The following is a 57,671-nucleotide window of genomic DNA, read 5'->3' as shown; positions in this document are numbered from 1 at the left end:
ATAATCAATTCATCGAAACAGTTTCTTTGGCAGGTACAAAGGCGAAAGAAGATGATTGGACGGAAAAAGAATACCATGAACAACAAGTTGTTACCGATTATATTGCTTCAACTTTAAAACCTTATACTGCTTATATTGATGTGGATGGTCCGTTTTCGGTAAATGCTGGTTTTTTTGAACATTTGAAATCGTATATTTCAGCTCAATTAAACGATAAAACAAAGCTTTACGATTTATTGAAAGCCTTGCATCCAACGCCTGCTGTTGGTGGAATGCCAAAAGATTTATCGAAAGATTTTATCTTAAAAAATGAAGGATATGATCGCTCTTTTTATGCAGGTTTTATGGGGTATCAAAATAAAATAGCATCTGAATATTTTGTGAATCTTCGTTGTGCAAAAATCTATTCGAATAAAGTGAATTTGTATGTCGGAGGTGGAATTATGCCAGATTCTGTACCTGAAAAGGAATGGCATGAGACAGAATTGAAATCCAAAACAATAGGTGAGTTATTAATTTATTCAACATAAATTATCTTAATCAATAGTTTTACTAAAAGAGTCTAAATTGTAAGAAAAGTCTTATTTTCGAAAAGTTAAAAATTAAAATAAAATACAAAATATAATGGCAACAATAAATTGGCAAACGGTAAAAGAATATGAAGATATCACGTTTAAGAAATGTGATGGTGTAATGCGTATTGCTTTTAATCGTCCTGAAGTTCGTAATGCGTTTCGTCCAAAAACAGTTTTCGAATTGTTAGACGCTTTTCAATTAGCAGAAGAAGATCGAGAAGTTGGTGTAATTCTGTTAACAGGAGAAGGACCATCTGCAAAAGACGGTGGTTGGGCTTTTTGTTCGGGAGGAGATCAACGCGTTCGTGGAGCAAAAGGCTACGAAGGACAAGATGGTGTTGGTCGTTTGAATATTTTAGAAGTTCAACGTTTGATTCGTTTTTCAACTAAAGTTGTAGTAGCTGTGGTTAACGGTTGGGCAGTTGGTGGAGGACATTCTTTACACGTTGTTTGCGACATGACATTAGCTTCTAAGGAGCATGCGATTTTCAAACAGACAGATGCCGATGTTGCGTCTTTTGATGGAGGTTATGGTTCGGCTTATTTGGCAAAACAAGTTGGTCAAAAACGTGCGCGAGAGATTTTCTTTTTAGGATTGAATTACTCTGCTCAAGAGGCTTATGAGATGGGAATGGTGAACTTGGTTGTTCCTCATGATGAATTAGAACAAGTAGCTTTTGATTGGGCACAAGAAATTTTAACAAAATCTCCTACAGCAATCAAAATGTTGAAATACGCGTTCAATTTAGTGGATGATGGATTGGTTGGTCAACAAATATTTGCTGGTGAAACAACTCGTTTTGCTTACGGAACAGAAGAAGCTGTAGAGGGTAGAAATGCGTTCTTAGAAAAACGTAAACGAGATTTTTCTAAATTTCGTTAATTTAATTTTACACCATATTTATGAGAGCGATACTTTAAGTATCGCTTTTTTAAATTAATTTATAATTTAACAATAAACTTTTAGTAATTTTTGAATAGAATTAATGGAAGTTTGGTTTAATATTGGAACAAATTAATTTTCCAAAATCAATTTATTTTTTCTTAAAATCAATGTACATTTAAGGTTTAAAATTCAATTCGTAAAATGACATCAGAGGAGAAAATTCCACCTATTTGGAAAAATAAAGAATTTGTTCCATTTATATTTTTAAGATTTTCCTTAATCTTCGCATTATTTATACAAAGCACATCGGTTGCTTACGAAATTTTTCAAGTCACACAGAAAGCAATTTTTCTTGGATTAATAGGTTTAGCTGAGTTTTTGCCCATTCTTTTTACCGCATTTTATGCAGGACAATTGGTGGATAAATTAGATAAGCGAATGATTTTGATACGGAGTATAAGTTGTTTTATGACAGCTTCTTTTGTCTTGATGATTGTTAATTTTCCTTCAGTAAGAGAAGCAATCGGAATTCCAATTTATTTAGGCGTTTGTTATTTTGCTTTTTTTATTTTGGGGTTGACAAGAGCATTTAGCGGACCAGCGTTATTTGCACTATTAGCATTAGTTGTTCGCAAAGAAAATTATACGAAAGCAATTCCAATTTCTTCTTCTGCTTTTATGATTGGTTCAGTTTTAGGACCATTAGCTGGTGGAGTTATTTTAGCCAAATTTGGTATTGAGGCAGCTTTAATAACGGCATTTGCTATTATGTGTATTTCGATGATGATGATTTTAATGATTGCTAAAAAACCAGCTGAAACTTCCGAATCTGAATCAACAGAATCACCATTGATACGAATCAAACAGGGATTGAGATTTATTTGGGGTACACCAATTATATTAGCCGTTTTGAGCTTAGATATGTTTGCTGTTTTCTTTGGTGGAGCAGAATCGTTGTTACCAGCTTTTGTTGAAAAAGTATTAAAATTAGGACCAGAAGCTTTTGGGTTTTTACGTTCAGCCCATGGAATCGGATCGTTAATCATGATGTTTTTTTTGTCAATAATTCCAAGTTTATTAAAAGGGAATGTAGGTCCAAAATTATTAGTTGCAGTTGCGATGTTTGGAGTTTGTATTATAGGTTTTGGTTTCAGTCGAAATTTGTATTTATGCTTTGTTGTTCTGCTTTTTGGTGGTGCATTTGATGCTATTTCAATGGTCATTCGTCAAAGTATTTTACAAATCAAAACACCCGAAAATTTAAAAGGTCGTGTATCATCTGTCAATTCAATTTTTGTGAGTTCTTCTAACGAATTAGGTGCTTTGGAAAGTGGAATTGCAGCTACATTTTTAGGGATTGTTCCTGCCATTATTTTTGGAGGATCGATGACAATTTTAACCGTCATTTTAATCTCTTTATTTATTAAGCCAATTAGAAATGTTAAGTTGAAATAGAATTATTTTTAGTTTGAAATATTATTACACAACAAGGGGTATTTTAAATAAATAAGTTTATTTTTGCAATAAACTGTATGAAAAATGTTTAGATATTTATTAATTGCTTTTTGTAGTTTGTTTATAATTTCTTGTGATGAGGATATTCAAGAAGAAGAATATTTGGTAGAATCGAATGATAATTTGTTTCCGAAAGGTTTTTTTTCGAATAGATATTTTGTAAATGAATCTTTACCAGATTATAATTTTGATAGTATTCAAATTAAATATGATGATCAAAAAAGACCAATAGAAAAAAATATTAAATCTTTTCATTATATCATGAGTTCTCAAAAAGTGAAATATACCAATGATTCTTTATATGAGATTTCTGAAGGTGGAGTAATTATAGAAAAGGGAACTTATCAAGTTAAAAATTATTTTAAAGAGAAGATAATTCAGAAATTAACTTCTACTAAAGATAAAATAAATACTAAATATGTATATTCTGCAATTGAAGGAGATTCTGTTTTGGATTCAGTCAAAATAGAAAAAGGGAAAATTTTAGAAATTCAGAAATATTATTGGAACAGAAATTCAAATTACCCTCATTTAACGAACTTGGATAGTATCGAGATTAGACAAATTAATAAAGCTGATTCTACTGATCATTCGAATGCACGTAATGTACTTTCTTTCTATAAATACGATAAAAAACAGAATCCTTTTATCCGTTTGGGGATTTTTGACGATATAAACTATAGACATTTATCGTTTAATAATTTTATATTAGTAAATATGAAATTGTATGATAAAGAAGATAAAATTATTTATAATCATGATTTTTCTCCAACCAAGTTTTATTACAAAAATGGAAAAGTAGATTTAACAAAATAACAAAAAGCTCATCAATTTACACTGCCCCCAAAAAGTTAGACACTTTTGGGGGCATTTTTTATGGCAAGAAAAGTAAAATATGATGTAACATACAAGTTGCGATGTGTCAAAGAAGTTTTAAAAAAACATCATTCAGTTCATTCTATATCACATCAAGAAGGTATTTCAGGAAGTTTATTGCGTAAGTGGATTACTGATTATCATAATCAAGGAGCTTTAGGTTTAGAACCTAAGAAAAACCAAACGTATAGCGTTGAATTTAAGTTGAAAGTTATTAAGTCTATAACCAAACAGTTTCTTAGTTTGCGTGAAGCACGCTTGAAATTTAATATTCCAAGTGAATCGGTTATTATAAAATGGCAAAAAGATTTTGCTACCTTTGGAATAGACGGATTAAAACCCAAACCAAAAGGCCGTCCCAAGACTATGAGCACATCTAAGGGTGGACCTGAAAAATCGAAACAACCGTTAACAAGAGAAGAAGAACTATTGTTGGAGATTGAACGTTTACGTTGTGAAGTTGCACTCTTAAAAAAGTTCAATGCCTTAATTCAAGCCGAGGAAGAAAAACAAAAGAAACTTGGACGCAAGCCATAAATGAATTAAGGCCAGAATTTCATCTAAATTTACTTTTAGATTGTACACATATGGCTAGAAGCAGCTTTTACTATCATATTTCACGTAGTAAAACAGATAAATACGAGGAATTAAAACTTAAGATAAAATCCATTTATCATCAGCATAAAGGGCGATATGGCTATCGACGAATTACCGATGAATTAAGAAAATCAGGAACTATCATCAATCATAAAACTGTTCTTAAACTGATGAATAGCTTAGGATTAAAGAGTTTGATTCGAAGAAAAAAATACAAATCTTACAAAGGAGAACAAGGAAAGATTGCACCAAACATCTTGCAAAGAGCATTTAAGGCTGATAAACCCAACCAAAAATGGGTAACAGATGTTACCGAGTTTAAAGTAAAAGATAAAAAACTATATTTATCACCAATAATGGATCTGTACAATCAAGAAATTATCAGCTATGAGTTAAGCGAACGACCTGTTTTTAATCAAGTAACTCAAATGCTTAAAAAGGCATTTAAAATAACGAAAGACACTAAAGATTTGATATTACATTCAGATCAAGGATGGCAATATCAAATGAAACAATATCAGGCTTTATTAAATGAAAAAGGAATCATACAAAGTATGAGTAGAAAAGGAAATTGCTTAGATAATGCTATTATCGAGAATTTCTTCGGAATACTGAAATCGGAACTATTTTATTTACAAAAATTTAATTCTATTGAAGAGCTAAAAAAAGAAATAAAACAATACATTTACTATTACAATAACGATAGAATAAAATCGAACTTAAATAAAATGAGCCCGATACAATATCGAACTCATTTTTATAATTATTAATTTTTAATCTGTCCAAACTTTTGGGTGCAGTCTAATTTGATGAGCTTTTTTATTTACTTTAAGTAAATTAGCTATCAATGAAATATAGTATTTACTTTTTAATTTTAGGATTTAGTTTGTTGAGTTGTACTAAGGAAGAAATTAAAATAAGGGTTGATAAAGTAGAAAATAATATGATACACTTTACAATTAAAAATAACTCCGAAAAAGAATCAATTCGCTTTTTAAAGCCTAAACATAATTATTTATGTTATGAAGGAGGTAATCCTATTAATAATATTTATAAAGATTTTTACATCTTAGATTTTATAGATAGATATAAAGATTTAAAGACTTTTAAAAGTACTCATGTAGATATATTAGATAATAATCCAAGTGATTTATCTGATTATATAATAGTAGAGATTCATAAAAATAAATCATACTCAGACAGTATAATGATACCTGATAAAGATTGTGAGTATTGTTATTTTTACCCTATAATCGAAGAAAATACTATTTTAATGATAAGAAAAGATACATTGATTTATGATGGAAAAGGAGCTGTAAAATTGATTCATTAATTTTTTAAAGTGTCAAACCTTCCAAATCATCAATTGTTCCGTTATAGATATTGACATCTACTTTATATCGTTTAACACCTTCTATAGTTGCTTTTTCCGTAAACTGCCAAAAATTCCAATGACCTTTCATTTCCTGTACCCAAAAATTGTAATTGGCAATCCAAATGATGTGGCCATCCAAATGATTTTGTAAATAATCTTCAAAATATTTGTCAGAGGTATATATTATAGGTTTGATATCGTAATGCTCTTCCACAATTTTGCACCAATTCTTGATTCCTTCTACCAAACGTTCCATCGATTGCGTTTTTGGCAAGGTTTCGATGTCGAGAACTGGAGGTAAATCACCTTTTTTTAATTTTACTATATTGATAAAATTTTGAGCTTGTAAAGTCGAATTCTCATCAGGTCGATAAAAATGATAAGCACCTCGCAAAATATTATTTTCTTTTGCTTCTTTCCAATTTTCCTCAAACCTAATATCAACAGACGATGTTCCCATAGTAGATCGGATAAAAGCAAAATTAATGGGGTACAATTTGTAGATAGTATGCATTTTCGTCCAATCAATTTCACCTTGATATTGGGACACATCCACGCCAAACGTTTTGAGATAATATTTGTCCATTACCTCAATATTTCTGATGTCATATTTCGTTACTTTTTCATCAGTAATTTTTTCACCTTTCAATGATTTTTCTACAATTGTAAAGTAATAATGAATTCCATGGCGGTAACGATACGTAAAATAAAGTACACACAAAATAACAAACGCAATAAAATAGGTCGAAGGTTTTATCTTCTTGTAAAAAGGTTGTTGTTTTATTTTTTTACGAGGCATTTTAGTAGATGAAATAGAAATTATCTATGCAATATTAGTTCAATTTTCGATGATAAAAAAAGTAAAATCTTCATTATCTTTGTTCGGTATGAAAAAATGGATATTAGCCGCAAGGCTTCGCACTTTACCACTTTCGTTGAGTGGATTATTGTTAGCTGGATTTATTGCAAAATCAGAAGGAATCTTCCGAAATGATATATTTTTCTTATCACTTTTAACAACTTTAGCTTTCCAAATATTGTCAAATTTTGCCAACGATTATGGTGATGCTGTAAAAGGAACAGATGCAAATAGAGTAGGAGAGCAACGTGCAGTTGCTTCTGGTTTGATTACTCAAAAACAAATGAAAACTGCCATAGGTATCATGGTTGTCATTTCTTTGATTTGCGTTGCTACATTATTGTATGTGTCTTTTTATCCTCATGACATGAAGTATATTTATATATTTCTTGGATTAGGGGTAGCTTCTATTTTTGCAGCAATGGCTTATACAATGGGAAAAAAACCTTATGGATATATTGGTTTAGGAGATATTTTTGTCTTTTTATTCTTTGGAATTTTAGCTGTCGTTGGAGGTGAATTTTTATATTCAAAAGTATTTCAATGGCAAATTTTGTTACCAGCTGCATCAATGGGATGTTGGAGTGTAGCAGTGTTGAATTTGAATAATATGCGCGATGTCAAAAATGATGTCAAAAATAATAAAATCACTATTGCATCAAAGCTTGGATTTCAGAATAGTAAGTATTATCAAATGGCTTTAATGACAATTCCTTTTGTTTTGAGTGCCCTTTATGTAACGATGATTCCAGCAAAATCAGGAAAGTTATCAGGATTAGTATTCCTAATTTTAATCTTCTTTGCAAATGCTATTCGTCGTCAAATTTTTGCTGTAAAAGATCCAAAAGATTATGATCCGTTCTTGAAACAAGTCGCAATGTTAGCTTTATTCTTTGCTGTTTTATTGGGATATAGCTTAATTGGATTTGACTTTATCGATACTTTAACGCGTTAATCACAAAATAATATACAATGAAAATTCAATACTTAGGTCATGCTTCTTTGGCTATCGAAGCAAATGGTAAACACATTGTTGTTGATCCGTTTATTACTCCAAATGAATTAGCTAAACATATCGATTTCGAAAGTTTAAAAGCTGACTATATCGTTTTAACACATGCACATCAAGATCATGTGTATGATGTAGAAGAATTGGCAAAACGAACAGGAGCGTTAATTATTTCGAATGCTGAAATCGCTGGTTATTATGCAGCAAAAGGTTTGAATTCGCACGGAATGAATACAGGTGGGAAATTTAATTTTGATTTTGGATCAATTCAATCTACTATTGCTTTTCATTCGAGTTCTTTCGCAGATGGAACGTACGGTGGTGATCCAAATGGTTATATTATCGAGAGTGAAGGAAAGCGTATTTACATCGCAGGAGACACCGCTTTGACGTATGAAATGAAACTGATTCCCGATACAATTGGTCAATTAGATTTAGCTATTTTACCAATAGGGGATAATTTTACAATGGGTGCTAAAAGCGCTTCAATTGCGGCAGAATATGTTCAAGCAACTAAAGTTTTAGGTTATCATTATGATACATTTCCTCCAATAAAAATTGATAAAGCTGAAGCTAAATCAATATTCTTTTCACGTCATATTCAATTGATTTTATTAGAAATCGGGGAAGATTTAACCGTTTAGAAAAAAATATTATCCATAAATACAAAGCTCGTCCGAGGACGAGCTTTTATTTTTTTATGGAACAAGTTCATTAAAATTTATAAACAATTGCATTTACATTCATCCCTGCACCAACAGATGCAAATAGAACAATATCGCCTTTGTTTATTTGATGTGAAGATAATTCACCATTCAGAATCATTTTTAATAAGATAGGAATTGTGGCAACACTACTATTTCCTAATTTATCAATAACCATAGGCATTATATTCTCAGGAACAGGTTGTTCATACAAATCAAAAAATCTCTTTACAATAGCTTCATCCATTTTTTCATTTGCTTGATGAATAATGATTTTATTTAATTGTGAAATCGTATATCCACTTTCATCAAAACATTTTTTCATCGCGTCAGGAACATTCGATAAAGCAAACTCATATATCTTTCGTCCAATCATTTTTATATACTTGACATCTGGACAAGTTTCTGTGTTATAAGATTTTCCAAAAAATAGATAATCTTTTTCAGTTAAAGTGAATGAAGCTGAAAGATGTGATTTTAAACCTTCGTCATCATGATTATTTATTTCCAATATTGCAGCACCAGCACCATCTGCATAAATCATGCTGTCTCTATCATGGATATCAACAACCCTTGATAAGGTTTCTGCGCCAATAACCAAACATCTTTTTGCAATTCCAGCTTTAATAAAGGCATTCGCCTGTATCATACCTTCTAGCCATCCTGGGCAACCAAAAAGTACATCATAAGCAACGCAATAATTATTTTTGATTTGCAATTGATGTTTAACTCGTGAAGCTAAGCTTGGAACTGAATCTGATTGAATTGTACCTGAAATTACATCTCCAAAATTGTGTGCAAAAATGATATAATCTAATGTTTCTGGATCTATTCCCGAGTTTTCTATCGCCTGTTTAGCGGCAATGAAACCTAAATCTGATGTAACTTGATTATTGTTGGCATACCGTCTTTCTTCTATACCTGTTATAGATTTTAATTTTTCTGCAATGATGGTATTATTTTGTTTTAATGCAACTCCTTTTTCATCAAGAAAGTTATGTTGAGCAAAAAATAAATTTGTGATTGTTTCGGAGGGAATGTAGTTACCTACACCAATTATTTTACTTGTCATTTAATCTGTCTAACTAAATTTAGAACTCTTCTTCAGTAAAAAGCTTTTTTATTTAATTAAGTATTAAAGGTAGTGTAAATCTTATGACATATATAAATATTTTAATTTTTGTTTAAAAAAATGAAATATTCATAAAGCAAATAAAGATTTTTTATTAATCAGTACAGAAAGTGAATATTATATTATAAATTAATAAAACATTTTAAAAATCTTTAACTTAGACTTCTGTCGATTTTTTTTAAATTTGTTAAAAATAATACACAATGAAATACTTATTCATCGGATTTTTAGGATTGTTTATAGCTTGTAATGCGCAAGAAACAAAGAAATCAGTTTCTAAAAAACAATCCATTCAACAAACCACAAAAACACCACAAAAAATGAATAAAATTTACGATTATACATTTAAGGATATCAATGATGAAGATTTTAATTTTGCTGATTTAAAAGGTAAAAAAATCTTGATTTTGAACACAGCTTCAAAATGTGGTTATACACCTCAATATGATGCATTAGAAAAATTGTACCAAGAATACAAAGATCAAGGTTTGGTTGTTGTAGGATTTCCATCAGATAATTTTGGTGGACAGGAATTTGATAATAACGAAGAAATAGCTAATTTTTGTAAATTAAATTATGGCGTTACATTTCCTTTGATGTCGAAAAGTGATGTCATTGGAAAAAATCAAAATGAAATTTTCAAATTCTTAACAAAAAAATCATTGAATGGTAAATCTGACCATGAAGTGAAATGGAATTTTACAAAATTTTTGATTAATGAAGATGGAACGTTAGAAACTGCTTATTCATCAAAAGTAAAACCGGATGACAAACAAATAATAGATTGGTTAAATAAATAGTAAATGAAGTTAGATATTCTTGCAATTGGAGCACATCCTGATGATGTAGAATTGGGATGTGGTGGAACACTAGCAAAAGAAATTAGAAACGGTAAAACAGTCGGAATTCTCGATTTAACGAAAGGAGAATTAGGGACTCGTGGTACTGATGAAACTCGTCGTGAAGAAGCAAATGATGCCAAAGATATTTTGGGTGTGGTTGTAAGAGAAAACCTTGGGATTGCAGATGGTTTTTTCTTGAATGACAAAGAGAATCAATTGAAAATTGTAGATGTTATTCGTAAATATCAACCTGATATTATTTTGAGTAATGCACCGCATGATAGACATCCAGATCATGGAAAAGGATCAGATTTAGTGAATACCGCTATTTTTTTATCAGGATTGCCAAAGATAGAGAATGGTTTAGCAGCTTGGCGTCCTAAGAAACACTTTCATTATATTCAATGGTTGCCATTAGAGCCTCATTTTGTAGTGGATATTTCAGGTTTTATAGATACGAAAGTAGAAGCATGTATGGCTTATAAAACACAATTCTTTGATCCAAATTCGAGCGAACCACAAACGCCAATTTCATCCAAAAATTTTACAGATTCTATCCGATATCGTGCATATGATTTGGGAAGATTAATAGGAACTGAGGCAGGAGAAGGTTTTATTTCGAGAAGTTATATTGGCGTAAATAATTTAGATTCTTTAATTTAGAAATAAAGGTTAAAAAAACCTTTATTTTTTTGCGAAAATTATTTGCAAGTACCGATTAATAGGCTATATTTGCAGTCCAATTGAGGAATTAAATAACAATAATTTCACAAGGCAAATGGTGGTTGTAGCTCAGTTGGTTAGAGCGCCGGATTGTGGTTCCGGAGGTCGTGGGTTCGAGACCCATCATCCACCCAAAAAACTTTAGAATTTAGTTTTAAAATAAAATTCGTACCAAATGGTGGTTGTAGCTCAGTTGGTTAGAGCGCCGGATTGTGGTTCCGGAGGTCGTGGGTTCGAGACCCATCATCCACCCAAAAAACTTTAGAATTTAGTTTTAAAATAAAATTCGTACCAAATGGTGGTTGTAGCTCAGTTGGTTAGAGCGCCGGATTGTGGTTCCGGAGGTCGTGGGTTCGAGACCCATCATCCACCCTTATAAATCTCAATTTCGTTGGAAGTTGAGATTTTTTTATTATATAGAATTTTTCAAACTTAGCCTTTCTTTGAAAAACCATATTAAATTCTTCTTAATTTTACCAAAACATTTGAAATGAAAAAATCATCAATATTTTTAGGATTGATTGCTTTTACAGGAATTTTGAGTTCTTGTTCAACTCAAAAAGCAGTCAAAGAATCCACTCAAACTTCAACAGAAATGACAAAAGAATATGCCTATCAAACATATGCAAGTTTCCCATTAACTACAGATATATCGCATTTAACAAAAAACGAAAAAGAAATTTTACGCTTGATGTTTAAAACAGCTGATATTATGGACGATTTATTTTGGCAACAAGCATACGGTGCTAAAATAGATTTAATGGACGAAACCAAAGGAGAAGCTAAAGAATATGCAAAAATAAACTATGGCCCTTGGGATAGGTTGAATAACGAAACACCTTTTGTCAATGGAATTGGAGCAAAACCTGCAGGTGCAATGTTTTATCCTATTGATATGACGAAAGAGGAATTTGAACAGGCTAATTTGAAAGATGGTAAATCGCCCTATACAATTGTTCGTCGAAATAGAGAAGGTAAATTGTATACGATACCGTACCACGAAAATTTTAAAAATCAGTTATCTAAAGCAGCTGAATATTTAACGCAAGCTTCAGAATTAGCAGAGGATGCAGGATTAAAAAAATATTTAAAATTACGTGCTGCCGCATTGATGACAGATGATTTTTATGCAAGTGATTTGGCTTGGATGGACATGAAAAATGCCAACATTGATATGGTTGTTGGACCAATCGAAAATTATGAAGATCAATTGTTTGGTTATAAAACGTCTTATTCCGCTTATATATTGGTGAAAGATATTGAATGGTCAAAAAAATTGGCAAAATTTGTTCAATACCTACCAGAATTACAACGCAATCTACCTGTTTCTGCAAGTTATAAGAAAGAAGTTCCTGGAACAGATTCCGATCTTAATGCGTATGATGTGGTGTATTATGCTGGAGATTGTAATGCAGCAGGAAAAACAATCGCGATTAACTTACCAAATGACGAACGTGTGCAATTAGAAAAAGGAACACGTCGTTTGCAATTGAAGAATGCGATGAAAGCGAAGTTCGATAATATTTTAGTTCCAATATCTACCGCTTTAATTGATGAGAGTCAACAAAAAAATATAAAATTTGATGCGTTTTTCTCAAATGTAATGTTTCATGAAGTTGCACACGGATTAGGAATTAAAAACACAGTGAACGGAAAAGGTAGTGTTCGAGATGCATTAAAAGAAGCGAATTCGGCTTTAGAAGAAGGAAAAGCAGATATTCTTGGCTTGTATATGGTGAATCAATTGTTGAAAAAAGGAGAATTGACAGGAACTCAAGAAGATTATTTTGTGACGTTTTTGGCAGGAATTTTACGTTCTGTTCGTTTTGGTGCAAGCTCTGCTCATGGACAAGCAAATATGATTGCATTTAATTATTTTGCAGAAAATGGCGCTTTCGTGAAAACGGAGAGAGGTCGTTACAAAGTAAATGTTGTAAAAATGGAACAAGCGATGAATGGCTTATCAGAATTGATTTTGACGTTGCAAGGAAATGGTGACTACAATGGTGTTAAAAAATTATATGCTGACAAAGGAACAATTCATAGCGATTTACAACAAGATTTAGATGTTTTGAAAACAAAAAATATTCCAGTGGATGTCATATTTAAACAAGGTCCGAATATGTTGGGATTGTAAGAAGTTAAATATCAATACAAAATTTAAAAGCCACTCCAAGAGTGGCTTTTCTAATTTATTTTTTAAAAATAGATCGTTTCATTACTATCGGGATCTCCAATCATAAATTCAATTTCAAAATTGGTGAAATTTCGTTTTATTCCTTGTACACTTATTGTATCTCCACAACTAAAAGACATTGCGTTTATTTCTTCTATTTCTGGAGAAAACTCAAATTTTCCCTTTTGACAAATATTAACTTTTGGAATTCTATCATTCAAATAGAAATTCCCTTTAGAATCAAGCCTTAATCTTATCTTTTCTAAATCACTCACATCAATCGTAGAAGATTTAGAAACTTTATAAGTACCTACAATATTTCCGTCAGTAACTTCTTAAAGCAAAGAAGGTTTAATGGAATAATAAATAAAATCCTTTTAATAATTGTTTTTTATTCATTGGATTTTTCCAAAACCCAATAATCATCATCGTTATTCTAATCAAAAAAGATAATCCTAAAATAATGATTATAAAAAAAACTGAAAGAGTAAAAGAAATATTGTCATGAATTATTTCTTCGATTCTAAAAACGTTTCAAAAGCTTTTTCAAATTCTTCTAATGTAATTAGATGTGTCATATTTGCAGCAAAAATTTGTTCGATATTTCCGTTTAGTTTTTGTAAATTTTCGACAAATTCAATCTGAAATTTTGGTTCGATGACATCATCTTGTAAACCGGTAAAAATTAAGTTTTGTTTTATAGGAATAGCTTTTAGTAATTGTTCAGGCAAAAAAGGTTGAAGTCTTTCTATAGCAATTACAGCAGGATTGAACATTAATACAGGAATATTTAATACCAGTCCCAAATAATAACTTAACATTCCGCCCAGACTTGTACCTGCAATAAATTCGATCGGTTCTTTTTTGAATTGAGCAATTAAATCTTGCACTAAAGTTGTTGCATTATCATAATCAATAGATGGTGCAAAGCAATCGCCTAATGAGTCTAAATATGCTCTTTTTTCATCTGTTACATATCCTTGGTAGCCGTGTAAGTATGCAAATTTCATTTGTTTTATATTTTATAATGTCAAACTTTACTTCGATAAACTCAGTAACCAAGAGTTAAGTCTGACGTTGTAAAAATACAAAATAAATACACGTTCAAATGTATTTTAAGATCGTTACGTTTTTATTTTTTTTTGAATGAATTAGTTAATTCACTAACTTAATTGTAAATTAGTAGTAAATAAAGTGCTTACAGTTTATATTTTTTATTAATTATATACATTATGAACGATACAAGTTTAAAACATGTCAATTCTAAACTAAAAAAACTTCCTGATTATTTTTTGGAAGAGGTTAAAATTATATTGATTTTTTAACTTTCAAAAATAATCAAGAAAAAAATTTTGAATTAACAAAAGAACAAGAAAAGATATTAGATCAACGCTTAGAAGAACCTAAGGAGAATTTTTTGTATGCAAAAGATGTTATGAAAGAATTGCGAAAAAAATATGAATTATAATATTCGCATTTCTCCTGAAGCTGTATAGGATATCGACCAAGCTTTTGCTTATTATTCCGAGTTTTCTATTTCTGCTGTAAAGTCTTTTGAAGCTGAGTTAGCAAATGTTTTTGAAGCTTTAGAAACAAACCCTTTTTACCAATTGAGGTATAAAAATTTACATGGAAAACCCTTCAAATCTTTACCTTATTTGTAATCTTCCCTAAAAAACGGAACGTTTAAAAATATAGTTTATTAACTTAGGGATAATTATGAAACAAAGCAATTTTACAGAAGTTCAGATCGTAAAGATTTTATCTGAACAAAATTAGGGCAAAACAGTCAATGAAATTTGTCATGAACATGGAATAAGTCAACCCACTTTTTATAAATGGAAGCCCATCAATTAGCTCAATTAAAGGAACTAGAGAAGCAATTGTCTCAATATAAAAAATTGTAGCAGAGCTTACTTTAGAAAACGTAGTTTTAAAAGATGTTATCAAAAAAAAGCTATAACGCCTTGTGAAAAACGAGAATTGGTGTTGTATTCAAAAGCAAAATATTAACTAAGTTCTCGCAGGGGTTGTCGTCTATTTAGTTTAAGAACGTCCGTTTTTTATTATCAAAAAGTCTGTAAAAATGAAGATTATAAAATATGTTTTCAATTGATAGCTCTATCCAACGAGCATCAAACTTGGGGCTTTTGGATAATGTATTATCGTTTACGAAATTTAGGCTTTACTTGGAACCATAAACGCGTTTATCGTGTTTACAAAATGATGCGTTTAAATTTGAGAAATAAACGCAAGAAATGATTATCAGCACGGGTAAAAGAGCCACTTTTGCGCCCGATTAATCATAACATTACGTGGAGCATTGATTTTAAGCAGGATGCTTTGCAGAATGGTAAAAAAGTGCGTTCATTGAATATTTTGGATGATTTTAACCGAGAAATTTTAGCCATCGCCGTTGATACAAGTTTACCTTCAGGACGAGTAGTAAGAGAGTTTGAGAATTTAATTCAATGGAGAGGAAAACCAGAGAGAATAAGAGTCGATAATGGACCAGAATTTATTGCAAACGCTCTAAAAGATTGGTGTCATAATCAGTCTATTGAATTGAATTATATTCAGCCTGGTCAACCGACGCAAAATAGTTTGATCGAACGTTTTAATCGTACATTTAGACAAGAAGTTTTGGATTGTTTTATGTTTTCAACAATCAAGCAATTCAACATATTCTCTCAAGCTTGGATGTGGATGTATAACAATAAGAGACCGCACGCAAGCCTCGGATACCTTACTCCGCACGAGTTTTTGTTGAAATATGGAAAAATAAATAAACCGAATACAAGTGAATTTCCAACATTTCAGCAAGATAATTGTAGTAATAATCAGTGGAAATCATTAGTTTTGAATGTAGCTAGTTAAGGGAAGATTACAATGTTTTATCTAGTCATTCTATTTTGTTGGAAATAAAGATTCTATTTTCTGTAGTTCTCATTTATTAACTGCCATGTTCAAGTTATAAGTGCAACTGGCCAAGTAGATTTTAGTTTTTCGATAGGGCTAATATAGCCAAACTTTCTTACTCTTCTATTGTTAATTAATTTTTCTATTTGTTTGATTCTTAGGTTACTTACTAAATTCAGGTCTGTTTTCTTTGGTAAAAATCTTCTTATCAAGCCTATTCTGTTCTCAACAGTTCCTTTATCTTGCGAGGTGTAGGGTCGGGTGAAATAGGTTTTGATATGGTGTTTTTCGGCTATTTGTTTGTGTCCGGCAAACTCTTTTCCGTTGTCAAAAGTCATGGTTTTGATCCAGCTGCTACCTATTCTGGATATTCTTTTATTGATTAATTCTTGAATGTTTTGAGCGTCTTTTCCTTGCAATTTGTCTAAGGTGGTTACCAAAGTTGCTCGGTCTGTCATCACTAATAGAGCTGATTTGTGGTTTTTCCCCATCATTAAATCGACTTCGATGTCTCCCAATCTTTCTCGCTGTTCAACTACTTTTGGACGTTTCTCAATGGATACTCTGTCTTTGATTATACCTCGGGTTTGTTTATAGTTGCCTCTTTTGAATCTGCGCCTGCCATGTCTTAAAAATTTATACAGATTTTTATAGGGCGCGTCAGCTCTGCGATTACTCTTTTTACAGTCCCATATCCATTGATAGATGCATTCTAGAGAAACACCCTGAACGCCCATGCACTTCCATTCTACAGCAATCAATTCTGGACTTAGTTGTTCATTCTTTAACCAATTAGCTGCCTGATTTTTAAGCGACTCTGTGAATTTTACTGCCTTGTTTTTTTGTTTGTGCCTTAAACTTGTTTTTTCTTGCGCCAAATCAGGAATATAGCTACCTGCGTGTAGACCACGCTTACCAATATTTCTTTGTAATTCACGCGTGATGGTAGATTTATGTACGCCTATTAAATCAGCAATATCTTTTTTGCTTTTTCCTGCTGTCAAAAGTATTCCAATTTGGTATCTTTGTTCCTGGTCGAGTTGTTTATATATTTTTTTCACAAATCAAATTTAGCACTTGGCTAATCATTGGGGGCTAGCCCCCAATGATTTAATTTGAGTTGCACTTATTTGTTGAACTTAGAACTTTATGATTAATTCAAAAATTTTATAACAAAAAAAACGGGATTCCAATAATACCAATTATCCAACCTAATAGTGGAGTGTATTTTCTTGAATCATTAAATAGATGGTTAAATGGTAGCATTGCATAGCAAAGAATAATGAAAATGAAATAGCCTATTATCCTTGCAATATTTTTAGTTTTATCACTATATAAATTATTGTTTAGAATGTAAACTACTAAAGCTCCACCACCAAAAAAGAATAGAGTTAAAAGTGCTATTATAGTTGTTTGCTTTTTTTTCGATACAATTAATAAAAAAAAAGAAATAATTACAAATAGAATACTGATTAAGTAATAGATTTTTTTATTTTTTATAATCATTTTGATAAATACTAATTTTGAATACAGTGAGTAAAGATAAATTTATAATTTCTGATTTAAAGTTTAATTATCAACCAAAATCAACCAAAATCAACCAAAATCAACCAAAATGAGAAAAATAGAACAACTTTTTAGTGAATATGGTGAGAGTCATCAAAATGCTACAAACAAATTGATTCATTGGATTTGTGTTCCACTCATCTTTTGGACGATTCTTGGCTTTATTTCCTACATTCCAACGCCGCATTTTTATATTCCAGCTTTTGGTTATATAAGTATAGCTTCAATTATTGCGTTGATAATTGTTTCAAAATTTTATTTCAGACTTTCGTTTGTCGTTGGTTTTATCATGATTTTTGTGATGTTGATAATGGAGTTTTTTATTTCACAATGCAATCTTCAATTTGGTATTAAATCTTGGACAGTTTACTTGGTAGTTTTAACTTTACATGGATTCAGAAATTCGTTGGTCACAAAATAGAAGGGAAGAAGCCAAGTTTTCTCAAAAGACTTACAATTTTTGTTGGTTGGCCCAATTTGGTTATTAGGTTTTATTCTTCGTAAGATAGGAGTTAAATATTAAGATTTTTCATCTAAAGACGAAAGAGATTATAACGACAAGTTTGCCTAAGAAAGGGCTAACTTGCGGTTATATATTTGAAAAGCAAAAAGTTTAAACTAAAAAATGCTTCCAATAAATAGGAAGCATTTTTCGTTTCATGTGTTGTTTTAAGCGTGTTTACACTTTCAGGTCTGTATGAGCGCCCAAAAGTGCTTTATTTTCTTCGATTATAGGATCAACCAAATCTTTTAAGAATTCTTCTGTCTGTTCAGATGCAAATCCTGTAAAGTTCTTCGGATCTAATAATTCGACTAATTTATCTTTATCAATTTTTACGTTATCATCAGCAATAATACGCTCAATCAAATCGTTTGATTTTCCTTCCATTTTCACTTGTCTTGCAGCTTCCATAGAATGCGTACGGATGATTTCGTGTAATTCTTGACGGTCTCCACCATTTTTAACCCCTTCCATAATGATATATTCGGTTGCCATAAATGGTAATTCTTCCGCAATATGCTTCTCGATGATTTTAGGATAAACGACTAAACCATCTAAAATATTGTTCCAAATGATTAAAATTGCATCAATCGCTAAGAAAGCTTGAGGAACGGCTAAACGTTTGTTTGCAGAATCGTCTAATGTTCTTTCGAACCATTGTGTTGAGGCAACCATTGCAGGAGAACTTGCCAAAGACATCACGTATTTCGCTAATGAAGCGATACGCTCAGAACGCATTGGGTTGCGTTTGTATGCCATTGCAGAAGATCCAATTTGGTTTTTCTCGAAAGGTTCTTCAATTTCTTTTAAGTTTTGTAATAAACGTAAGTCGTTTGTGAATTTATGTGCAGATTGTGCAATGTTTGATAATAATTCTAATGCTTGTGCATCAATTTTACGATCGTAGGTTTGTCCTGAAACGGCAAAAACACTATTGAATCCGAAACGTTCAGATAATTTTTTGTCTAATGTTTTTACTTTTTGGTAATCTCCGTCAAATAATTCTTTGAAAGAAGCCGCTGTTCCAGTTGTTCCTTTTACTCCGCGGAAACGTAAAGTATCGATTCTGAATTCTAATTCTTCTAAGTCTAATAAAACAGATTGTAACCAAAGTGTTGCACGTTTACCAACTGTTGTTAATTGTGCTGGTTGAAAATGTGTAAATCCTAATGTTGGTAAATCTTTGTATTGACGCGCAAATTTTGCTAAACCATCAATTACATTGATTAATTGTCCTTTGATGTGTTGAAAACCATCACGGATTTGAATCAAATCTGTATTATCGCCAACAAAAGCAGAAGTTGCACCTAAGTGAATAATTGCTTTTGCGCTTGGTGCAACGTCTCCGTAAGCGTGTACGTGAGCCATTACATCGTGGCGAAATTTCTTTTCGTAAGCTGCTGCAACATCATAATCAATGTTTGTTGCATTGTCTTTTAACGCTTGAATTTGTTCGTCTGTAATATCTAATCCAAGTTCTTTTTCAATTTCTGCTAAAGCAATCCAAAGCTGTCTCCATGTTGTAAATTTTTTCTCAGGAGAAAAGATGTATAGCATTTCGTCGCTACAATATCTCGATTCTAACGGATTTTGATACTTGTTCATTGTATTGTGTTTGTTTTGTTTTTAAAATTTCTTCAAAATGGTTTGTACGTCTTTCACATAATATCCTTCGAAAAGATAAGCGTGAATCAACAATGGAAATAATTGCGCAATAGGCAAACGTTCTTCGTAATTGGCTTCGAGCGGATGACTTTCTTGATAAGCATCGAAAAAAGCATCGTCAAATCCACCAAAAAGTTTTGCTATAGCAATATCCATTTCGCGATGTCCATAGTAAATAGCAGGGTCTATAATTGTAAATTCATCGTTTGAATTCGCTAAAATATTTCCGTTCCAAAAATCACCATGAATTAACGCTGGTTTTTCTTCGGGGAATATAGAATTCAATTGTTTACATAAGTTTTCTGCTGATTTTAGTTGTTTTGAAGTGATTAATTGTTTGTTTTGCAACAATTTTATCATGGGTAAGATTCGATTGTTTGCGTAAAAATCACTCCAAGTTGTTGTAAAACTATTCGGCTGCACCACAATTGCGATATAATTGTCTTCTGTCCAACCAAATTGTTTGTTTGTTTTTTGATGAAGTTTAGCTAAGTTTCTTCCTAAGTTTTCCCAATTAACAACAGTTGGAGTAGAGGATTCTATCCATTCTAACACTAAATATTGAAAATCTTTTCCAGCTTCACCAACATCGATCACCTTCGGAACTGAAAATGTCTTTGTTTTTTTGATGGCTTCTAAAGCTCGCGCTTCTTTTTTGAAAAGTTGTGGGAAGTTATTAGCAGAATTAACCTTTAAAAAATATTTTTTATCAAACGACTCTAATCGAAAGGCATCGTTAATATCACCACCTTTAATCGGGACGATAGAATCTATGCCTAAATTCAATTGTTTTAATCGTTCTAAAATTTCATTCATAAAAATATCTCATAAAGTTATAGCCTAACAGTAACGTCAGGCTATACTATAAATTATATTAAAATAAAGTTGTTCTAATAATGTTTTGAGAGCGCTCTGGACCAACCGAAACTAAATAAACTTCGATTCCTAAGTATTTCTCAATGTAGTGGATGTAATCTTGCGCAGTTTGCGGTAATTCGTCGAAAGTTTTTACGTTTGTAATATCTTCTTTCCATCCAGGTAATTCGTCGTATTGAGCTTCGTAATTAGCCAATTTAGTTGTAGAAGAAGTGAAATAATCGATGATTTTTCCATCTTCAGTTTTGTAACCTGTACAAACTTTAACGGTATCAATATTAGACATTACATCTAATTTAGTGATTACTAAATGTGTAATTCCATTAATCATACAAGCGTGTTTTAACGCCACTAAATCTAACCATCCTGTACGACGTGAACGACCTGTAGATGCTCCGAATTCGTGACCAACTTGACGGATTTTTTCTCCTAATTCGTTGTCCAACTCTGTTGGGAAAGGTCCGTTACCAACACGTGTACAATATGCTTTAGAAACTCCGATCAAATTTTTTAGTTTTGTAGGAGGAACTCCAGCACCAACACAAACTCCACCAGTTGTTGGAGAAGATGATGTAACGAAAGGATATGTACCAAAATCGATGTCTAACATCAAGGCTTGTGCACCTTCGAATAAAACGTTTTTACCTTCGTCAATTGCTTGGTTAATTTCTAACTCAGTATCAATAATACGTTCTTTTAAACGCTCTCCGTAAGCCACGTATTTTTCGTAGATTTCTTCAAAAGCTAAAGGCTCTTTTTCGAATAATTTTTCGAATAAAGCATTTTTAACAATTAAATTTTCTTTGATTTTTTCTTTTAAAATATCTGGATTTAATAAATCAATAGCACGAATACCAACACGAGCAACTTTATCCTCATAACAAGGTCCAATTCCGCGTTTTGTTGTACCAATTTGATCTTTTCCGGCAAATTCTTCACGATATTCATCTAACAAAATATGATAAGGCATAATAATATGCGCTCTTCTTGAGATAAATACATGATCTGTAGATAAACCTCTTGCTTCTAATTTTTCGATTTCAGTGAAAAAAGCTGCAGGATCTACTACGACACCATTCGCAATAATACATTTTCCTTTGCATTGTAAAACTCCAGAAGGTAATAAGTGTAATACAAATTTATCATCACCTACATATACTGTATGACCAGCGTTGTTACCACCTTGGTAGCGTACAACATAATCTGCTTTTTCAGCAAGAACATCTGTAATTTTTCCTTTTCCCTCGTCACCCCATTGAAGACCGACTACTACGTGTGTTGACATATGTTTGTTCGTTATTTGTTTTTGGAAATAAAAATGAAACAATTCATTTTATCTTGGTTCACTGCAAAGGTAATTTAAACCTTTTCTTAAACAAATTTTAAACTCGATTTAGCACGATTATTTTTCAAGATTTTGTTAATAATTTTTGAAGATGAAATTTACTAAAAAATAACCGAATCCATTTAAATAAAAAGCGTAATTTTACAAACTTTTACACCAAAAATTTCCATATGAAAATTGAAATCTGGTCGGATGTTATGTGTCCGTTCTGTTACATCGGAAAAAAACATTTTGAACAAGCTTTAACCCAAATTCCTTATCAAGATAAAATTGAGGTGGAATGGAAAAGTTATCAGTTAAATCCTGATTTATCTAAAACTGAAATTACATCTGTTGATGAATACTTAATTCAAGCAAAAGGAATTTCGCAAGAACAAGTTTCTGCGATGCATAATCAGTTAGCTGAAATGGGAAAACCTGTAGGAATCGACTTTCAACAACAAAACTCTAAAGTTGTGAATACAGGAGATGCTCATCGTTTAATTCATTTTGCGCAAGCAAATGGAAAAGGTTCGGAAGCAGAAGAAAGACTTTTTAAAGCGTATTTTACTGAAGGTAAAAATGTTGCTGATTATGAAGTTTTGGCTGAATTGGCTGAAGAAATTGGTTTAAATAAAACCGAAGTTCTTGAAATGCTAAATTCTGATGCAAATGTTTTTGAAGTTGCTTCTGATGTTTTGGATGCACGTAATATTGGTGTTTCTGGCGTTCCGTTTTTTGTAATCGATCGTAAATATGCGATTTCTGGAGCGCAACCTGTCGAGTATTTTGTATCTGCCTTGACACAAGCTTACGAAAAAGATCATTTGGATCAACCACAAAATGGTGCTTCTTGTGATGTAGACGGAAATTGTGATTAAACTTTTTTAAATAAAACAGAAAGGACTTCAATTGAAGTCCTTTTTTTTATATTGATTGGTAATTTTCTAAATATTGAACGATCTTTTCTGCTAATTGATTTTTATAAGTAGTGCTTTGTAATGTTTCGGCATCATGATTGCAAATCCAAAAAATCATTTTCAGTTCTCGTCAAAATCACCTTGATATTTTTTTCTCTTGCTAATTTTTGAATTTTTTGTGCCAATTCTAACGAATATTCGCTTTCGGTGATAACGCTATTTTTTGATCCAATATCATGTCCTCCATGACCAGCATCAATTACAAAAGTTTTAGAATTTTGTGCAAATAAAGCTGAAGTTGTGATCAAACCTGCAATCGCAAAAAAATGGATTTTCTTTTTCATCGAATAGTGTTTTAAATTATTTTGAAGATAATCAATTATTTATGAAACAAAAATCTAATTGGATATATCATCTTTTTTAAGATATTAATTCTTCAATGCTTCAAAAATTTTATCTGCGATTTTTGGATAATTTTCTTCGTTTGTCAATAGTTTTCGATCTTCAATGTTTGTCAAATATCCAATTTCGATCATCACAATAGGAACTTGAGAATCACGTAGTATTTTTGCATTAGACTCTACAATTCCAAGATTTTCGAAACCTAAACTGCTGATGTTATTTCCTATTTTTTCGCCAAGTATTTTAGATTCTTCGAAAGTAGGATTCAATGGAGAAAGATGAATTTCAGTTCCTTTTTTCGAATCTTTTACATTATAATTTGCGTGAAGAGACAAAACTAAATCTGGTTTGATTTCGTTAATTAATTTCGCTCGATTGGTATTGATAATTTGTTCGTCACCTTTGCGTAGCAAAACAAACTCAATATTTTCGAAAGGATTTTTTTCTTGTATTACCGTTGCAATTTTTAAGGCAATATCTTTTTCTTGAAATTCTTCTCGTTTTACGCCTGTGTCAGTCCCACCGTGACCTGCATCTAATAGAATAATACGTTTTGGTGAAGTAATTTTATTGTCAACAAAATTTGTTTGCGCAAAAAGACCTGTTGTTATAAATAAACAAATGATCTGAATTATTTTTTTCATGGTTGTTAAGATTATTTTGATCAACTTTTAGCAAGAATTGTGCATATTTTTCTAAAAACATAGTTAAAAAAACATTTTTTAAAATAATCCACGCGCTTTAATTTCTAAGTATTTATTGATAAGGTTAATAGATAATTCTTTTGGTTCGCAATAAATGGTTAAAATTCCGAATTGATGCAGACGGTTGATGATTAATTCTTTGTCGTAATTAAATTTTTCTGCAATCGTTTGATCATAAATATCTGTTGTTGTTTTCGCTTTTTGATGATTTAATTTCTTTAATTCCGAATTTTTGAACATAATCAAAACGACTACATGCGATTTTTTAATCAATTTCAAATAAGGTAATTGACGTTCTAAAGCGTCAATTGTTTCAAAATTGGTGTAAATAAATAGGAGTGAACGTTGCGTTAACTTTCGTTTAATGTAAGCATACAATTGTCCAAAATCACTTTCCAAAAAATCGGTTTGTACATTGTATAATTTTTCCAAAATCAATTGCATTTGATGATTTTTTCGATCTGCAACGACATGATCTTGAATTTTTTTGTTGAAAGTAATTAACCCAGCTTTTTCATTTTTTTGGAGTGAAATATTTGCGATGACTAAACTCGAATTAATCGAATAATCTACCAATTTTAAACCATCAAAAGGCATCCGCATCGTTCTTCCCAAATCAATTAACGAATAAACAGGTTGCGATTTTTCTTCTTGAAATTGGTTGACCATTAACCGATTTGCTTTCGCAGTAGCTTTCCAATTAATCAATCTGTATTCGTCACCAGTTGTATAATTTTTAATGTTTTCGAATTCTGTATTGGTTCCAATTTTTCGAATTTTTTTCATTCCAAATTGATTCTGAACTTGAGCAGTTGAATACAACTGAAATTGTTTGAATTGTAGATAGGAAGGATAACAAGCGATCGCTATTAGTTCGTTAACTTTTATCTTTTTCTCAATGAAACCAAAAATAGAAATAAAGACATTTGTACTTCCAAATTTATACGAACCTCTTTCTGTTGGACGAATTTTGAAATCAAATTTGGTGTTCTGACCACTTTTAAATCGTTTTTTCAATTCGAATTCTCTCAATTGCAACTGAAGTGGAAATTCTTCAATAATTCTCACATTTAACGAAAATTGATAATTATTTGTAACTGAAAGTTCTAATTCATTTTCATCTCCATTTGAAAATCGTTCCGGATATTTTCGACTAATTTCTAATGAATTTTTAGGAAGAAAAACCAAAAAAATTTCAAGGATAACGCTCACTATAAATAAGAGTGTTACCATTTTTGCCACCAAGAAAATAGGAGATAAGAAAAAGGCAATCACATAACAAAATGCAACAAAAAATCCCGCATAAAAGAAGCGATTGGTAAGAAATAGGCTTTTGAAAAATTTCATTAACGAGGAATTTCTACACGATCAATAATTTGCTGAATGATATGTTCAGTTGTAAAACCTTCCATTTCTTTCTCAGGAACCATAACAACGCGATGCCCTAAAATTATATGTGCAATTTGTTTGATATCTTCTGGAATTACAAAATCACGCCCATTAACTGCTGCATTTGATTTAGCAGCATCTAAAATGGCAATAGAAGCACGAGGCGAAGCGCCCATGTATAATGTTTGATCGATTCTGGTTTGATGAACAATCGTTGCAATGTAGGTAATCAATGCATGGTGTACAAAAACAGATTTTATTCGATCTTGAAAATCAATGATTTCATTGCCAGTAATTACTTTTTCAATTAACGATTCTTTGTCAATATTTTTGCGTTCTTGTTGTTCTTTTAATAATTCAATTTCACTTTCAAGTGAAGGATATTTAACATATATCTTGAACATAAAACGGTCCAATTGCGCTTCAGGTAATCGATAAGTTCCTTCTTGTTCGATGGGATTTTGTGTTGCAAAAACTAAAAAAGGTGCTTGTAATGGGTAAGTTATCCCATCTACAGTGACTTGTCTTTCTGACATCGATTCGAATAAAGCGGCTTGCGTTTTTGCAGGAGAACGGTTGATTTCATCAATTAAGATAATATTCGAAAAAATAGGACCTTGTTTGAATTCAAATTCATTGATTTTTGAGTTAAGGATAGACGTTCCAATCACATCAGAAGGCATTAAATCTGGTGTAAACTGAATTCTACTAAAACCAGAATCGATGGTTTTTGCCAATAATTTTGCCATCATTGTTTTGGCTACTCCAGGTAAACCTTCTATCAATGAATGTCCGTTCGATAATAAAGACAAAATCAATTGATCAATCACATCGTCTTGTCCAACGATTACTTTTTTCAATTCATTTTTTACAGCTTGCATTTTATGTTGTACATCCGAAAAATCAATTCTATTTTCGAATGGTTGATAAGTATTTTCGTAGTTCATTAGATATTTGCTTTTTGTTTATAGTTTTCGATGATTTGATACACAACTTTCAGGTCGTGTTCATTCGGTTGATTTTTCTGGGAAATATTTTTTAGAATTGTAAAATTTTCAAGGCATTCCTCTTGACTTAAATTTGCTTTTTGTGCGACAAGTTCGATGAATTGTTTATTGGTAATATCATCTGTATCAATTAAAAATGTTTTTCTCAATTTATATAAAAAATAGTCAATTTTCTTTGAAATAATATCTTTTACTTCACCATTTTCTTGGTACAAAGAAGAAATTGTTTTGGCAAATTCCACGGTATGGTTTTCTTCTTTTGTGTAGATTGGAATAATACGTTGTTCGCGTTTACTTCTAAAAATAAGGAAGAGAAAAAGTAAAATCAATAAAGTTGTCCAAGCTGCTTTTAGTGCAGGTTCTGCCATAATAAATCGCATCATCGAAGAACTTCCTGCATAGGTTTTTGAGGTATTGTACCAAAAAATAGTTTTTCCATTTAAGGGTTCTAAAACCGATTTTGCATAAAAATAATTATCTTCATTCAGTAAATAATAATTCGAAAAGTAAAGAGGTTCAGCATGATATAAATAAAAACCTTTATAAGATTCAGGTTTTATTTTCAGGTAATTTGGATAAGTCTTATTTTCATACGTAATAGTTCCAATAACTTCAGAATCAGTTGTGATTTCACTAAAATAATGATGATCAACTTCTTTTTTCTTCTTTATTTTAAATGTTTTGTCCGTTTTAAGTTTAAAACCATTTTTAATGATTTGCGTTTTGTTGTATAGTAAATCTTCTTCGATAACAGTAGAATCCGCATATACAGTGTCAAAAACGATTGCATCATCCAAACCATTCGTATCGTCTCCAAAATTATCGTAATAATCTGCGATGAATACAATACCACCATTTCTGGCAATATTACTTAATAGATTTTTTGCAACAGTATCGAAATAAACTTCTGAGCCGATGACAACAACTGCATAATCTTTTGCCTTTTTAGGGTCGATTTTTAGTTCAGATAGCTTTTCTAAATCATGTACTTTTCCTTTTGATAAATTACCAATTTCTTCGTGCATCACATATAATCCGTAAGGATCTTTACTGTTTTGAACAAGATTTACTTTCCACGATTTAGGTAAATCGTAGCGAAGTTTTTGCATTGAAAAAACAATAAATCCAATCAATAAAACAACGCCAAATAGAATGCTTAATTTTTTCTTCATGAGGCTAAATATTGATTAAATTGATTAAAAATTGATTTGAATTCAGTGTATTTATTCGCATCTAATTGAAATTCTCCGAACCAAACTTGATTAAAAATTTTTGTATTTTGACTGAATGTACGTTGAGCTTTTTCGTCTTTAATTTGATTGATAAATTGTTGATTGGTTTTTTTAGGATTCCATTCAATCCAACCTTTTTTATCTAAATTTTGTAAGTTTTGATAATGTAAATAACGAATTGCTAAAGCGTAATTTTCTTCATTTTCTGCTTTGTTGATTAACGAATCAAGGTTAACATTAACCAAATTCTCTTCTATAAGATCAAAATCAGATTCATCGTATAAATTTTTAGCATTTTTTTTCATGATTCCACCATTTTTGTAAACACGGAACGCTATGAAAATTAGGAATAAACCAATTGTGAAATAAAAAATTATTTCCCAAGGTAAGTAAGTTAGAAATTGTATGATTCTTTCGAATAATTTTGTAAAAAATCCAGGTTCAAATTCTTTTTCAGGTTTTGGAACATCATTATAATCAAAATCTTTTCCAGTATATTTTTCTTTAAATGCTTTAAATTCTGCAGTTTTTTCTTGTGCGAAAATGAAAAGTTGAACGAAAAATAGTGAAATTGTCAAAAATAATTTAAACTGTTTCATTCGATTCCAAAATTTGATTAAACAATTTCGTTTTTTGTCTATTTTTTTGAATAGGAAAAATGATGTAATACCACACAATTAGACATAAAGAAAGCAGGATAACAGCAAGGCTAATAAAAATATTAACATCGTATAAACGTGTGATAAATCCTTCGATAAAACCAGCAAGAATAAACATTGGAACTGTACTTAAAAGAATCATAACAGCTTCTTTTGCTTTGATAATCAGCGATTTTTTTCGGGATAACGTTTTAGGAAACATAAATCCATTTCCTAACATAAGTCCACATGCTCCGGCGATAATAATCACAGAAATTTCGATTGTTCCATGCATCCAAATTGCTGTCATCGCTTTACCAAGAACACCTTCTTTGAAAAACATATAATGAAAAGCGCCTAACATAATTCCGTTCGAAAAAAGAATATATCCTGAGCCAATACTGAAAAATAAACCTAAGGTAAAAGCTAAAAATGCAACACGAATATTGTTTATGGTAATTGCTAAAGAAGAACCCGTTTGGCTTCCCGATTTATAAATTGCTGCCGGATCACCTTTTTTGATGTTCATTAAGGTTTCGTCCACGTATTGATTTCCTAAAATTAAGCGTGTAAAATCGGGATCAAAATGTGAAGATAGAATTCCAATTAAAACTGCTAAAGCAAAGATCAGGAAAGAATATAACAACATTTTATGGTTTTTATACACCACATTTGGGACATCTTCTTTAAAAAATTGTACAAATTGATTGCTTGATGTTCGTTGATCTTTGTAAACTGATTGATGTGCAAACAAGGCTAATTCGTTCAAATAATCCTTCGTTTTACTTTTTGGATAATAAGTTTGAGCAAACGCCAAATCATTTGTAATTTCGATGTAATTTTTTGCTAAAACATCTGGATGAACTTCAATTTTATTTTTTAAATTATGTTCAATATCAGACCATTTAGCCTTATTTTTATCAATAAAATGCGCTTCTCTCATTGTAGAGTAGTTGTTAGTGAATCAAATATATGAATAAACTTTTAGTCAATACACCTCAAAACGTGCAAATCGCTTACAATATTGCACCTATCGGAAAACGATTGCTGGCGTATATTATCGATATGATTATTCGTATCATATTGGTGTATGCATTGGCTTATTTTTCTGATTTTATACCTAACAGAGATGAATGGTTTCTGATGGGGATTTATAGTGTGAATGGATTTATATTTTTGCTGTATCCATTGATTTTAGAGATTTTGATGAAAGGTCAAACGATTGGAAAATGGTTGATGAAAATTCGCGTGATTCGGATAGATGGAAACCGAGCGAATAATTTTGATTATTTTTTACGTTGGGTGATTGGTATAGTTGAGTTGTTTTTATTTGGTGGATTTATCGCATTAATTACGATGATTGTTAATAAAAAAGGTCAACGTTTAGGCGATATTGTGGCGAATACTTGTTTAATTGATTTGAACCCGAAATTAGATTTGTCTCAAACCATTTTTGCCGAAGTTTCAGAATCGTATAAGATTCGTTTTCCAGAGGTTTATCGTTTATCGGATCGTGATATTAATATTGTAAAAGAAAATTTTACATCTGCTTTGGAGAATAATAATTATGATATTCTACTAAAATTAACTCGAAAATTAGAGGAAATCATGGAAGTAAAAAGTGATGGTTTAGGAAATATTGATTTTATACAAGTTGTGATTCAAGATCATTATCATTACCACAAAGACAAGTAAACAGTATCTTTGCATAAAATTTAGAAGAAATGAATTGTCCTTGTTGTTCAGGAAAAGAATATAAAAAATGTTGCGAACCGTTTCATTTAAACAATGAAGTTCCAAAAACGCCAGAGGAATTGATGCGTTCTCGTTATTCAGCATTTTCAAAAGTTTTGCCTAAATATTTGGTTGATACGACGCACGAATCTACCCGAAAAAATAATGATTTTAGTGATATCGAAGATTGGGCAAAATCAAATAAATGGTTGAAGTTAGAAATTGTTTTTGCAAATGCCGATAAAGTTCGTTTTAGAGCTTATTATCAAGATAAACAAGGGGAAATCTATGAGCATGACGAGCTTTCTACATTTGTGCAAGAAAATGGCAAATGGTTTTATGTAGATGGAGAGTTTTATTAAATAATAAAGCCTCTGATAAAGAGGCTTTAAGTTATAGTGTTGAGTTGTTATAACGTGTTAAAATATCCAATAAATCAATATCATCCATGCGTTGATTTTCAATTTCCTTTAATAATTCAGGATGGTCTGCAATCGCTTTATTAAGTTGGTTTTTACGATGATTAAACATGCCCAAAGGAAAAACTTCATTTTTTTCATTAACTAAATAATCATGGTAGCTTATCGAGCCATCCATCGGATGTTGAGAAATTCTTTGATACCATTTTATTTTTCCATCATAAACTAAAACTTTCAATTGATTTCCATCGTTTACATAAGTCACTTTACGATCATATAAGTTAGTGAAAGATAAAGATTTGATATCTTTTGCTTTAATTTTTGCTGTTTTCTTCTTGTTGTCATCAACTAAGATGGATTTTTTATAAAAACTGGCATCGTTAATAAGTTTTTTATTAAATAGATTGACAATTACCATCATTTTTGATTGGATTGTATCATTATTCATCTTCACTAATTCTACATCTACATACCTTTTTTGAGCGTAAGTAAAGCTTGAAATAATCAAGAATAATACAGCAAATAGTTTTTGTTTATTCATATTTTGAAAAGTGTTTATTTTTCTATTTCATTCAATGTTTCCATTTTTTTTGTAGCCAAGAAGCCTTTAATATCTTCAAAATGTTCTTTGACGCGTTTATTTCCAAATTCGAACACTTTTTCTGCTAAACCATCTAAGAAATCACGATCGTGAGAAACTAAAATTACGGTTCCTTCAAACTCTCTCAACGCATCTTTGATGATATCTTTTGTTTTCATGTCCAAGTGATTTGTTGGCTCATCTAAAATTAACACATTATAAGGTTCTAATAATAATTTTACCATCGCCAAACGTGTTTTTTCTCCACCTGACAAAACTTTTACTTTTTTATCGATATCATCGCCTTTGAACATAAATGCACCCAAAATACTTTTGATTTGTGTTCTGATATCACCTTCGGCAATACGATCAACAGTTTCGAAAATAGTCAAATCTTCGTCCAATAATGCAGCTTGGTTTTGAGCAAAATATCCAATTTGAGCATTGTGACCAATTTCTAATTTTCCATTATAATCAATCTCGCCCATAATTGCTTTAATCATTGTCGATTTTCCTTCTCCATTCTTTCCAACCAAAGCAACTTTTTGACCACGTTCAATCACCATATTCGCATCATTAAAGACAATATGATCACCGTAGGATTTGTCTAAATTTTCGACAATAACAGGATATTGACCAGAACGTGCAGCGGGTGGGAATTTCAATTTAAGAGCAGAAGTATCCAATTCATCGATCTCAATTATATCTAATTTTTCTAACATACGAACACGCGATTGCACTTGTTCTGTTTTAGAAAATGTGCCACGAAAGCGCTCGATAAATGCTTTATTTTCAGCAATAAATTTTTGTTGTTCATCATACGCTTTTTGCTGATGAATTCTACGATCTTGACGCAGAACCAAATAGTCGGTGTATTTTGCTTTATAATCATAGATGCGGCCCATCGTTACTTCAATTGTTCGATTGGTAATATTGTCAACAAATGCGCGGTCATGCGAAATAACCATGACAGCTTTGGCTTGATTTTTTAAGAAATCCTCTAACCATTGAATCGATTCGATATCCAAGTGGTTTGTTGGCTCATCCAATAAAATTAAATCTGGTTTGCGTAAAAGAATTTTAGCCAATTCAATTCGCATACGCCATCCTCCAGAAAACTCGGAAGTTGATCGATCGAGGTCTTCTTGCGAAAATCCCATTCCTTTCAAAACTTTTTCTACTTCGGCTTCGTAATTTACTTCTTCTATCGAATAAAATTTTTCGCTTACTTCTGTCATACGCTCGATTAATTTCATGTACGCATCACTTTCGTAATCAGTTCTTACAGTTAATTGCTCATTGATTTCATCAATTTCATTTTTCATCGAAAGATATTCAGCAAACGCTTTTGACGTTTCTTCGCGAACTGTACAATTGTCTTCAGTAAGCAAATGTTGAGGTAAATAAGCGATGATTGCATCTTTTGGCGCTGAAATATTCCCTAAAGAAGGCTTGTTGAGACCTGCAACAATTTTTAGTAAAGTAGATTTACCTGCTCCGTTTTTGCCCATCAAGGCAATTTTGTCATTTTCATTTATCACAAAACTAACTCCACTAAATAACGTTGTAGAACCGAATTGAACGGCAATATCATTAACTGTAATCATATTTTTATCGAATAATTGCGGCAAAGATAATTGAATTATTTTGTAGATTTATTTAATTTTAATAAACACGACATTGAAATATTTATACCTTATTTTCTTCTTTTTATTATTCTTTAATTGTAAAAATAAAGCACAAATAGAAACTTTAGAAACTTCAACATTTAGAAAGAAAAACGATTCTCTTGACTATTTTACAAGAAGATATATTGATGATTCAACTTACTTGGAAAATGGTTTCACTAAAAATCATCTTTTAAAAACTATTGACACGCTTCGTTTATTAGGTAAAAATAAAGAAATAGGAAGTTTAATTGGATGGAGTTCAGATTTATATCATGTAAATGATAAATTAGAAACTGTTGTTATGTCTCAAAATATTAGAATTAATGGAAAAATATATAAGAATCAATATAAAGTTTTTAAACAATCAGAAAACTTAAAAAAAGGAGTTATAAATAATGATTTCAGTTTTTATTATAAACACACGAAAGATTCTATCATTGTAAATATTCCGAAATATATGTTATCAAGCTTTGAAAAATTAGAAACCTACGTTTGCATACTTTGTTCTGATAAATTAGTTAATGACTTTTCAAATAAAGAAATCATAAAAATTTATGATACAGTATTTATAGACAAAAAAGTAAACTCTAGTTCAACAAGTAAATATTTATTCTTTGATCCTAAAAATATTAAACAAAATCAAAATTGTTATTTTCAAGTCTTACAGAAACAAAAAAAAGATAATACAATCATAGAAACTACAATGTATTTTAAAAAATAAAACAAATTAAGAATAATCAAGAAGCTAAATTTTTAGAAATATTGAAACAAAATAATATTCGATTTAATTCAAAAAAAATCATTGAATAAAAAAATCCGAGAAAGTGAAATTTCTCGGATTTATATATAATTTGAAACTTAAAAATTAGTTTTTGATTAATTTTTTTGTAACTGTTCCGTTACTTGTTTCAAATTTTAAGATGTAAATACCTTTTGGTAAATTTTCGGTAGAAATACTTCCTTTTTGACCGTCAAATTTCACTGTTTTAGTTGAAACAACTTTTCCAGTCATATCAACAATATCAACTTTGATATCATTTTTGATAGATTTATCTGTAATATAAACGATATCTTTAGCAGGGTTAGGATACATTTGGAATGTAGATTCTTTGATATCAGACGTAGATAATTTACATTCTAATACATCTGCAGGAGGCATATCAAAAGCTTCTGTACCATCAATTCTACTATTTGCACTTCCTTGTTTTGCGCTGTAACCTAAACCACGATTAGCGAATGCTTCCCAAATATCACACTTGTTAGCACCTTCAAATAATTGCTCATCTGCTTTTAAGATTGCATCGCGACCATCAACAAAACCTGGAGCACAAGGTTGTAGTTTTAGTCCTGTCATTACTAACTGTATAGTCATGTTGTTACCTGCTTTTCCGTTATACATATCTGGAGAGAAGCCATATTTGTTTACCATTTTCCAGTTTAAATCCCAAAGCATAGATGCCCAAACATAACCTGTATTATGAGGAGAGTCACCATTTCCAAAGCTTTTTAATAAACCGTATCTGGCAGGATTAACAGTTTTATCAGTAGAATAGACTGTAGGACGAATACCAGCGCCATCAGGATTTTGACTTGTCGCAAAAGTACCAATACCTCTTTTGGTTGTACTTGTATCTGTTGGTAATTGCGTAATCATCAATCCAAAGAAATCAGACCAACCTTCTCCCATTTGTTCAAGGTTATTTAAACAGTTCGCATTTGTAATAGGACCTGTTAATCGATTAGAAATTCCATGTCCATATTCGTGAGCGATAATACCGTTGTCTAAACTTCCGTCAATATAAGAATCTTCACCTTTTACAAGCGAAGCATTCACAACCGTTTTATTTTCTAATTCTTTTATAATAGCGTCACCGTCTGCTTTGCTAATAGAAATTGCAGGAATTGTAATTGTGGTATCACTACCTGACATATTAATCATTCCAGCGACATTATTTACAATAATAGCTCCTTTTGCTCCTGCGTTTTGTGCGGTTTTTACTTTTGATTCAAAAGAACAATCTCCACGATAGATGACAGCAATTTTATCATTTACTTCTGCTGTGTTAGTAATTGTTCCACATCCATCGTATGGAGTTCCAGTGGTTTCACTTTTTAAAAGTAAAGTTAAGTCTTTTGTTAAAGCTGTAGAAGTCAAAGCTCCTCCCCAAGTAGGGATAGTTGCTTGATATCCACCTGCAATATTTTCGGGTGAATTGATAATAAGTGGTACTGGTGTTTTTTTCCATAGATACATCGCCATTCTTGGAGATCTACCATCTGGCGGAGTAGCAAATGTAGCGTTGTTAATAGCTCCTATTGACAAACCTGTTTGTGCCAATGCAACAACATCATCATTTCCTGTACCACCTTTGTCAAAGTTTTCTTTTTGAAAGTTTCCGTTAGCTTCTGTGAATCCATAGTTGTAGAAAATATCATGCATCATATTGTTCATATAGAACAAGTTTGTAGTTGCAGCTTCCCAATTTGTGTAAGGATGTTCAGTTAAATCCATTGGAAAATCGAAATTCAAATTATTTCCACCGTCAGCATAATCGGTATCTTTTAATGTGATTGTGTTGTATGCAGAATTATAAGTTTGATATCCAATAGAATTATGATCTCTTACAGCTCGCACGTTATTACCTTCTGTTCTTGTTTTTATTGTTGAATCTGCTGTATTGTGCCAACCGTTAGGAGAAGCTACAGCGTTAAAAACAGAGGAATTGGCAAAAGATCTTCCTCCACGATTAGGAGCTTCTAAAGGTAATTGGTAAACATTGTATTGAGGAGCAGCTGCATTATTAACGTCACTATATAACCAATCCCAATCTGCTTTATTGAATGTTGCTAAATTCTCATTATGAAAAGATCCATGGTCAAATCCACAACTTAATGTGTTGTTATGTTTTTCGATAATTTCGCCATTCATTGCATTGATGACAACATGAATGATATCGTTTTGGTTTTCTTTTACTAATTGATAACTAAATGTATAGCTTAAGATTGCTTGATTATCTTCATTAATGTAATAAACAAGTTCAGCAGACTCTTCATTAGAGAAATAAATTCCTTCTTGAGTTGAGTTGGTATTAGATAAAATTTTTAAACCTTCAAATTGTGCGGCTTTGTTCAAAGCATCGTCCATACTAAGAGCAGGAGAAATGTTGGCATTATTTAAAGAAATATTAAAATTCTCTGATGAAGTTTTAGAGATGACTTGGTTTTCCTTAATAATATAAGTTGAGTAACTGTTATAAATCGGAATACCTTGATAAGTTCTTTGCGTGTAAACTCGTTGTGTGGCGTTGTCATTAATTGTTTGAGCAAATTTGTACTCAACATTACCAGCTATTGCCTTCGTTTCGTAATTATCTACAATTTGCTCTGCCGTTTGGGCGTGCGCAGCCATAGATAAAACAAACGCTGAAAATAGCAGCGTTAAATTTTTCTTCATTTCAATATTGTGTTAATTCGAAAACTAAATTAATGATTAGATTTTGAAGAAAAAAGTTGCAAATTAAAAATAAAAGCAGTTAAATTATAAGGCAAAGCTCTTTGAGGAAGTCTGAATAATAAACTCATTTAATAGAGTTTTGTAGAAATAAAAAAGGTCAGAATTCGTTCTGACCAAAATTAAATAAGTTTTTATTATAAATTTTTATAAATTTCTCGAATAACTCCATCAGAAAGTCCAACTTTTGGAACATGTATTTTTTTTGCATGCGACCATTTTAGCACATTATTATATATTTCTAAAGCATATACAACAACATCTGCACGATCGGGTTTCATATTAAAGTTTTGCATTCGTTCTTCAGCAGTCATGCTTTGTAGGGTTTGGTAATGTTTTTTAACATAAGTACTGCTTAATGGCATTCCCAATTTTACTCCCGAATATTTGTACACATGGTTGATATTTCCTCCAGAACCAATTAATTCTATTTCATCATGTCCAATGTTTTCTTGAATCCATTCTTTCATTTCTTCAAAAGTAGTTGGAGCAACTTTGTTTTCTAATAAACGAACAGTACCAACTTCAAATGATTTTGATGTAAAAACCTTGTTATCTTTTAATAAAGTTAATTCAGTACTACCACCACCAACATCCACATATAAATAGATTTTTTTATCTTTGATAAATGCACCTAATTCGGTATTAAAAAGTAATTCTGCTTCTGTTTTTCCATCAATAATTTCGATGTTAATGCCAGACTTTTTCATCACTTTTTTAGCTACTTCATTGCCATTTTTTGCTTCGCGCATAGCAGAAGTTGCATAAGCTTTATATATTTCTACATCATAAACTTTCATCATTAAGGCATACGATAACATGGCATCACAAATACGTTCCACGTTATTTTCGCAAATTTGTCCATCAATAAAAACGTCATGTCCCAAACGAATTGGCATGCGGACAATACTCGTTTTATTAAAAATAGGTGCACGACCTTCTTCTTCATAAACATAATTAATCAACAACCGCATAGCGTTAGAACCTATATCAATTGCGCCTAATTTTCTAATCTTCATTTTCTTGTTCGTTTAATTCTTTTAAATATTCGTAGGTTGTGTATTGAGAGCGATTTGGTTTTTTATTATTTCGTTTATATTCTAACGATGATGCCGCTGTAATTTTACGGCCTTTTATATTATCTTCAAAGCTAAGGTTAAACGTATCCATGACTATTTTCTTGAATTTATGATCGTAAATTGGACAAGCCACTTCGACACGGTTATCTAAATTTCGTTCCATCATATCAGCCGAAGAAATATAAACTTTATCATCGCCTGCATTTTTGAACCAATAAATTCGTGGATGTTCCAAAAATTTATCAATTACACTTACACATTCGATATTTTCGGATAGATTTTTAACTCCTGGAATCAAACAATTAATTCCACGAACAACCAAACGTACTTTCACACCTTTCTGTGATGCTTTATATAATAAATCGATGATTTGTTTATCGCTTAAACTATTTAGTTTCATATTGATTTCGGCAGGTAAACCAGCTTGATGATTTTTAACTTCTCGCTTAATCATCTTTACAATTTTTTTGCGCGTTCCATAAGGTGAAACCAATAAATGATTGTAGGTTAAATTTAAATAGTTTGCTCCGAAAAATTTAAAAATCTGTTCTACATCTTTCGTGATTCCAGGATTTGTTGTGAAATATGTGTAATCCGTATAAATCTTTGCTGTTCCTGCATGAAAATTACCTGTGCTGATAAATACATATTTATGAGCTAAACCATTATCAGGCTTACGCTCAATGTAACCAATTTTCGAATGTACTTTCAGTCCAGGAACTCCGAAAATAACATTAACACCAGCTTCCTGTAATTTCTTTGACCACATGGCGTTGTTTGATTCATCAAAACGTGCGCGAAGTTCTAAAACAGCAGTAACTTCTTTGCCATTCATTGCAGCGTTTATCAACGAATGCATCACTTGCGAATCTTTGGCAACACGATAAATAGTGATTTTAATTTTTGTTACTTTAGGATCAATTGCGGCTTCTCTCAAAAATTTTAATAGCAACGAATAATCGTGATATGGTGCCATCATCATTTGTTCGTTTTCAGAAAAAGCCTGAAAATAACTGTTGTAGCTAAATGGTTTATTCTGAATAATTGGTTTGATTTTATCATATGTTAAACCAGAAATATCAAAGCTTGGAAAACTCATCAAATCGCGTTTGTTGTGGTATTTTCCTCCTGGATTGATACTGTCATATTCGTCAAGTCGTAATTTTTTCAAGAAAAATTTTAGTGTATCTGGCGCAATTTCGGCATCGTACACCAATCGAACAGGAACTCCTTTTTTACGATTTTCTAAACTGTTGATTACTTTTTCTAATAAACTATGTTCTAAGTCATTATCAAAATCGAGTTCACTGTCGCGCGTAATTTTAATTGAATGTGCTTCGATTGATTCGAAATCAAACATCTTGAAAATATCTTTCAAATGATAACGAATAATATCTTCCAAGTACATCACATACGTATTTTCGTCAAACTTTGGAAGCACGATAAAGCGTGGAAATAAATGGGTTGGCACAATCAAAAGAGCATATTGAATTTTATCTTTTAATTGCATTTTGACAGCTAAATAAAACGATCCATCACGCAAAGGCGGTGCTTTTTTGATGTCGTCTAAAATAAATACACCAACAGTATGAATAAATTCGTTATAAAAATATTCGGAAATAAATTCTAAATAATTTTCTGGAATAGAAGTGTCATCAATTACAAAAATGTTGTGATTTTCTAATTCTTTGAACAATTGATTGTGTAAATCATCGTACTGAACACGCTGTTGACGAACAATTTCATTAATTTCGTCAATCAATTCTTCATCGGTTTGATCGGGTACAATATTTTGGTAAACAATTTCAACGTCTTTGAACTGTATTGAACGCAAAATTGTTGAATAGCGAACAGAATAAAATTCGTCTAAATTATTAGAATAAATTCCCAAAAAACGAATTCGTTCTAACAATGGAACAGTTTCGTCAGAAGCTTCTTGCAACACACGTGCATTGAAAGAAAGCCAGCTGATTTCTCGGTTGATGTATTTTTTCATTTAATTTCTTTAGGTGTAATTATTTTCATGGTTTTACCTTTTGCAATCGTTTTCCAATTATCTGAATCGAATTGTATCCATACAAATCCAGATGTTGGGAGATTGTAAATCATTTCGTTTCCTAATTGATTTGTAATGTCGGTAAACGCAGGATTATGTCCAAAAATAAGAACATTTTGCAATTGATTGTCCAAATTTCTAATCCATTTATCTAATAAATAATGAGAAAATGTATATAAATCATCTTCGATATGAATTATTTGCGAGGGAAAAAGAATTGGTTTGACCAATTGAGAAGTTTCTTTAGCTCGAACGGCTTTGCTCGAAAATACTTGGTCAAAGTTTAGTTCAAAATTTTCGTTTAAATAGTGCGCAATTTTTTTCGTTTTCAATTCACCAATGTCAGTAATAGAACGGAATTGATCAGACACATTTTCGTTCCATTTACTTTTTGCATGACGCATTAAAAATAAATTTTTCATAACGCAATTAATTAAAAAAGAAACAGTAGTTAAATCTAATCATTATCTAACAAAAAGAATTAACTACTGTTAAAATTTTATTGATTTTTTTAAAGATTACCTTCGTAATTTTTAAAATCATTTTTTACCCAATCAGGTAATTCCATTGATTTTTTTGCTTCCATATCGTACATTACTTGTGTACTTTTTCCGGTACAATGAATCAAATCTTCCCCGTTTTCATTTTTACTTGTTACGATATATTCGAAATCAAAACTTTTGTTTCCTAATTTCGATACACGAACGCCAATACGTGGTTCTAAAGCATTAGGACGCAATTCTATTTGATAATTCGCTTCCATGTGAGCAATCACAAACATATGTCGTGTCCATTGCCACTTTTTGCTTGAAGCCTGCATATAATAGGCGCGACCAATTTGAAAATACTCGAAATAAAACACATTATTTACGTGACCAATTGGATCAAAATCACTCCAACGAGGTTCTAAGGGTTTAAAGAATTTAAAGTTTTCTAAGTTCATTTATTATTGGGTTTTGTATTAATTGTCTTCGGGATTTGGATCAATAAATTCGTATCGATACAATTTTACTAACCAAAAGAATACAGAAAATAAGATTGGTCCGAAAATAATTCCGATAAATCCGAAAAGATTTAAACCAACGATTACTCCAAAAATAGTAATTAATGGATGAACATCTGCCATCTTTTTTTGTAAAACTAAACGAATCAAATTGTCAGAAAGTCCTACCACTACAAAACAGTAAATCAATAATCCAATTGCGTGTCCTGTTTCTCCACTTGCAAGTAAAAATAAAGCTAAAGGAACGTAGATTAATGCAGCACCTACGACGGGTAACATTGCAGCAAAAATGGTTAAAACAAACCAAGTAAATGCATCGTCTACACCAAATATTAAGTATCCAATGTAAGCAATTACGGCTTGTATAAACGCTGTCAAAGGCATTCCAATAGCGTTAGAAATTACCAAATCTTTTAAATCAGTATTCATTCGTTTAAGGTTGCTTGTTTTGAAAGGAATTGCTGAGTAAAACCAGTTTTCAAGTTTCTGATGATTCATTAACATAAAGTATAGAATAAGAAATGCAACACCCAATTGCACTGTCATATCCATAGACGCATTCAGGGTTTTTTCTAATAATTTTCCACCGACTTGTGTAATTTTTTCAATATTTGTTGCGCTAAATACATCAATATGAAATTTTGTTTGTAACATTTCAATGATTTTATTGACATCTTTTTTAATTTGAACTGTATCATTTAATAAAACCATTACTTTATTCGTCAGCATTTGAATCAATAAATACAATGGACCAATAATTAAAATAGCACTACTAATCATTAGTAAAATTACACTTACTAATTTGTTCCATTTTTTTACTTTAACCAACCATTGTAAAGGATTCAGAAGAAGTACATACAAGCATAAAGCGCCAAGAAATCCAGGGAAAAAAGCCAAAAGATTTTTAGATATTAACCCAAAAACTAAAAGTATAACTGCAATAAATGCTAATTGTAATAAAATATTATTAGAAAGATAATGTTTTTGTGAGTTCATAGGTGACTTATTGTTTTAATAACGGTTATTGATATTTTGTATGTATCAAAATCAATGCTAAAAATAGTTATTTTCTGTAAACTTTTTTATTTTTAAGCATTGAATAAAATTTTACACATGAAAAAAATAGTTGGTTTAATCTTGTCTGTTTTGACAATTTCTGTTTCTGCACAATCAAAACAAGACAAAGTTGTGTTAGTAATACATGGTGGAGCTGGAACAATTCTGAAAAAATATATGACAGCTGAAAAAGAAAAAGCTTACCGAGAAGCATTAACAGAATCTTTAACGAAAGGTTTTGAAGTTATAAAAAAAGGAGGAGAAAGTGAAGAAGCTGTTATAGAAGCCATAAAAGTGATGGAAGATTCGCCATTATTTAATGCAGGAAAAGGAGCGGTTTTTACACATGAAGGCAAGAATGAAATGGATGCTTCTTTGATGCTTGGACATACAATGCAAGCTGGTGCTGTGGCTGGAGTTACGACAATCAAAAATCCTATTACAGCAGCTAAAACAGTTTTACGAAATTCTGCACATGTGATGATGGTTGGAAAAGGAGCAGAAGAATTTGCTCAAAAGCAAGGCTTAGAATTGGTTGATCCAAGTTATTTCAAAACAGAAGAGCGTTGGAATTCTTTGCAAAAAGTAATCGAAAAAGATAAAGATAAAATGGAATTGGATCATGATGCCAAAACACAAGCTTATGTACCATTTAATTTTGTTGACGAAAAGTTTGGAACTGTTGGTGCAGTTGCATTAGATCAAAAAGGTCATATTGCTGCGGGAACTTCAACAGGAGGTATGACAAATAAACGTTTTGGTCGTGTTGGAGATTCTCCAATTATTGGTGCTGGAACCTATGCAAACAGTGAAGTTGGTATTTCGAGTACAGGTTGGGGCGAGTATTTTATAAAAGCTGTAGCAGCGTATGATGTGGCTGCATTAATGGAATATAAAAAACTTTCTTCCAAACAAGCAGGAGATGAGGTCATCAAAAAAATTGGTCAATTAGGTGGTGATGGAGGTATGATTATTTTAGATAAAAATGGTCAAGCAAGTTTTCCTTTTAATACCGCAGGCATGTATCGCGGAAGTATTACGCAATCGGGTAAGATAACTATCGAAATTTATCAATAAATTTGAAACTCATTTTTATAATTAAAAGAAAAACAATAATGATAAAACAAATTTTGCTTACAGCTACAATTGCACTTTCTAATGTTGCAACAGCTCAAGTAACATCAATGATTAATGATCAAAATGTAGATGCTTCCACTAAAGTTTATGGAATGGCTCCTTTGAATGATGAATCCAAAGCCTATGAGAAATTTAACTTTATGTTAGAAAATTCAGCTGCAATTCAGTTAGCAAAACCTCTTCTTGAATACGGGTATCAATCATCAACTTTTCAAGCGCAAGAGAATGGGCTGATGATCTACATGGTGAAAGATAAAAAAATTGTTGATCAATGGTTAGTGAATCCAGCTTTATACAACACTTTTCACGATGGAATTCCATATTCTTATGATGCAGATAAATTAGCAGTTCTTGCAGAAAAGTATCCGTTAATTTATAAAGAAGAAAAGCGACAATATAAAAACGAAAAAGAATATCAAAAACAACGTCCAGCTTTATTTGCAGATCCTTATAATTTGATTGTTACTGAACCTGATTTTACATACGAAGGTTATTTTGAAGTTCAGTTTCCTGTTAACGAACAATTCAAAACGCCAGAAAATGCAATCGAATATCTAAAACCGATAGTAGAAAAATCAACAAAAAAGAAGTTTGATATTAATTATTCTTTATCAGAAAAAAATATTTTAGATCGCACGCAGTTTACGATGACAGTTGCGGGTGAAGAAAATATCTATAAAAAAATAAAATTAGATCAGTTGCAAAAAGGAGATTGGCAGTCATTAAGTTATGAGGCGGTTATTTTAAGAAAGGCGAATTAATCATAATGAAAAGGTTCTTGAATTCTCAAGAACCTTTTTTTATGTACAAAAGATTCGTATTTTCAGTTTTTAACCAAAAGAATATGAACTCTAATTTTTATAAAATTTTACAAAATTCGAAAGAAAATCAATCTATTATCGCCATATACAATGATCCAGAAGGAGATAATTTTTGGGCAGGTTATATTTTAGATTTTAATGATGAATTTTTTACGATGCAACATATTTCGAAGTTCGGTAAAAAAGATGGAATTTTAATCGAACCTTATTTCAAAATTAGCCGAATTGATGTCGATGATTATTGTAAATGTTTAAATTATTTGAAGGAGCATCATACCGATTTGGATGAAGAAAATACCGTGACATTTTCAGCAACAAGCGAAGATAATTGGATGAATCAAATTTTAGGAGAAATTTGTAATCAAACAGAATACGTTTCGCGATTACAATTTAACAACAATAGTCGTTTTTCAGGCTTTGTCCGAAATTTAACAGAAGATGATTTTGAGCTGAAATGTATCGGTTCTGAAGGAACAGATGAGGGGTCATTGTATTTTCAGATTGATGATATCTCATCTATTCGAGTTAATGATTTAGAAGCTCGCAGACGTTTATTTTTATATAATTATCGTCGTTCTATCGATTTTTTTGATGAATAAATCAATAAACCTTCTGCTTTGTTAAATAATAAATGATTAGGTATAAAATTTGATTAGATTTTGCTGAAAAAAATCGTTTTTTATAAAGTTCACAAGAGCTTACTTTTGCACTATAATAAAAATCTACTTATGAAATATACTTCTGCAACAGAAGCAGTGAAAGAAATAAAATCTGGTGATCGTGTTTACGTTCATGCAGCAGCTGCTACACCAACAATTTTGGTGACAGAATTATCGAAGAGGGCACATGAATTGAGAGATGTAGAGTTTTGTCATATTTATACGACAGGTGCAGCAGAATATGCAAATCCTGCTTATAGAGATTCTTTTTTTGTCAATTCTTTTTTTTTAGGAGCCAATGTTCGTCACACCATAAAAGAAGGGAATGGTTCTTATTTGCCAATTTCTTTTAGTGAAATGGCAAAAGTGATTAAAACGGAACTTACGATTGATGTTGTACTGATTCAGATTTCTGAACCTGATGCCCACGGATTTTGTTCTTTGGGAACGTCTGTCGAGAACATTAAAGCAGCCATAGAAACATCTCGTGTGGTTATTGCGCAAGTGAATAAACATATGCCAAGAACATTTGGTGATGGGATTATTCATATATCAAAAATCACCCATTTAGTAGAGCATCATCAATTATTAGATGTTTTGGATAACGGAAATATAACGACAGAAGAAGCCAGAATAGGAAGTTATATTGCTGAATTGATTGAAGATAAAAGTTGTTTGCAATTAGGGATTGGTTCTATTCCAAATGCAGTTTTAAATAATTTGAAGAATCATAAAGGTTTAGGAATTCATACTGAGTTATTTTCAGATGGAATTGTTCCTTTAGTAAAATCTGGTGTAATTACAGGTGAACATAAAAAATTGTTGAAAGGGAAAATTGTATCAACTTTGGTACATGGTTCTCAATTGTTATATGATTTTATTGATGATAACCCAGCAATAGAAATGCGTGATGCATCTTTTACAAATGATCCAATCAAAATTAGCCAGAATAACCGAATGGTTTCGATTAATTCCGCTATCGAAGTTGATGTAACTGGACAAGTAAGTGCTGATTCAATCGGAACAAAAATATTTTCTGGTGTAGGAGGGCAAGTTGATTTTATTTATGGATCTTCTTTAAGTAAAGGAGGGAAATCAATTATTGCCTTAACATCAACAACAGTTAAAGGAGCAAATAAAATTGTTCCATTTCTGAAACATGGAGCAGGAGTAGTAACAACAAGAGCTCACGTAAACTACGTTGTAACAGAATATGGAGTAGCAAATTTATTTGGAAAAAATATTAAACAACGTGTAAAAGCAATGGTAGAAATTGCGCATCCAAATTTTAGAGAACAAATAGAAAGAGAATATTATGAAGCGCTTTCTAATTAAACTTTAGAAAAATCAATAAAGCCTTCTAATCAGAAGGCTTTATTGATTTCAGATTAAAAAATATTTAATTTTATCCGTTTACAGCTTCAACGTTATCCACAACGTCAGGCATCATTTGTTTTAAAATTCCTTCGATACCATTTTTAAGTGTTGCTGTAGAAGAAGGACAGCCCGAACAAGCGCCTTGTAACAACATTTTAGCAGTACGTGTTTCTTCATCAAACTCAATTAATTCGATATTACCACCGTCATTTGCTACAGCAGGTTGAACATATTCGTCCAAAATAGCTTTGATTTGTTGTTCAACAGAAGAAAATTCTTCAGCAGATTTTACAACAATATGCTCTGGTACTTCTGTTGTGAATTCATAAAATTCATCAAAAACAGGACCTCCAGCTTGTAAATAGTTTGTGATAAACGAGCGAACATCCATTGCCCAAAGCGACCAATCTTCTGATTCGTTTTTCGTTAAAGAAACATAATTATCAACAATAAATACTTCCTCTACAAAAGGATATTCTTTGTAAATCGCAACAGCTAAAGGAACTCCAGCAGCTTTTTCTTTCGATTTTATTTCGATGATTTCTGGAGCTAACATAGAATTTGAAACAAATTTCATTGCCGCAGGATTTGGCGTCATTTCTGCATAAATAGAAATGGGAGCCTTTTTCATCGGCATTAAAATTGCGTTTTCTTCTAAATGTTCATTGATAATTTCTTTCAAATCTTCTGTAACATCAGCCCAATCAACTGCATCTATTTTTTCTATCGCGACAAAATTTGCAGTGATAAATATTTTTTGAATAAATGGTATAGTCAATAAAACTTGCGCTAAAGGAGATTCGGTAGCTGTAGATTCTTTATCGAATTCAACGCCACCTTGTGTTAAAGTCTCGTCACAAACAAACTTCATCACATTATTATTTGGTGTAATTTCTTCGTATACTCTCATAATAGTACAAAAATACACTATAAAAATGTATCTTTATCATAAGAATTATAGATTTTGTTATGGCAATAATTAAAGAATTAAATGGACATGCACCAAAGTTCGGTAAAAACTGCTTTTTAGCGGATAACGCAGTGGTTGTAGGTGAGGTAGAAATGGGCGATGATTGCTCAATTTGGTTTTCTGCTGTGGTACGTGGAGATGTTCATTTTATAAAAATGGGTAATAAAGTGAATATTCAAGATAACGCTACGATACATGCCACGTATCAAAAATCTCCGACGATTATAGGGAATAATGTTTCGATTGGACATAATGCAATCGTGCATGGATGTACTATTCATGACAATGTTTTGATTGGAATGGGAGCAATTGTGATGGATGATTGTATTGTAGAGTCTAATTCGTTGATAGCAGCGGGAGCTATTTTAACCAAAGGTACACATGTTAAAGAAGGTGAGTTATGGGCTGGAATTCCTGCAAAAAAAGTAAAAGATGTCCCGAAAGAATTAAAAGAAGGCGAAATTGAACGTATTGCAAATAATTATTTGATGTATAGTAGTTGGTATAAATAAAAAATTGTCAAAAAAAAGTAGTCTTTATCGGGCTACTTTTTCTATTTTAATTAGATTGTTGGTAAAGATAAGTGAGGTGATTTTCAGTTCGATAAATAAAAGTTTGAAAATCTTTATTAGTTATAGTTCTGTGAAAAATTAGTGCTACGTGGTGATATGTCTATTTTCCTATTTTGATGATTTTCTAATGTAATGCAATAATTAAAATCACGCCTTTAGCAGAATTTTTTTATTTATAATTGTTAATTATCTGTACAATTTCGTCCAAACCATCTGTTAAAGCAGCAGGACCAGGTTGCAAAATCAACTCAGATTTTATTTCATATAAATGATTATTCTGCACAGCTTTTATTTTTTCGAAACCTATTCGTTGTTCTACTTTTTCGGGTTTAAACATCTTACCACACCAAGACCCAATAATAATTTCAGGATTTCGTTCAATCACTTGTTTATCCAATAAAATTCGATCTTTTGCTAATGCTTTATTTTTAAGTTCAGGAAAAGCTAATTTTCCACCAGCAATTTCTATCAAATCATTTACCCAAGCACTTCCAGAAATAATTGGCTCGTCCCATTCTTCGAAGAAAACAGTTGGTTGATAGGGAAGAAGAGAAGCTTGTTTTTTTATTGTTTCGATTCGTTTTTCATACGATTCAACTAATTTTATTCCTTTGTCTTGACAACCAATTAATGAAGTAAATTGAAGAATCATATTTAAAATTTCTTCAACTGTTCGGTGGTTAAAAATTAAAACATTAATTCCTCTTCGAATTAATTCAGCAGCAATATCTGCTTGTAAATCTGAATATCCAATAACTAAATCAGGCTTAAGTTCAATAATTTCTTCAAATTTTGCATCTAAAAAAGTTGAAACTTTTGGTTTTTCTTTTCGTGCTTGTGGTGGTCGATAAGTAAAGCCGCTAATACCCACCAAACGATGTTGTTCGTTAATAGTATACAAAATTTCGGTTCCTTCTTCTGTTAAGCAAACAATGCGTTGAGGGTATCGATTTATAAACATTCGTTTTTTTATAAATATAAGTAGAGAATTTGAATATTTACAAATTGATTATAATAGTAGCAATTAGATAGAATTTATAAATTTTTGATTCGATTTTAATAAAAATGAAATTATTTGCTTCTTGATTAAATAAAAATCATTTAAATTTTTATCGTCTTTTTTGAAAAAATTTAAGAAAATGAAGCTCGTTAATTATTAATTTAAACTTTTTTATCATTTTTTTTTAAGGATTTCTAAAAAATAATAGTGTCTTAATTACACTATTAATAAAATCATTCATTTTTTTGAAAAATATGATATTTTTATTTTTCAACATATTATTTTAGATAAAGTTAAGGTTTTGTGTTTTGAAAATATTTAATCATAACTATTGTAAAATTAACACCTAATTATTATATCATGAAGAAAAATATTTTGGCCATTAGCATTTTATTAACCATTGGATTATCGCATACAAAAGCGCAATATGCTTCGGAGTATGATGGAGGTTTAGTGGTTAAACTGAATCCAGAAGGAAACAAATATGTTCGCTTTATTTTATGGGGACAAACTTGGTTTCAGGATTACGAAGGAAAACATGCGAATGATGGATTTTCGATTAAAAGAGCTCGTGTCTTGGCTTATTCACAAATTAATGATCGTTTTATGATCTTAACTCATTTTGGTGCAAATGGAATTTACGACAATAATCTTTCTCCAGTTGGAAAGAGTTCTGATGTTTCATTTTTTTTACACGAAATGTTTTTACAATATAAAGTCACAAATAACTTAGCGTTAGGGGCAGGAGTACATAATTTTGGAGGGATTTCTCGAGGTAATGCTCAAGGATCTATTAATATGTTAATGTTAGATAATAATCGCGCAGATTGGGCTACACTTGGTTTGTCAGATCAATTTTCAAATCATTTAGGGGTTTTTGCAAAAGGACGTGTAGGAAAATTAAATTACCGTTTAGCATTAAGCGATGCAATTACAAATACGTTGGATGGAAATTCGAATTCAATTTTAGAGAATGGACAAGAAAAATACTTAGGTAAAGCTTTACTTGGTGAAGGGAAATATGCTGTTTCAGGTTATTTTGATTATCAATTTCTTGATCAAGAATCGAATGCATTACCTTATCGTGTAGGAACTTATTTAGGAACAAAAAAAGTGTTTAATATTGGAGCAGGATTTTTTAATCAAAGTAATGCAATTGTAAAAAAAGAGCATGATAATTTGATAGGAGAAAATGTTACACATCTTGCAGTTGATGCTTTTTATGATGCGCCAATTGGACAATCTTCTTCTATTACTGCTTATACAAAATATCAATATTCTGATATGGGAGATGCTTATGTTCAGGGGAATGTTGTAGGTGATGGTAGTCAATTCTCTGGTCATGTTGGTTATCTTTTACCTAAAAATATTAAAGAAGGAGAGGGGAAATTTCGCAATAGAATTCAACCTTATGTAGGGTATTCATATCGAGATTTTAAAGGGTTAGTAAAACCTGCAAATGAATTTAAAATTGGAGGCAATTGGTACATCGATGGGCAGAATGCAAAAATATCAGTTGAATACCAAAAATCTTTCGATCAACCAAAACATATGGATGATATGATCACACTACAAGCAATGATATTATTATAAAATAACACTATAACTATAATTAACACAAAAAAAACAAAATTTATGAGTGAAACAACAAGTAAAAAAACAATCTGGAAAGTGATTGGAGCTTCCTCTATGGGAACTTTGATCGAATGGTATGATTTCTTTATTTTTGGAAGTCTTGCAGTTGTTATTTCCACAAAATTTTTCCCTGCAGAAAATCCTACCGCAGCCTTTCTTTCTACTCTTGCAACATTTGCAGCTGGTTTTGTAGTTCGTCCATTTGGAGCCTTATTTTTTGGTAGATTAGGAGATATAATTGGTCGAAAATATACCTTTATGGCAACTCTAATTTTGATGGGAGGTGCTACTTTCTTGATTGGTTGTATACCTTCTTATGAAACAATAGGTTTTCTTGCACCATTATTGGTTTTAATATTACGTTTATTACAAGGTTTGGCTTTAGGTGGTGAGTATGGTGGTGCTGCGACATATGTAGCCGAACATGCTCCAGATGGACAAAGAGGTTATTGGACTTCTTGGATACAAACAACTGCTACAATTGGTTTGTTTGTATCGTTATTGGTTATTTTATTAACTAAATCAGTTCTTTCTGAAGAACAGTTTGATTTATGGGGATGGAGGGTGCCATTTGCCTTATCTATTTTTATGGTATATGTTTCTTATATAATCCGAAAAAATATGGACGAGTCTCCTGCTTTTAAAAAGGCAAAAGATGAAGGAACGACATCTAAAAATCCTTTGAAAGAATCATTTGGTAACCGCTATAATATGAAATTCGTACTATTAGCTCTTTTTGGTGCGGTAATGGGACAAGGTGTTGTTTGGTATACGGGACAATTTTATTCGATGAGCTATATGAAAACTGTTATGAATGTAGATTCAAATCAAGTTGATTCATTGTTAGGAATAGCATTGTTATTTGGAACTCCTTTTTTTGTTGTATTTGGTTGGTTAAGTGATAAGGTAGGTCGAAAATGGGTGATGTTAATAGGGATGATTTTAGCTGTCTTTTCGTATCGTCCAATTTACGAATCAATGTATCAAACTTCTAATTTAGAAAATAAACAAGAAATAGTAGCAGATACAAAACACGAAGCAGAAATGAAAGTGAATGGCGAAGTTACGGATTCTATTTATACTCTTAATCAGTCGTTTACAGATGGTACAACCTATAAACAAGTGACTATACGTCATTTAGAAAATGGACAAGCGAAGATTGTAGATGGTAAAGTAAGTGAAATTGTAAAAAGAACAGCGCATATTACAAGCGGTAATAAATGGAAATTAATTGGTTTAATTTGGATACAAATCGTTTTTATTACAATGGTATATGGACCTATAGCAGCATTTTTAGTAGAAATGTTTCCAGTCAAAATTCGTTATACATCAATGTCGTTGCCTTATCATGTCGGAAATGGAATATTTGGTGGTTTATTACCCGCAGTTTCTACGTATTTAGTTACAAATGCAAAGAACAATGGTGATCCTCAATTTTATTTAGAAGGACTTTGGTATCCTATTGGTATTGCTGCAGTATGTTTTATAATTGGAGCAATTTATATTAGTAACAAAGATAGAAATGTGAATTAAAAAAAAATACAAAATGGAAATACTTAAAAAAATATTAGGAATTGTATGGATCGCGTTATCACTCGTTGTGGCATACTTTTGTATTATGGAATTTGGAATTCCAAAATTAACATCAGGTTCTCAAGATGATTTGGTTTTTGGAATTATTATACTCTTTGTTTTGACTCCAATTATAGTTTTTGGAATGGCTTTATTTGGCTATTATGCATTAATTGGAGAATATAGTGAGGAAAAACTATAAGTTAATAAAGTCAGGTAACTTACCTGACTTTTTTATTAAAATTTATTTGTAGCTGTCCGTTTTCCATGATAGAAAAGAATCGTCCAATGTTTTTTCTTAGCTTCAACTTCCCAACGCAAACGATCTTCCATTGCTTTTATACCATCAATATCATTTTTGAAAGCTGCATGATATCTAAGATAATTTAATTGAGGTAAATTATCAGCTCCATAAAAAACAGTTTCATCATTTTCTTTAATCCAGAAAACTTGTTGAAAAGGAACATGTCCACCTGTGAGTTCAAATTCAACTTGATTTGATATTTGACCTTGATTTTCATTCATCCAAATAATGTTCTTGAATGATTTTAGTTTTTCTAAACGTTCGTAATTATACGAATTATTTGTTTGAGAAATTGCGTAATCATATTCACGTTGTTGAATGTAAATAAGAGCATTCGGAAAATTACATACAAATTGTTCACCAACCCAATTTCCTAATCCATTTGCATGGTCTTTATGCAGGTGTGAAATCAATACTTTTGTAATTTGATTGGGCTCAATATGATGTTCGCGCAACTTCCTAAGTACAATAGGTTCGCAATCTATTTCTCCTCCAAAACCTGTATCAATCAAAATATTATCGTCTGCAACCTGAACCAAAAAAGGACGAACGTTTAAATAATAACCACTTTCTGGTTTGCCCTCGATTATATCTTGACTTTTAAATTGAAATTCCTTATTTTCATCTACATGATAAACTCCTTCAAATAGTGGAATAACTTTCATTTTTTTAAAACTTTTTACAAAGGTATTTGTTTAAATTATCACCACAAAAAAGGCTTCCAAAACGGAAGCCTTAAGCGATATGATTGTTGTAATTTATTTTACAATTGTCATTTCATCAACAATATGTTTTGCTCCAGCAAATTTATCAACAACCCATAAAACATAACGAATATCTACAGATATCGTACGTTGTAATTTAGGATCGAAAATAACATCACCAGCCATTGCTTCGATGTTTCCATCAAATGCAATACCGATTAATTCACCTTTCCCATTCATTACTGGAGAACCTGAGTTACCTCCTGTAATATCATTGTTTGATAAGAAGTTTACGTGTAAGTATCCGTCTTTATCCGCATATTGTCCATAATCTTTAGCTTTAGCCAAATCTAATAAACGTTGTGGATTTTCGAATTCTTCGTCACCAGGGATGTGTTTTGCAACTGTACCTTCTAAAGTTGTAAAGTAGTTAGATGCAACGTCTGGTTGACGTTTTGGATTTGTACTTTTTGGTAAATTTTGGATAGATCCGTACGTTAAACGTAACGTAGAGTTTGCATCAGGATATAAGATATTTCCGATTTTAGACTCACGTAAACCTTTTACCAATAAACGGAAGTTTTTAGAATAAACATCATTTAATTTCGCTTGCTCATCTGTTTGCTTAGAAGCTCTTTCTACTAAAGCGTTTGATAAAACATATAATGGATCTTTTTTCAATACTTCTACATCTGGAGAGATTAAGAAATTCTCAACTTGTTTTTGATCAGCGAAGAAACTTCTTTCAACAGCATCGTTTACAAAAGCAGTAAAATTGTTGTTATTTTGTTTTGCTAAATCAGCAACATAAGGTGCTAATCCCGCTTCATTTGCTTTAGAAGTATAAAGATTTAATTGAGCAGCCAATAAATCTTTTTCTAAAGGCAAGTACATTTTTTCATAGTATGCATTGATCGCATTCTGAATACGAGGGCGCATTTCATTGCGTTTTGCATCATTTGCAGCCGCATAATTTTCTAACGCTTTACCGATAGAGTATGGTGCACTTGCTAAAGTAGAATAGCGTAATAAAATATTGATGTAATTGTTATGACGAGCATCTAAATTTGTTTTCGCATAATAATCATTCAAATTAGAAACAACATTACCATATTCAGCTTTGTTAGCTCCTTTTTGAGCCCATTTATTGAATTTTTCTTCTTCTTTTGTTTTTTTCGCAACTGTTCCATGAAGTTTTAATGCTTCAATCATACCATCACGGTTTTTCCAATAGTTCGCAACTCCAGCATATTTAGATGCATAATCAATATTAACTTTTTGATTTTGATCCATATATTTTTTCATTTGATCCATTGTTACTTTTGAAGCTTCTACCCATGCAGGATAAGCGAACTCAACATTTTGAGCGACACCTTGCGCTGGCATCCAGCGATTTGTACGACCTGGATAACCTAAAATCATAGCAAAGTCATCTTGTTGGTATCCTTTTAAAGAAACAGGTAAATGATGTTTTGGTTGTAATGGAACATTGTTTGTTGAATAAGCTGCAGGATTACCATCTTTATCTGCGTAAACACGGAACATAGCAAAATCTCCTGTATGACGAGGCCATTCCCAGTTGTCTGTGTCTCCACCAAATTTACCAATAGAACTTGGAGGTGTTCCTACTAAACGTACATCTTCATAATCTTGGTAAACAAAGTAGTAATACTCATTTCCTTGAAAGAAAGAACGTACAGAAACAACATATTTTCCATTTTCGCTGTTTTCTTTTTCAATTTTAGCAATCTCTTGGTTAATTGCTTTTTCACGATCTAACTCAGACATTTTATCGTTCACAACACCTAAAATACGTTTAGAAACATCATCCATACGAACGAAAAAACGTACTTTTAAGTTTTTTGGTTTTAACTCAGCAGCTTTATCCTTAGCCCAAAAACCATCTTTTAAATAATCGTGTTCAGGAGCAGATAATTCAGCAATTGCACCATAACCACAATGGTGGTTTGTCAAAACTAAACCTTGACCAGATACCATTTCAGCAGTACATCCACCACCAAATTGAACAATAGCATCTTTTAAAGAGTTGTTGTTGATACTATAGATTTCTTCTGAAGTTAATTGTAACCCTTGTTTTTGCATATCACGGTGATTCAGACGTTCGATGAACATCAAAAACCACATTCCTTCGTCAGCTTTCACTTTAAAAGGAAAAAGCATAACCACTAAGAGAGTGGATAATAAAAATTTTTTCATTATTTGTTAGTCTTCAATTTTACGAAATGCTAAAATAATTGATTATCTGTAGTTGTCCTAATCTTTGTTAATTTAATCATCTTTTATTGTGGTTTTTTTGAATAAATAATAGATTAATTAATTATATAGGTAATAAAAAAGCCACTGTAATGTGGCTTTTGATCTATTTTAATACCTTAAATTAAATATTTTTCGAATTTGCACAGCTGTAATCAACTGGACCATCATTTGGAATTTCTTTTAAAATCTCCAATAAATACTTCCAGAATTTTTGAACTGATACGATTTCAACTCTTTCATCAGGTGAATGTGCTCCCGAAATATTTGGACCAAATGAAATCATATCCAAACCAGGATAATTTGTACCAATAATCCCACATTCTAATCCAGCATGACATGCCACAACTTTTGGTTCTTCACCATTTTGTTTGACATAAATTTCTTTTAAAACTTCTAAAATCTCTGAATGAGTATTGGCTTTCCATCCAGGATATGAGCCAGAAAAATTGACATCAAAACCTCCTAATTCGAATCCAGCTTTTAAGGTTTGAGCCAATGCTTCTTTACCTGATTCTACAGAAGAACGAGTTAAACATAAAATACGAATATTACCCTCGATAATTTCTACGCGTGCAACATTATTAGATGTTTCGACTAAACCTTCAACGTCTGGACTCATTCTGTAAACACCATTGAAAGCAGCCATCACAGTTTGGATAAAAACTTTAGATTCTTGCGCTGACATTGCAGAAGTAGTATCAGTAGACTCTAAGGTAATCACCATTTTAGGCTCTTTTGTTTCGTATTCTTCGATGATTTCGGCTCTTAAAGTTTCGTATGCAGCCTTGAAAGCATCTACTTTGTCTGTAGGAATTACAATTGTCGCCCATGATTCGCGAGGAATAGCGTTACGTAAACTTCCACCTTCCATATGCGCAATTTGTAAACCAAACTCGGTTCCAGCATTTAACAAACGAGCAATTAATTTGTTCGAATTTCCTAAACCTTCGTGAATTTGCATTCCAGAGTGACCTCCGTTCAAACCTTTTAAAGTTAAAGTAAAAGCGGTTCCGTTTGCTGTTTCAGCAGTATATGATTTTGTAGCGGTTACATCAACTCCACCAGCACAACCAATGTCTAATTCATCATCTTCTTCTGTATCTAAATTCAACAAAATTTTACCAGATAAAAAACCAGCTTTCAATCCTAAAGCACCTGTCATGCCCGTTTCTTCGTCAATTGTAAAGAATGCTTCAATAGCTGGATGAGGAATATCTTTCGATTCTAAAATAGACATAATTGTCGCAACTCCAATTCCATTATCTGCACCTAAAGTTGTACCGTTTGCCGTTACAAACTTCTCGTCTTCAATGTACATTTCGATTCCTTGTGTGTCGAAATCAAATTCTACATCGTTATTTTTTTGACAAACCATATCCAAGTGCGATTGCATCACAACTGTTTTACGGTCTTCCATTCCTGGATAAGCTGCTTTTTTGATTAAAACATTTCCTACTTCGTCCGTTTCGACAGGTAAACCTAAATCTTCACCAAATTTGATGATGAACTGACGTACTTTTTCTTCTTTTTTAGAAGGTCTTGGAACTGAGTTCAATGCTGAGAAGTTTTTCCAGATTGCTTTTGGTTCCAAATTAAGAATATCGTTATTCATTGTTCGTTTTTTTATTGTTCTCCAAAGTTACGGAATTGAGACAATATAGTTTTATGAAAGAAGTTTTAAATTTATTTTATAAAGTTAACGTTGCATCAATCATTCATTTTATACTATTTTTTATAATGGTCAGAAGCTTGATTTGATTAGTAAAACACTAAAATAAAAGTATAACAAAGGCAAGTTTATAACTATTGGTAAGTAGGGCGCAAAATAAGTTTTGCCTTGCTGTTACACAACAAGAAGCTTCTCATTACACAACGAGAAGCTTCCTTTTTTATTATTATATAATAGTTTTTAATTATCTTGTCGAAGGCATTGGCGATTCTTTGTCTACAACTGGTCTATTTTCAGCATTTGCTAAAATCCAAATTGTATTGAACGCTAATTTTGTGCGACGCGTCAACAAATCATATTCAATTTTATCTGGTGTATCGCCTGGTTTGTGGTAATCATCGTGAACGCCATTAAAAAAGAATACAGACGGTATGTTATGTTTTGCAAAATTATAATGGTCAGAACGGTAATAGAAACGATTTGGATCGTCTGGTGTATTGTAGCGCATATCCAAATTAATTCCTAAACCTTCGTTTGCTGCTAAAACAGCTTTGTGCAAATCTGACGATAGCATTTCAGAACCAATTACATACACAAAATCTCTTGTTTTCTCATTATGCTCATAATCTACACGACCAATCATATCAATATTAACATTTGCAATCGTGTTTTCTAAAGGATAAATTGGGTGATCTGAATAATATTTAGAACCTAACAATCCTTTTTCTTCACCTGAAACATGCAACAAAAGAACCGAACGTTTTGGACGAATTCCTTTCTTCTCAGCTTCGCGGAAAATACGACCAATTTCCATCACAGCAACAGTTCCAGAACCATCATCATCAGCACCAGGATATAATTTTCCATCTTTAATTCCGTCGTGATCATAATGTGCAGAAATAACAACGATTTCTTCTGGCTTTTCAGCTCCTTCGATGAATCCCATTACATTACGCATTTGACCTTTTACACGATTAAAAGTTCCAGCAGGAATAATTTGGAAATAATTATTATTTGGTCCATTAATTCCTAATTCTTTGTAATAATTCGAAATATAATTCCCCGCTTTTATTTCTCCTTCAGTTCCTGCATTTCTACCTTCCATATCAGGAGCAGCAATGATGTATAACTGTTTTTTTAGTTCGGCTTCAGAAACTTTATCTGTATATTTTACCAGACTTTTTTGGTATTTCTCTTGTGAAATTGGTTTTGTAGAATCACAACTTACTAACGTCGCCGCTATAGCAATTGCAAATAAAAATTGTTTCATGTAAATTTTTTGAATTAAATTTAAAATTAATCTAACCAAGCAGAATAAAAAAGAAAATCTGAATAAAAAACCAATATTTATACGGATTCTATCCGTTTTTGGGTTTGTCTTTTTTATATTTGCCCGTTTTTAAATAAATTATGTCACAATTATTCAGAAAAAAATCTGTAGAATCTATTTTAG

The 57,671-nt window shown here is 31.5% G+C and carries 57 protein-coding genes and 3 tRNA genes (2 of these 60 only partly in view); 31 read left to right on the top strand and 29 right to left on the bottom strand.

Annotated elements, in window-relative coordinates:
* From NZD85_RS04320 to NZD85_RS04290, 6 genes are all read left to right on the top strand, one after another.
* Positions 1-530, top strand: the 3' portion of a protein-coding gene (locus NZD85_RS04320; RefSeq protein WP_260543666.1) for an isochorismate synthase. It extends 493 nt beyond the left edge of the window; the window shows 530 of its 1,023 coding nt (coding positions 494-1,023); its start codon lies off the left edge, out of view; its stop codon occupies positions 528-530.
* Between the two features lie 94 nt (positions 531-624).
* A complete protein-coding gene (locus NZD85_RS04315; RefSeq protein ID WP_171623108.1) occupies positions 625-1,458 on the top strand; it encodes a 1,4-dihydroxy-2-naphthoyl-CoA synthase in 834 nt (277 codons plus the stop codon).
* A 204-nt stretch (positions 1,459-1,662) separates the two neighbouring features.
* Positions 1,663-2,916 (top strand): MFS transporter, encoded by a 1,254-nt coding sequence (locus NZD85_RS04310; RefSeq protein WP_260543664.1) that lies wholly within the window; start codon positions 1,663-1,665, stop codon positions 2,914-2,916.
* A gap of 84 nt (positions 2,917-3,000) precedes the next feature.
* Entirely contained in the window at positions 3,001-3,792 is a 792-nt protein-coding gene (locus tag NZD85_RS04305) for a hypothetical protein (protein ID WP_260543662.1), read from the top strand.
* 60 nt (positions 3,793-3,852) lie between these two features.
* Positions 3,853-5,219 (top strand): IS3 family transposase gene (locus tag NZD85_RS14780; RefSeq protein WP_396127087.1). Its coding sequence is split into 2 segments (ribosomal slippage): positions 3,853-4,312 and positions 4,312-5,219, totalling 1,368 coding nucleotides; the frame shifts between segments, so codons are not numbered across the junction.
* A gap of 77 nt (positions 5,220-5,296) precedes the next feature.
* The gene (locus NZD85_RS04290; RefSeq protein WP_260543658.1) at positions 5,297-5,782 is read left to right on the top strand and encodes a hypothetical protein; all 486 of its coding nucleotides are present in this window, start codon (positions 5,297-5,299) and stop codon (positions 5,780-5,782) included.
* 4 nt (positions 5,783-5,786) lie between these two features.
* On the opposite strand, the gene NZD85_RS04285 is transcribed toward NZD85_RS04290, so the two are convergent.
* On the bottom strand, positions 5,787-6,623 hold the full coding sequence (locus NZD85_RS04285; RefSeq protein ID WP_260543656.1) for a glycoside hydrolase family 25 protein: 837 nt from the start codon (positions 6,621-6,623) through the stop codon (positions 5,787-5,789).
* Between the two features lie 49 nt (positions 6,624-6,672).
* Here NZD85_RS04285 and menA point away from each other — a divergent pair, with 49 nt between their 5' ends.
* Positions 6,673-7,638 carry a 1,4-dihydroxy-2-naphthoate octaprenyltransferase gene (menA, locus tag NZD85_RS04280; protein ID WP_260543653.1) on the top strand — a complete coding sequence of 322 codons (966 nt, stop codon included), beginning with the start codon at positions 6,673-6,675 and terminating at the stop codon, positions 7,636-7,638.
* 17 nt (positions 7,639-7,655) lie between these two features.
* Positions 7,656-8,336 carry a metal-dependent hydrolase gene (locus NZD85_RS04275; protein ID WP_171624000.1) on the top strand — a complete coding sequence of 227 codons (681 nt, stop codon included), beginning with the start codon at positions 7,656-7,658 and terminating at the stop codon, positions 8,334-8,336.
* Positions 8,337-8,406: 70 nt separating this feature from the next.
* Here the strand turns inward: NZD85_RS04275 and NZD85_RS04270 are convergent, their stop codons facing one another.
* The gene (locus NZD85_RS04270; RefSeq protein WP_225542819.1) at positions 8,407-9,468 is read right to left on the bottom strand and encodes a 3-oxoacyl-ACP synthase III family protein; all 1,062 of its coding nucleotides are present in this window, start codon (positions 9,466-9,468) and stop codon (positions 8,407-8,409) included.
* A gap of 263 nt (positions 9,469-9,731) precedes the next feature.
* Between NZD85_RS04270 and NZD85_RS04265 the strand changes: the two genes are divergently transcribed.
* The 6 genes from NZD85_RS04265 to NZD85_RS04240 all read left to right on the top strand — a co-directional run bounded on the left by NZD85_RS04265 (position 9,732) and on the right by NZD85_RS04240 (position 13,230).
* Positions 9,732-10,328, top strand: coding sequence for a glutathione peroxidase (locus NZD85_RS04265; protein WP_171624002.1), 597 nt, complete (start codon positions 9,732-9,734; stop codon positions 10,326-10,328).
* A 3-nt stretch (positions 10,329-10,331) separates the two neighbouring features.
* Positions 10,332-11,033: a bacillithiol biosynthesis deacetylase BshB1 gene (gene bshB1, locus NZD85_RS04260; RefSeq protein WP_260543650.1), complete on the top strand. Its 702-nt coding sequence runs from the start codon at positions 10,332-10,334 to the stop codon at positions 11,031-11,033.
* A 118-nt stretch (positions 11,034-11,151) separates the two neighbouring features.
* Positions 11,152-11,225: transfer RNA gene (locus tag NZD85_RS04255), tRNA-His, on the top strand.
* 46 nt (positions 11,226-11,271) lie between these two features.
* Positions 11,272-11,345, top strand: a tRNA-His gene (locus tag NZD85_RS04250).
* 46 nt (positions 11,346-11,391) lie between these two features.
* A tRNA-His gene (locus NZD85_RS04245) sits at positions 11,392-11,465 on the top strand.
* A gap of 118 nt (positions 11,466-11,583) precedes the next feature.
* Entirely contained in the window at positions 11,584-13,230 is a 1,647-nt protein-coding gene (locus NZD85_RS04240; protein WP_260543646.1) for a dipeptidyl-peptidase 3 family protein, read from the top strand.
* A gap of 62 nt (positions 13,231-13,292) precedes the next feature.
* On the opposite strand, the gene NZD85_RS04235 is transcribed toward NZD85_RS04240, so the two are convergent.
* Together NZD85_RS04235 and NZD85_RS04230 are read right to left on the bottom strand one after the other, a co-directional pair.
* Positions 13,293-13,544 carry a hypothetical protein gene (locus NZD85_RS04235; RefSeq protein WP_260543644.1) on the bottom strand — a complete coding sequence of 84 codons (252 nt, stop codon included), beginning with the start codon at positions 13,542-13,544 and terminating at the stop codon, positions 13,293-13,295.
* A 234-nt stretch (positions 13,545-13,778) separates the two neighbouring features.
* Entirely contained in the window at positions 13,779-14,279 is a 501-nt protein-coding gene (locus tag NZD85_RS04230) for a YqiA/YcfP family alpha/beta fold hydrolase (RefSeq protein WP_260543641.1), read from the bottom strand.
* 787 nt (positions 14,280-15,066) lie between these two features.
* On the opposite strand from NZD85_RS04230, the gene NZD85_RS14775 reads away from it, so the two are divergent.
* The 3 genes from NZD85_RS14775 to NZD85_RS04225 all read left to right on the top strand — a co-directional run bounded on the left by NZD85_RS14775 (position 15,067) and on the right by NZD85_RS04225 (position 16,146).
* Entirely contained in the window at positions 15,067-15,126 is a 60-nt protein-coding gene (locus NZD85_RS14775; protein WP_396127094.1) for a hypothetical protein, read from the top strand.
* A gap of 300 nt (positions 15,127-15,426) precedes the next feature.
* Entirely contained in the window at positions 15,427-15,531 is a 105-nt protein-coding gene (locus NZD85_RS14770; protein WP_396127093.1) for a hypothetical protein, read from the top strand.
* A 27-nt stretch (positions 15,532-15,558) separates the two neighbouring features.
* Positions 15,559-16,146 (top strand): integrase core domain-containing protein, encoded by a 588-nt coding sequence (locus tag NZD85_RS04225; RefSeq protein ID WP_260543639.1) that lies wholly within the window; start codon positions 15,559-15,561, stop codon positions 16,144-16,146.
* A gap of 89 nt (positions 16,147-16,235) precedes the next feature.
* On the opposite strand, the gene NZD85_RS04220 is transcribed toward NZD85_RS04225, so the two are convergent.
* Positions 16,236-17,249 carry an IS30 family transposase gene (locus NZD85_RS04220; RefSeq protein ID WP_260541920.1) on the bottom strand — a complete coding sequence of 338 codons (1,014 nt, stop codon included), beginning with the start codon at positions 17,247-17,249 and terminating at the stop codon, positions 16,236-16,238.
* Positions 17,250-17,803: 554 nt separating this feature from the next.
* Here NZD85_RS04220 and NZD85_RS04215 point away from each other — a divergent pair.
* Entirely contained in the window at positions 17,804-18,175 is a 372-nt protein-coding gene (locus NZD85_RS04215) for a DUF962 domain-containing protein (RefSeq protein ID WP_260543637.1), read from the top strand.
* Between the two features lie 258 nt (positions 18,176-18,433).
* Here NZD85_RS04215 and purB read toward each other — a convergent pair whose 3' ends face one another.
* Genes purB through NZD85_RS04200 form a run of 3 tightly spaced genes read right to left on the bottom strand, consistent with a single transcriptional unit; the run spans position 18,434 to position 22,082 of the window.
* On the bottom strand, positions 18,434-19,861 hold the full coding sequence (purB, locus tag NZD85_RS04210) for an adenylosuccinate lyase (protein ID WP_260543636.1): 1,428 nt from the start codon (positions 19,859-19,861) through the stop codon (positions 18,434-18,436).
* A gap of 21 nt (positions 19,862-19,882) precedes the next feature.
* Complete coding sequence (locus NZD85_RS04205) at positions 19,883-20,737, bottom strand: fructosamine kinase family protein (RefSeq protein WP_260543627.1); 855 nt, start codon at positions 20,735-20,737, stop codon at positions 19,883-19,885.
* A 58-nt stretch (positions 20,738-20,795) separates the two neighbouring features.
* Positions 20,796-22,082, bottom strand: a complete 1,287-nt coding sequence (locus tag NZD85_RS04200) for an adenylosuccinate synthase (protein WP_260543624.1) — start codon at positions 22,080-22,082, stop codon at positions 20,796-20,798.
* Between the two features lie 230 nt (positions 22,083-22,312).
* Between NZD85_RS04200 and NZD85_RS04195 the strand changes: the two genes are divergently transcribed.
* Entirely contained in the window at positions 22,313-23,002 is a 690-nt protein-coding gene (locus NZD85_RS04195; protein ID WP_171621610.1) for a DsbA family oxidoreductase, read from the top strand.
* A gap of 131 nt (positions 23,003-23,133) precedes the next feature.
* Here the strand turns inward: NZD85_RS04195 and NZD85_RS04190 are convergent, their stop codons facing one another.
* The 7 genes from NZD85_RS04190 to NZD85_RS04160 form a co-directional block, all read right to left on the bottom strand.
* The gene (locus tag NZD85_RS04190; protein WP_260543619.1) at positions 23,134-23,385 is read right to left on the bottom strand and encodes an N-acetylmuramoyl-L-alanine amidase; all 252 of its coding nucleotides are present in this window, start codon (positions 23,383-23,385) and stop codon (positions 23,134-23,136) included.
* An 84-nt stretch (positions 23,386-23,469) separates the two neighbouring features.
* Positions 23,470-24,087 (bottom strand): N-acetylmuramoyl-L-alanine amidase family protein, encoded by a 618-nt coding sequence (locus NZD85_RS04185; RefSeq protein WP_260543617.1) that lies wholly within the window; start codon positions 24,085-24,087, stop codon positions 23,470-23,472.
* Between the two features lie 78 nt (positions 24,088-24,165).
* Positions 24,166-25,494, bottom strand: coding sequence for a DUF58 domain-containing protein (locus NZD85_RS04180; protein ID WP_260543614.1), 1,329 nt, complete (start codon positions 25,492-25,494; stop codon positions 24,166-24,168).
* Complete coding sequence (locus NZD85_RS04175) at positions 25,494-26,483, bottom strand: AAA family ATPase (RefSeq protein ID WP_260543611.1); 990 nt, start codon at positions 26,481-26,483, stop codon at positions 25,494-25,496. The genes NZD85_RS04180 and NZD85_RS04175 overlap by 1 nt, the downstream gene beginning before the upstream one ends.
* A complete protein-coding gene (locus NZD85_RS04170; RefSeq protein WP_260543606.1) occupies positions 26,483-27,715 on the bottom strand; it encodes a hypothetical protein in 1,233 nt (410 codons plus the stop codon). The genes NZD85_RS04175 and NZD85_RS04170 overlap by 1 nt, the downstream gene beginning before the upstream one ends.
* Positions 27,712-28,374, bottom strand: a complete 663-nt coding sequence (locus tag NZD85_RS04165) for a hypothetical protein (RefSeq protein WP_260543604.1) — start codon at positions 28,372-28,374, stop codon at positions 27,712-27,714. Before NZD85_RS04165 ends, NZD85_RS04170 begins: the two co-directional genes overlap by 4 nt.
* Complete coding sequence (locus NZD85_RS04160; RefSeq protein ID WP_225542557.1) at positions 28,361-29,356, bottom strand: stage II sporulation protein M; 996 nt, start codon at positions 29,354-29,356, stop codon at positions 28,361-28,363. Before NZD85_RS04160 ends, NZD85_RS04165 begins: the two co-directional genes overlap by 14 nt.
* 29 nt (positions 29,357-29,385) lie before the next feature.
* Between NZD85_RS04160 and NZD85_RS04155 the strand changes: the two genes are divergently transcribed.
* On the top strand, positions 29,386-30,108 hold the full coding sequence (locus NZD85_RS04155; protein ID WP_260543601.1) for an RDD family protein: 723 nt from the start codon (positions 29,386-29,388) through the stop codon (positions 30,106-30,108).
* 29 nt (positions 30,109-30,137) lie between these two features.
* Positions 30,138-30,509, top strand: a complete 372-nt coding sequence (locus NZD85_RS04150; RefSeq protein ID WP_260543599.1) for a YchJ family protein — start codon at positions 30,138-30,140, stop codon at positions 30,507-30,509.
* A 31-nt stretch (positions 30,510-30,540) separates the two neighbouring features.
* Here NZD85_RS04150 and NZD85_RS04145 read toward each other — a convergent pair whose 3' ends face one another.
* On the bottom strand, positions 30,541-31,107 hold the full coding sequence (locus NZD85_RS04145; RefSeq protein ID WP_171621620.1) for a hypothetical protein: 567 nt from the start codon (positions 31,105-31,107) through the stop codon (positions 30,541-30,543).
* A gap of 14 nt (positions 31,108-31,121) precedes the next feature.
* Positions 31,122-32,753, bottom strand: coding sequence for an ABC-F family ATP-binding cassette domain-containing protein (locus tag NZD85_RS04140; RefSeq protein WP_260543594.1), 1,632 nt, complete (start codon positions 32,751-32,753; stop codon positions 31,122-31,124).
* Positions 32,754-32,826: 73 nt separating this feature from the next.
* Here NZD85_RS04140 and NZD85_RS04135 point away from each other — a divergent pair, with 73 nt between their 5' ends.
* Complete coding sequence (locus NZD85_RS04135; RefSeq protein ID WP_260543592.1) at positions 32,827-33,537, top strand: hypothetical protein; 711 nt, start codon at positions 32,827-32,829, stop codon at positions 33,535-33,537.
* Positions 33,538-33,681: 144 nt separating this feature from the next.
* Here the strand turns inward: NZD85_RS04135 and NZD85_RS04130 are convergent, their stop codons facing one another.
* The 6 genes from NZD85_RS04130 to NZD85_RS04105 form a co-directional block, all read right to left on the bottom strand.
* Positions 33,682-36,270 carry a T9SS-dependent M36 family metallopeptidase gene (locus NZD85_RS04130; protein WP_260543587.1) on the bottom strand — a complete coding sequence of 863 codons (2,589 nt, stop codon included), beginning with the start codon at positions 36,268-36,270 and terminating at the stop codon, positions 33,682-33,684.
* A 194-nt stretch (positions 36,271-36,464) separates the two neighbouring features.
* Positions 36,465-37,346, bottom strand: a complete 882-nt coding sequence (locus NZD85_RS04125) for a Ppx/GppA phosphatase family protein (protein ID WP_260543585.1) — start codon at positions 37,344-37,346, stop codon at positions 36,465-36,467.
* Positions 37,336-39,402: a polyphosphate kinase 1 gene (ppk1, locus tag NZD85_RS04120; protein ID WP_260543583.1), complete on the bottom strand. Its 2,067-nt coding sequence runs from the start codon at positions 39,400-39,402 to the stop codon at positions 37,336-37,338. Before ppk1 ends, NZD85_RS04125 begins: the two co-directional genes overlap by 11 nt.
* The gene (locus NZD85_RS04115; protein WP_171621625.1) at positions 39,399-39,884 is read right to left on the bottom strand and encodes a SixA phosphatase family protein; all 486 of its coding nucleotides are present in this window, start codon (positions 39,882-39,884) and stop codon (positions 39,399-39,401) included. Before NZD85_RS04115 ends, ppk1 begins: the two co-directional genes overlap by 4 nt.
* Positions 39,885-39,973: 89 nt before the next feature.
* Entirely contained in the window at positions 39,974-40,405 is a 432-nt protein-coding gene (locus tag NZD85_RS04110) for an acyl-CoA thioesterase (RefSeq protein WP_260543577.1), read from the bottom strand.
* Positions 40,406-40,423: 18 nt separating this feature from the next.
* On the bottom strand, positions 40,424-41,461 hold the full coding sequence (locus NZD85_RS04105) for an AI-2E family transporter (protein WP_260543575.1): 1,038 nt from the start codon (positions 41,459-41,461) through the stop codon (positions 40,424-40,426).
* 117 nt (positions 41,462-41,578) lie between these two features.
* Here NZD85_RS04105 and NZD85_RS04100 point away from each other — a divergent pair, with 117 nt between their 5' ends.
* The 4 genes from NZD85_RS04100 (at position 41,579) to NZD85_RS04085 (ending at position 45,473) form a co-directional block, all read left to right on the top strand.
* Positions 41,579-42,598: an isoaspartyl peptidase/L-asparaginase family protein gene (locus tag NZD85_RS04100; protein ID WP_260543571.1), complete on the top strand. Its 1,020-nt coding sequence runs from the start codon at positions 41,579-41,581 to the stop codon at positions 42,596-42,598.
* 38 nt (positions 42,599-42,636) lie between these two features.
* Complete coding sequence (locus tag NZD85_RS04095) at positions 42,637-43,419, top strand: hypothetical protein (RefSeq protein WP_260543568.1); 783 nt, start codon at positions 42,637-42,639, stop codon at positions 43,417-43,419.
* 83 nt (positions 43,420-43,502) lie between these two features.
* Positions 43,503-44,078, top strand: a complete 576-nt coding sequence (locus tag NZD85_RS04090; protein ID WP_225532371.1) for a hypothetical protein — start codon at positions 43,503-43,505, stop codon at positions 44,076-44,078.
* A 129-nt stretch (positions 44,079-44,207) separates the two neighbouring features.
* A complete protein-coding gene (locus NZD85_RS04085) occupies positions 44,208-45,473 on the top strand; it encodes an acetyl-CoA hydrolase/transferase family protein (RefSeq protein ID WP_171621631.1) in 1,266 nt (421 codons plus the stop codon).
* A gap of 70 nt (positions 45,474-45,543) precedes the next feature.
* On the opposite strand, the gene NZD85_RS04080 is transcribed toward NZD85_RS04085, so the two are convergent.
* Positions 45,544-46,428 (bottom strand): NifU family protein, encoded by an 885-nt coding sequence (locus NZD85_RS04080; RefSeq protein WP_396127092.1) that lies wholly within the window; start codon positions 46,426-46,428, stop codon positions 45,544-45,546.
* A 56-nt stretch (positions 46,429-46,484) separates the two neighbouring features.
* On the opposite strand from NZD85_RS04080, the gene NZD85_RS04075 reads away from it, so the two are divergent.
* A complete protein-coding gene (locus NZD85_RS04075) occupies positions 46,485-46,997 on the top strand; it encodes a gamma carbonic anhydrase family protein (RefSeq protein ID WP_260543561.1) in 513 nt (170 codons plus the stop codon).
* A 229-nt stretch (positions 46,998-47,226) separates the two neighbouring features.
* Here the strand turns inward: NZD85_RS04075 and NZD85_RS04070 are convergent, their stop codons facing one another.
* On the bottom strand, positions 47,227-48,018 hold the full coding sequence (locus tag NZD85_RS04070; RefSeq protein ID WP_260543560.1) for a cobalamin-binding protein: 792 nt from the start codon (positions 48,016-48,018) through the stop codon (positions 47,227-47,229).
* 399 nt (positions 48,019-48,417) lie between these two features.
* Here NZD85_RS04070 and NZD85_RS04065 point away from each other — a divergent pair, with 399 nt between their 5' ends.
* The 3 genes from NZD85_RS04065 to NZD85_RS04055 are packed head-to-tail and all read left to right on the top strand — an operon-like array spanning position 48,418 to position 51,466.
* Complete coding sequence (locus NZD85_RS04065) at positions 48,418-49,650, top strand: hypothetical protein (protein ID WP_171622288.1); 1,233 nt, start codon at positions 48,418-48,420, stop codon at positions 49,648-49,650.
* Positions 49,651-49,692: 42 nt separating this feature from the next.
* Complete coding sequence (locus NZD85_RS04060; RefSeq protein ID WP_260543559.1) at positions 49,693-51,225, top strand: MFS transporter; 1,533 nt, start codon at positions 49,693-49,695, stop codon at positions 51,223-51,225.
* A 13-nt stretch (positions 51,226-51,238) separates the two neighbouring features.
* Entirely contained in the window at positions 51,239-51,466 is a 228-nt protein-coding gene (locus NZD85_RS04055; protein WP_171622290.1) for a DUF6814 family protein, read from the top strand.
* Between the two features lie 35 nt (positions 51,467-51,501).
* Here NZD85_RS04055 and NZD85_RS04050 read toward each other — a convergent pair whose 3' ends face one another.
* From NZD85_RS04050 to NZD85_RS04035, 4 genes are all read right to left on the bottom strand, one after another.
* Positions 51,502-52,233 carry an MBL fold metallo-hydrolase gene (locus NZD85_RS04050; protein ID WP_260543558.1) on the bottom strand — a complete coding sequence of 244 codons (732 nt, stop codon included), beginning with the start codon at positions 52,231-52,233 and terminating at the stop codon, positions 51,502-51,504.
* Between the two features lie 93 nt (positions 52,234-52,326).
* Positions 52,327-54,489 carry a S46 family peptidase gene (locus tag NZD85_RS04045; protein WP_260543556.1) on the bottom strand — a complete coding sequence of 721 codons (2,163 nt, stop codon included), beginning with the start codon at positions 54,487-54,489 and terminating at the stop codon, positions 52,327-52,329.
* 181 nt (positions 54,490-54,670) lie between these two features.
* Positions 54,671-56,161, bottom strand: a complete 1,491-nt coding sequence (locus NZD85_RS04040; protein WP_260543549.1) for an aminoacyl-histidine dipeptidase — start codon at positions 56,159-56,161, stop codon at positions 54,671-54,673.
* A gap of 301 nt (positions 56,162-56,462) precedes the next feature.
* Positions 56,463-57,488 carry a M28 family peptidase gene (locus NZD85_RS04035; RefSeq protein ID WP_171622294.1) on the bottom strand — a complete coding sequence of 342 codons (1,026 nt, stop codon included), beginning with the start codon at positions 57,486-57,488 and terminating at the stop codon, positions 56,463-56,465.
* A 140-nt stretch (positions 57,489-57,628) separates the two neighbouring features.
* Here NZD85_RS04035 and NZD85_RS04030 point away from each other — a divergent pair, with 140 nt between their 5' ends.
* Positions 57,629-57,671: the beginning of an amino acid permease gene (locus tag NZD85_RS04030; RefSeq protein WP_171622295.1), read on the top strand. Its footprint extends 1,865 nt past the window's final position; the window shows 43 of its 1,908 coding nt (coding positions 1-43); it begins with the start codon at positions 57,629-57,631; its stop codon lies off the right edge, out of view.

Source organism: Empedobacter stercoris, from assembly GCF_025244765.1.
GTDB lineage: Bacteria > Bacteroidota > Bacteroidia > Flavobacteriales > Weeksellaceae > Empedobacter > Empedobacter stercoris.
This window is presented reverse-complemented; position numbering and strand designations above follow the sequence as displayed.

Excerpts from the sequence above, each read along its gene's own strand:
- NZD85_RS04315 (WP_171623108.1), top strand. The coding sequence starts at position 625 with ATGGCAACAATAAATTGGCAAACGGTAAAAGAATATGAAGATATCACG.
- NZD85_RS04310 (WP_260543664.1), top strand. The coding sequence starts at position 1,663 with ATGACATCAGAGGAGAAAATTCCACCTATTTGGAAAAATAAAGAATTT.
- NZD85_RS04305 (WP_260543662.1), top strand. The coding sequence starts at position 3,001 with ATGTTTAGATATTTATTAATTGCTTTTTGTAGTTTGTTTATAATTTCT.
- NZD85_RS04290 (WP_260543658.1), top strand. The coding sequence starts at position 5,297 with ATGAAATATAGTATTTACTTTTTAATTTTAGGATTTAGTTTGTTGAGT.
- NZD85_RS04285 (WP_260543656.1), bottom strand. The coding sequence starts at position 6,623 with ATGCCTCGTAAAAAAATAAAACAACAACCTTTTTACAAGAAGATAAAA.
- menA (WP_260543653.1), top strand. The coding sequence starts at position 6,673 with ATGATAAAAAAAGTAAAATCTTCATTATCTTTGTTCGGTATGAAAAAA.
- NZD85_RS04275 (WP_171624000.1), top strand. The coding sequence starts at position 7,656 with ATGAAAATTCAATACTTAGGTCATGCTTCTTTGGCTATCGAAGCAAAT.
- NZD85_RS04270 (WP_225542819.1), bottom strand. The coding sequence starts at position 9,468 with ATGACAAGTAAAATAATTGGTGTAGGTAACTACATTCCCTCCGAAACA.
- NZD85_RS04265 (WP_171624002.1), top strand. The coding sequence starts at position 9,732 with ATGAAATACTTATTCATCGGATTTTTAGGATTGTTTATAGCTTGTAAT.
- bshB1 (WP_260543650.1), top strand. The coding sequence starts at position 10,332 with ATGAAGTTAGATATTCTTGCAATTGGAGCACATCCTGATGATGTAGAA.
- NZD85_RS04240 (WP_260543646.1), top strand. The coding sequence starts at position 11,584 with ATGAAAAAATCATCAATATTTTTAGGATTGATTGCTTTTACAGGAATT.
- NZD85_RS04230 (WP_260543641.1), bottom strand. The coding sequence starts at position 14,279 with ATGAAATTTGCATACTTACACGGCTACCAAGGATATGTAACAGATGAA.
- NZD85_RS14770 (WP_396127093.1), top strand. The coding sequence starts at position 15,427 with ATGTATTATCGTTTACGAAATTTAGGCTTTACTTGGAACCATAAACGC.
- NZD85_RS04215 (WP_260543637.1), top strand. The coding sequence starts at position 17,804 with ATGAGAAAAATAGAACAACTTTTTAGTGAATATGGTGAGAGTCATCAA.
- purB (WP_260543636.1), bottom strand. The coding sequence starts at position 19,861 with ATGAACAAGTATCAAAATCCGTTAGAATCGAGATATTGTAGCGACGAA.
- NZD85_RS04205 (WP_260543627.1), bottom strand. The coding sequence starts at position 20,737 with ATGAATGAAATTTTAGAACGATTAAAACAATTGAATTTAGGCATAGAT.
- NZD85_RS04200 (WP_260543624.1), bottom strand. The coding sequence starts at position 22,082 with ATGTCAACACACGTAGTAGTCGGTCTTCAATGGGGTGACGAGGGAAAA.
- NZD85_RS04195 (WP_171621610.1), top strand. The coding sequence starts at position 22,313 with ATGAAAATTGAAATCTGGTCGGATGTTATGTGTCCGTTCTGTTACATC.
- NZD85_RS04190 (WP_260543619.1), bottom strand. The coding sequence starts at position 23,385 with ATGAAAAAGAAAATCCATTTTTTTGCGATTGCAGGTTTGATCACAACT.
- NZD85_RS04185 (WP_260543617.1), bottom strand. The coding sequence starts at position 24,087 with ATGAAAAAAATAATTCAGATCATTTGTTTATTTATAACAACAGGTCTT.
- NZD85_RS04180 (WP_260543614.1), bottom strand. The coding sequence starts at position 25,494 with ATGAAATTTTTCAAAAGCCTATTTCTTACCAATCGCTTCTTTTATGCG.
- NZD85_RS04175 (WP_260543611.1), bottom strand. The coding sequence starts at position 26,483 with ATGAACTACGAAAATACTTATCAACCATTCGAAAATAGAATTGATTTT.
- NZD85_RS04170 (WP_260543606.1), bottom strand. The coding sequence starts at position 27,715 with ATGAAGAAAAAATTAAGCATTCTATTTGGCGTTGTTTTATTGATTGGA.
- NZD85_RS04165 (WP_260543604.1), bottom strand. The coding sequence starts at position 28,374 with ATGAAACAGTTTAAATTATTTTTGACAATTTCACTATTTTTCGTTCAA.
- NZD85_RS04160 (WP_225542557.1), bottom strand. The coding sequence starts at position 29,356 with ATGAGAGAAGCGCATTTTATTGATAAAAATAAGGCTAAATGGTCTGAT.
- NZD85_RS04155 (WP_260543601.1), top strand. The coding sequence starts at position 29,386 with ATGAATAAACTTTTAGTCAATACACCTCAAAACGTGCAAATCGCTTAC.
- NZD85_RS04150 (WP_260543599.1), top strand. The coding sequence starts at position 30,138 with ATGAATTGTCCTTGTTGTTCAGGAAAAGAATATAAAAAATGTTGCGAA.
- NZD85_RS04145 (WP_171621620.1), bottom strand. The coding sequence starts at position 31,107 with ATGAATAAACAAAAACTATTTGCTGTATTATTCTTGATTATTTCAAGC.
- NZD85_RS04140 (WP_260543594.1), bottom strand. The coding sequence starts at position 32,753 with ATGATTACAGTTAATGATATTGCCGTTCAATTCGGTTCTACAACGTTA.
- NZD85_RS04130 (WP_260543587.1), bottom strand. The coding sequence starts at position 36,270 with ATGAAGAAAAATTTAACGCTGCTATTTTCAGCGTTTGTTTTATCTATG.
- NZD85_RS04125 (WP_260543585.1), bottom strand. The coding sequence starts at position 37,346 with ATGAAGATTAGAAAATTAGGCGCAATTGATATAGGTTCTAACGCTATG.
- ppk1 (WP_260543583.1), bottom strand. The coding sequence starts at position 39,402 with ATGAAAAAATACATCAACCGAGAAATCAGCTGGCTTTCTTTCAATGCA.
- NZD85_RS04115 (WP_171621625.1), bottom strand. The coding sequence starts at position 39,884 with ATGAAAAATTTATTTTTAATGCGTCATGCAAAAAGTAAATGGAACGAA.
- NZD85_RS04110 (WP_260543577.1), bottom strand. The coding sequence starts at position 40,405 with ATGAACTTAGAAAACTTTAAATTCTTTAAACCCTTAGAACCTCGTTGG.
- NZD85_RS04105 (WP_260543575.1), bottom strand. The coding sequence starts at position 41,461 with ATGAACTCACAAAAACATTATCTTTCTAATAATATTTTATTACAATTA.
- NZD85_RS04100 (WP_260543571.1), top strand. The coding sequence starts at position 41,579 with ATGAAAAAAATAGTTGGTTTAATCTTGTCTGTTTTGACAATTTCTGTT.
- NZD85_RS04095 (WP_260543568.1), top strand. The coding sequence starts at position 42,637 with ATGATAAAACAAATTTTGCTTACAGCTACAATTGCACTTTCTAATGTT.
- NZD85_RS04090 (WP_225532371.1), top strand. The coding sequence starts at position 43,503 with ATGAACTCTAATTTTTATAAAATTTTACAAAATTCGAAAGAAAATCAA.
- NZD85_RS04085 (WP_171621631.1), top strand. The coding sequence starts at position 44,208 with ATGAAATATACTTCTGCAACAGAAGCAGTGAAAGAAATAAAATCTGGT.
- NZD85_RS04075 (WP_260543561.1), top strand. The coding sequence starts at position 46,485 with ATGGCAATAATTAAAGAATTAAATGGACATGCACCAAAGTTCGGTAAA.
- NZD85_RS04070 (WP_260543560.1), bottom strand. The coding sequence starts at position 48,018 with ATGTTTATAAATCGATACCCTCAACGCATTGTTTGCTTAACAGAAGAA.
- NZD85_RS04065 (WP_171622288.1), top strand. The coding sequence starts at position 48,418 with ATGAAGAAAAATATTTTGGCCATTAGCATTTTATTAACCATTGGATTA.
- NZD85_RS04060 (WP_260543559.1), top strand. The coding sequence starts at position 49,693 with ATGAGTGAAACAACAAGTAAAAAAACAATCTGGAAAGTGATTGGAGCT.
- NZD85_RS04055 (WP_171622290.1), top strand. The coding sequence starts at position 51,239 with ATGGAAATACTTAAAAAAATATTAGGAATTGTATGGATCGCGTTATCA.
- NZD85_RS04050 (WP_260543558.1), bottom strand. The coding sequence starts at position 52,233 with ATGAAAGTTATTCCACTATTTGAAGGAGTTTATCATGTAGATGAAAAT.
- NZD85_RS04045 (WP_260543556.1), bottom strand. The coding sequence starts at position 54,489 with ATGAAAAAATTTTTATTATCCACTCTCTTAGTGGTTATGCTTTTTCCT.
- NZD85_RS04040 (WP_260543549.1), bottom strand. The coding sequence starts at position 56,161 with ATGAATAACGATATTCTTAATTTGGAACCAAAAGCAATCTGGAAAAAC.
- NZD85_RS04035 (WP_171622294.1), bottom strand. The coding sequence starts at position 57,488 with ATGAAACAATTTTTATTTGCAATTGCTATAGCGGCGACGTTAGTAAGT.